A 57,134-nucleotide genomic window follows, 5' to 3' on the forward strand; every position below is an offset into this window, starting at 1 on the left:
CCCGGATCAATCCGATCCGGGGCAAAAACGCGGGCCTCATGGCTGAAAGCCGTCGGGACGCCTCAAAATAGCGGGTTGTTGCGGGTGCCCAGCTTCAACGCATCGTGAATTCTAGAGAGCTGCTCCAACGAAGTGGTGTAGGCGTCTGCAATACCGTCAAACTTGCTTGCCTCTTCGACACGATCCAGATCATGTTTGTCCAACTTCCACCGCCAGAGCGGTACTTCCTCTTCAAGTTCGAAATTGAATTCCATATCGAGCTGGTTTCGCAGCCTATTAGCTTGCCTGGTTGCCATCTTCTTGTTCTTGGAGATGGAATCCATTTCCTCCTGAAGTGCCTTTAAACTGGCATCGAGCGCCTTCCTGGTCATACCTGCCCCCATGTTCCGGAACGCTTCCGCAGCCAGAAAAGTTGCAACCCGGCGTGCCTCGCGCTTTTCGATTGCTCCTAGCCATACACGAAGCGGCGTTGATCCCAGGTAAACACGAATTTTTTTTGGAACCAGGAGTTGAAAATAGAATCCGGTTGGTCGCCTCCAGAGATACATGGCATAAGACTCGCAGTGTACGTTTTTGGGTACGCTCCGGTGTACGACACGCCTCTGAATGAGTTTTTTTCTTATGAAATCAATAGCTTAACGAAAATGGTGGGCCCGGAGGGAGCGCCCACCATCGCGTTAACGCCTTGAAATCGCTAGCAGCAGAGGTGAGAAGTGGAACACGATGTCCCACTTTCGTGTCTCTGCATCGCACGAGACAGGTGCAAGTGCAACAAGCAAGAACAGCCTGCGCACTATCATCTGGTTGTGGGCATCATCGTCTTGCTGATTGATAACCGAAATTTACGAAGGTGCTGCAGTTCGACACTGTATAGCGGGCTACAAGATTAGTATGATCGAGTGGTGTGTGGGCGATGAGAGAGCGACCACCAAACGCCTAAAGCCTTGAAATCGTTAGCTTCGGCTAGTGACATGGGACACACAATGTCTCCCTTGCATGTCTCACTTGATAATCCAGTACGGAACGTCTGCGCAAGCGTAGAATGAGCACGCCTGCACACTGCATATATAATAATGTGTCTGAAGCTAATTCCAGATCACGCTATCCACAGAGCCAGAAGACACGGCAGTGCTCAAAATCATTCGCGAACTTTAGAGACGGGCTTTCTAGCATCTTACGGACCCACACTAGCCTTCTAATATCTCCGTGAAGAATAGTTTAAGCAGGAATTCTGCTGTTCGTTTGGTCGCCTAAGCGCAAGAAAGTTTCTCACAGGGCAAATTGAATGATTGAGGCAAGTTGATGCTGGTTACATGAATAAGCAGTTTTTCTCTACTGGTTTTAATATTTGCCTACATTCAAAGCAGCCTTTGCCAATTGCAGTTCTAAAAATAAACTTTTGTCATTCGCAAACCACGCGCGGGTAGTGTCTCAGTTTGAAATCTTGCCTCATTGACAGGGTATCGAAAAACCCCAGCGCTTCCTATATGCTTAGGGGTAAGCATTAGGAGGCATAAACATGAAACCAACCGAAGTCGACTTGGCGTTTGAAATGTTTAAATCTGAAGTGTCAAAATTGGATGATGATGGTCTCCTCGACGCTTGGATTGAGTTTAAAGACAGCCAAAATCGGATACCAGACCTTGATCTTTTAAAAAGCCAATATCTAGAAGCATCTCTAATTCAGAAATTTGGGATGGTGAAGTGGCGTAATGCGGTCCAAGATCGCAGGGGTAAAAATAATGCCCACCGGACCTAAAGGCCAAAAGCGCCCAGGCGATGTAATAGGCGCCGCTATCAAAGTTGCAAAAATTGCGACCGGGGAAAAAGAAGACACTATCCTCGACGATGGAAAAGATCCAGCTGCGAAGGCGCTCGGCGCAGAGCGTTTGGCTGTCTAAAGACTTAATTTATAATTCGGAAAGCCTTCTCAAGAGAAATTACGTAGATTTATTGCTACAGGACCCCGACGGAAATACTCAATATCGAACTCACATTCCCCCTGTAACTTCAGGCTGTCCCATACTTCTTCTTTAGTATCCGATTCTGGAGCAAATATATCTCTTGGACAATCTCGCATTTTTATAAACACATAGGATCCAAAGTTACTTTGGATTACCCCCCTTCGACCCGACAAAAAAGGCAGTAACCATCTTTCTAATCGACCTAGTTTCGGTTGAAAGTCTTCCGGGGCCCGGTCGTTGATATCATCCGCATAAACAAATGCCTGTGTGAAATCATTCTTAGCAAAAGCTACCGCTGAAGCCACATATCTAGAAAAATACTCTCGATCACCGTGAACAAATGATTGCGCTAGGTATTTATTTGCTGAGATATCATCCAAATCATTGGTCTGGGAAAACTGAATGTTAGCAAGAAGCAAATTCACAGAGCGGTCAGAAGGATCACGATCAATTGCCTCACAAAGGACTCTAGTTGCCAACTCAGTTTTACCAGCGTGCAAGTAGCGTTTGGCTAACCGTTTCGCCATTCCAGATCCTCTTGGCATCTTTTGCCAAGCCCTTTGTAGCAACTCAGTTGAAGCGGCCGTATCTCCTAAAAGTTCCTTGAGCCTTGCGCTCGCATCTAAAAAATCTGGATCTGAAGGGTACATGTTAAAGGCGCGGTGTAGAGCGAGTTCCGCTCGGTCTATGGCCTCAGCAAGTTCATCCTCAGCTGTTTCGCTAGGATTACGCCTAACATTGTCGAGAGCATCAGAGACAGTGTCGACCCAAAGTCTCGCCCGGCCACCAAGAACATATGCATTATTTTGATCAGCAATTTTGTCGAGAGTGGCGCGGGATTGAGAGCGTAGAGTGTGTTTCGCAAAGTCCGACTTGCTTGTGTTAGCTTTACGCCGAAAAACCTGATGTTGAGTATGAAGCAACGAGGGATTGGTAGGGTCATGTTCGAGGGCTTCTTGTATCGTTTTTTCGGCTAACTCAATGTCGCCCTGCCTGTGGGTGTACTCAAATATTGCCCAATGCTGCTTCAAATATGTCTTAGATGGATTACGGCGTATTGCTACTTCGTATACTTCACGTGCTAAGCTTGCGTCCTCAAATGTTTCGGCTAAGTTTCTACCGCGTATTAGCTTCGACAGCGCAATGTCATCTGACCGATAGCTAGTATCGAGACCGTCTAATACGCGTAAAATCTGATCTTTCCTTGATAGATCACTCAGGCATATCTGATTGAAAACCATTTCGCTAACAACCGGGTGCCTGGATGTATATTCCCAGTCTCCCGTAGTCGCATTGCGTGTGGTGAACACGAGTTCTTGTAATGGCTCAAACAAGTCGTGCTCGAAATCCAGAAACGAAATGTCCGAGATCCTCGAAACAACACCCGCACGAACCGGAACATCAAATCGGTGTAAACTACATATATCTAGATAGAGCGTCTGCGCCTTCTCCGGAATGATTTTCTGAAACTCATCGACTACGATTTCTTCAAATGGCTTACCTCGCGTAATCTCGTGAAGAGCAACTAGCAACTGCCTATCCAAGCGCTCAACAATCATCTGGCGTTGGGCCTCTTTGGATTCACCTTCTAGTATTCCCAAGCAATTGTGTTGATTAAGTTTCAACAGTAAGTCCGAGCTCTCTCTTTCCGAAAGCTTCTTAATATCAAATATCTCAGGACCATATTTTTTTAGCCTTTGACAGTAAATTGACCACTCATTCGTACGCTCCGCCGTAATTATAACAACTGGTATTTTCTGCGACTTGGATAACGCCAATATTTCTTCTATCTTATTTGAATTTAGGCTTGCTCGATCACAAAAAATATGAATCTTTTTTCCTATTAGATTATAAATCTCGCGCAGAACATCTGGACGAATCTTTGAATCGTCGTCAAGCCAGATAACAAATTCTCCGAACGAGACTGCCAACTCCCATGCAGCGCGTTTAAGTGCTATGGTTTTACCGTACCCCGCAGCTCCAGTAATCACACATAGCTGTGTAATTGACTGAGTAGATTCACCAATATACTCAAGTATTTGGAATGAGGTTCTCCTGTGAACGTCGAAATTTCTTACAATATTCCCCCAACGCTGATCATAACCCGCGTAAAATCGACTAGCTTCAACATCATCGATCGGAATACTTGCGTGCAAATGTGTAAATTCGTTACTAAAAGCAAAAGCTGTCTCATCTGACTCTCGCTCCTGTACGCGAAAGTGTTTTCTGTAGGGAAATTCAACAGTTTCGATGTTTTGCGCAGGAACTCGCATTAAAGGTGGTAACGACCTGTCAAGCGCATCCATAAGATCTGAGAATGTACCCTTTATAGCTTCAACTCTTTTCTCAGCCCACATCTGCACTTCTTCAGGCTCGAAATCAGGCGAAACCAGATAGTACATTGGCCTGTTCTTGCTCTTAGAGTTCTCAACTAATCTCCTAATATGCAGATCATCAAGGCTGTGCCCGCAAAATATAATTGGATATTCTTTTCCTAAGCTCACAAGCCTATTATACAAATCTTGCCTGTTAGCTTCATGGTCGTTGTAAGAGTTTGGCGTCAGAACAAGGAGAGCTTCTGGATCGTGAACATACTCGATACAGCCATGGAGTTTAAGGTATTCAACCGGATGAGAGTACTTGGAAAGCATCGTCTCTATAGGTTGATCGTCTTTAATACGACTAACGATCTTTTGTAGGCTTTTAGGGTTTTGTCGATAACCATTCTCGACAAGCAAGTCATAGTTGGTGGTTGCAATCGCGCGCCATCTGAAGTCTGCCAGCTGAACATGAGATTTTGTTGGTTGGAACGGCAAAAAGTAGTCACGAAGCCATTGGTAAAATACGCTGCTACCAGCTTGAGAAAGTGCAAGTTCTGAAACCCTCATAAGATCTTTGTTCTTAAATTTTGAGTTCAGAAATCTGTCTGCAATCGCCTCCGAAAGTTTTTTCGAATTTGGCATTGACTTACCGTCGTCTGTTTTTGCACCCAGTGAAGCACCTGAACCCAAAAATAGCAGGGCTCGTTGCTCCCGCATGGCATCTACTAGACCGTTGGGAAGTGTAATAATTTTCTTAGGCAATTTCTAACTCTTAAGCTCATCGCGCGAATCCTAGAACTCTACCACTTTTTCGAGTTCAAGCCAGAAGGCAACGTTGATTTGAAATCGAATGTCCAATTGAAGGCACACTTCACAGGAGGGCTTCACCAAACGGTCATGAACCGAACCTCACCAGTCCGTTCTTGCCTCCTGTCCAATCATGAGCTCTTTTCGTCTAATTCTTTCGGTGATTGTTATCCCTAACTGCCAAGCGGTTTGTTGCTTAGAAACGTAGCTTAGAAAAATCAAAAATTTTTACGAGGGGCTATTCTATCTACCTTGTACTTTCGATTCCCCCCATAGGGGAGCATTGCATCGGACGCCCAGTCTAAGCCCAGAACTTGTATGATCCTTTTTCTCCGACAGAAGACATCACAGAAGTGACATAAGGCCAGGGACACGGGGATAAGCTCGTAAAGGTATACCTCAACGTACAGTCATTGACATCTGCACGACTGTGTACGTAAGGGTTGACTTCAGTCTACGGACATGCATTTTAACGGACATAACCCTTATGGATAGGTTTCGTTATGTCTCACACAATCCTTTACGCGCGTGTCTCCACCATCGATCAGACGCTAGACCATCAACGGATGCATGCGGAAGCAGCAGGCTTTGTCATTGATGAAGTCATTGCTGATCACGGCGTGTCAGGTGTTAGCACCAAGCTTGCGGACAGGTCAGAAGGCAAGCGCCTCTTCGACAAGCTACGTAGAGGGGACACGCTCGTCGTACGCTGGGTGGATCGGCTCGGGCGAAACTATGAAGACGTGACCGACACCATTCGCCGCTTCATGAAGGAAGGCGTAATAATCAAAACCGTCATCAACGGGATGACATTTGACGGCGCGACGACAGATCCGATGCAGCAGGCCGTCAGGGACGCGCTGATAGCGTTTATGGCTGCGACGGCTCAGGCCCAAGCAGAAGCCACGAAAGCCGCTCAGCGGGCCGGAATTGAAGCTAGAAAGGGCGACACGACACGCTATCGCGGTAAAAAACCTAGCTATGACCGAGAAAGATTCAATGCAGTCCTGGACCTGTTAGCCCAAGGCGTTGGAGCTTCGGCAATCTCAAAGGCAACGGGGTTAACCCGTCAAACTGTACTGAGGATCAAAGGGGACCAAGCTGGAGCAGAAGCCGCATTGCGAAAATGGGGAATCTAGCAATTGCAAAAGACTAGTAGGCGAAATGTAGCTTCCATCCGTATCCCGCGAGCAACCAAAGCGGCGGATAATCCGCACGAACTACAGGGTTACCATCCGGTTGCTTAGTGCTCCGCTATTGATAGTTAGCAACCCGATTAGAAACCAATAGTCATTGTTACCATTACAAATCAAATCTGAAACTTACATGGGCTTTTTAGTAGTAGTCGCCTGTACTTAACCCCTGTAGTAGACCTCAGTTAGAATTTTCGGCTAACTTATTGAATTAAGTAACTCATTTCTATCCGGACCCTATAAGGAATAATAGATAGCAATTAAGCTAGAACACCAGCTAGCTAATTAGATCTATTAATATATAATAAAATAATATACTAGTATAATAATACAGTTAGTTATATAGTTAGATACCAAGTTAGATATACGGATAGATACTCAGTTAGATATAAAGCTAGATACTCAGTTAGATATAAAGCTAGATACTCTGTTAGATAAACAAGCTAAATATATGGATCTTAGAGTCTATAGTTATAATGCTATTTGATTATACTATCCAATCAGCGGCGCTAACGTACCTTCATGTGCATTAAAAACGAGAACAAAACTACAAAACAACGCCAGGGCACAGACGAGACAAAAGCACAGTAAAAATACCGGCAGAAGCGTCCGCCTCAAGAAACCAGTGCAGGTACAGAGTATTTCTACGTTTTCTCAATACAATTAACTCACTACTAATGCACTCTACACGCAACATGAATGCTAGATGATATTGAAGATAACTTCACAATTCTTGAAAAATAGCGAGAGAAAACTCCACCCCCCCACAGTAAACGTGCTTTAGATCGGCCAGAAATGCACCTCTAGCACGCGAACGCGCTCCAAGAGCTCCTACCCTACCCAAAATTGCTCGTCGGCCTCCTGCCCCCCTCAAAATCCTTTTTTGGATTTCGGAGCGGAAAGACGATCCGGCAAGGTTTCACCTCAACGCGATCAGCACCAGCGCAGCTTGGTCCCGGTCCATCTCCGCGCCAAGCCCTCTGACACGAGAATGTCGCCAAGGGACTTGCCGTCCCGTACAAGTAACCGCAGCTTGCGTCCGTACCTGTCTTCATCACGGCCCGACCACACCTTAATCTGGAAAGCACCAGCATTGACCAGATCCAAGAGCCGTAGCGTCGCCTCCTCACCTAGCTCTCTTTCAGCCGCACAGTGGGGTCTACTGATTTCTGGTGCGTCTATCTCTGCAATTCGGATCTTGACGCTCTTATGCCAAAGCGTGTCGCCGTCGACGATGCAGTTAATCCGTATTCCCTTGCCGCACCGCTCAAAGTACACCCTTGGAGCGTCTGCACGGACCGAATGATTAGCGATGCCCACGAAGTGGTCAAACCAGATCGCAAGCATGCAGCAATATATGCAGCGCATCGCAAGCGTTGCGGTCAGTTGACTATCTCGTGGTATCCGGCGGCTGCGAGGCGTGGATGAGTTCCCGCCAAAAAACTTGCATGGACCTTCGTATCATCAACAGCGGACAATTTACTGGTAGCCACTGAGGGATTTGATACCAACCGTTCAAACTCGTTGGCAAAGGCAGCACGGTAGCTTTCGTAACTCGCAAAAGTTTCGTGGTTCAGACCGTTTTCGTGGCAATACATCGCAGCTGCTACCAGTGGGTCGTCACCTTGCCTGTAGGCCTCATACAGGGTGTTGTCATCCAAGACGTCACTATCTTCGTGCTCGAAATACGATTGGCCGCAAATGCGGTTTACCTCATCGCAGAAGATTTTGCAGAATGACTTGTATTGATCGTCAGTCACCATCCTCGTCTTTTGCTGCATATGCTTTGGTGCCAAATCGGGCTGCAGACTTTCGTAGTGAAATTCGATTTCCTTGGTTGGCGATACCGAACGGGCAAAGGCTGTATACCAAGATGGCATCTTGGAGCGCATGCCGTTCCTGTAGGCAAAGCCAATCATGGCAATCTGTTTGCCATTGTGCACTTGCCGGTATTCCTCTCGAGCCATTGCCACTGCACGGCTCGCCAAGTCGGAAGCGAGATCGTTTAGCACCGCATCGGTAACGGTGTTGGTGTCTTGTACTGAGAGGCCTTTCTTCAAGCTTTCGAGAAACACAAAGGCTCGCACTGCTTCCTCACCTGCAAGTGTTGATAAACGGAAGAAATTGAAACCGGCGATTGCTAGTAGTCCGAGAATGATGATTTCCATCACAAAGTTCCTGCCTTCCAAAACACAAATTATCTGATTTTTGGATAATCCGAATTTTGGATTACCGCACGGTTGAGGGGGCAGTCAACCGAGCATGTCGAAATCCTTGCATTCACAGAGGCATCGCGCACTAGTAGAAGCGCTAGCAACCCAGCGCAAAGCAAAGGGACTGTCGCAGGCAGCAGTAGCCAACCTGCTAAGCCGCCATCAGCCATTTATTGCGAACATTGAAAGTGGTCAGAGACGCGTAGATCTTCTGGAGTTGCTCACCATTGCGAGGATCATAGACTTAGACGTGCACGCACTCATTGAGCAGCTGCAGCAGATTCCAGATGATAACTAAGCTTTTGCATTGCTTCACTAAGCTGCTGAAGCGTGTAGCCTTCTTTGAAGTACTGCTTCTGGGTCATGCCCTCTTGCTCGTGTCCGATGACAGCCTTCACAATGGGGTCTGGGATCCCAGCTTGTAGCAGTCGGGTGTTTACGGTGTGGCGAAGGCTGTGGAACACAAGCGTTTTGCTTTTGATCCCTAGCTTGACCAAAAGCCGTTCGTTGAACCAGCGGCTTTGCTGCCGTCCCCAGCCGTTTTTTGAGCTGTACGAAAAGTCTGGGAATAAGCGCTCTACATTCCGGTCTTTCATCGACTGCACATAGTCCAGCAAACCTGCTCGTATAAGCTCTCTGTGAATAGGCACCAGTCTCCGAGACGCAGGCGCTTTGAGGTTCTTCGTTGCGCCTTCGTCGTTGATGTCAAAACACCAGATACCGTCTTGCTGCCTGATGTCGGTCAAATGCAGTTGGGCAATCTCGCCAAGGCGGGCACCTGTATAGATTCCGATTAGTGTTGCCCACTTCTGATAGCTCTTAGTTATCAGTCCGCGTTCGTTCTGTAGGACGGTTCGTAGTATGAGTTGTATCTGATCAACATTGAAGGCATCCCGCTTTGCAGATTTCAGCCGCTTACCTTCCTTGACGCTCAACCCTGCGAAATAGTTCACATCAATATGGTTGTTCTGTTTCGCCCACTGGAACAGGTCACCGTAGTTCTGCAGATATTTGTTGATCGTCGGCACTTGTATTGTCGGAACGCCTGCTAACCCGACGATTTCGTCCAAAGCTTTGCCGCGTGTCAGTGGGTTTTTGTCCCTGTTCTTGGGATAGGCCAGCAGGATGTCTTTGACCCGCTTCGCATCGGCTGCAGTCAGAGACCGTATCTGGATATCAGCACCCAGGATCTCTTCAAGCAGCTTAAAATGAGCTTCCTTTTCTATCCCTGTTCGGGCTGACCAAGCTTGACCGATTTTGCGCTCATGCGTGTATGCCTTGGAGACTTCGGCCAGTGTCATACCGGAAGGCTTCTCAGACGACTTTGCAGGCCCTCTGGAGCCATGCTCAGCCGCCTCAAGGTCGTAGACCCTAAGCGAGCCATTATACGCCAAAACAGCCTTCAGGAAGCTCTCATAGGAGGTTTTCAGCTCGCCCTCCAGCCAACGGTACTCGCGGCTACCGGGTTTGATCTGGAGGTCGTACTTCTCGATAAAACGCGCCAACAAATCGCTGTCAGACTTCACGAGGGAGAGCGGCGTATCTGTTTCTTTTGCCTGTTGCGCAACGAGCAGACTCGTCTCGTACGTCTCACGATCCAGGTCAGTCAGCGGACCTGTAGCGTTTATCTGCTCTTTAGCCTGATGGAGAAGACCCCGAAAGTGATCTGTTAATTGTGCTCGTAGCTCGTCGTAGCGCATGCTGCTATTTAGCCCATACTCGTTCAATCGTTCCCCTATCTGGCTTAGCAATCTGCTCAATCGCAACGCTTTTCGTGGTTCCCTTGTCCGAAGAGACAACTTGAGAGTGGATGGTTTTCCCAGTGGATGAAGCTGTTTGGGCAGCGGCCAACGGAAATAGAATACACCGTTTCGAGACTGAGCCAGATAGACCGGATTGAACACCGAAATGTCCCCCTAGAATGTCCCACCTAGGCAATCCGGCAACTAAGGCGTTGATTTTAAAGAAAATGGTGGGCCCGGAGGGACTCGAACCCCCAACCAATCCGTTATGAGCGGACGGCTCTAACCAATTGAGCTACAGGCCCACAGCGCCAAACAAAACGTCTGGCGCGGGTTGCTCATCGTTCCCTATACCATGGCAGACCGGCGGAGCAAGGGGTTTGCGGGCACTTGCGGAAAAAGGTCTGGGACAGGCCGCCGGTGGGGGCCTGGCCCGGATACCGGCCGGGGCAGATGGCCCGGGCCGGCGCCTTCAAGGAGCCAAGGCAGCACGCGGGAGACAGGAGATATTGGGAGGGCGGGGCAAAACGCGCCGAAATCAGGCCCGGGCTGACTGCCGCCTCAAGACAGGCCCGGCGGCGAAGCCCAAGCGCTGTCCCGGACCGTCGGCCCACGCCCTTCCCCTGCCCCAGCGCTTTGTGCGACGCTGGGGGCGTTTGAGACTCACCTTTTGCCCATCGACCTGCCGGAGCCCCCATGCGAAGCCCTCTTCTGTCCGTCACGCTCACCGTCCTGCTTGTCTTCATGACCGGCTGGCTGCTGGTGGTCGGCCGGTCCCTGCTTCTGCCCTTCGTCATAGCGCTGATCGTCTGGTACATGATCAATGCGCTCGCCCATCTCTTCCGCAAAGTGCCCATCGGGCGCTGGCACCTGCCCGGACTTCTCGCCTTCCCCCTGGCGCTCCTGTCGATCTTTGCCGCCGGCACCTTTGTGCTCGACATTGTGACGGTCAATCTCAGCCAGCTGGCCCAGGATGCCCCCACCTATCAGCGGCGCCTGGAAGAGCTGTTCAACCAGATCTCAGCCCATCTGGATCTGAATGACCCGGTTGAGCTGAAGGATCTTCTGCCGGATTCCGTGGTGCCGCGCATGGTCACCGCCGGGGCCAGTCTGGTGACAACCCTTGCGGGCTCCGCCAGTCTGGTCTTCATCTATGTGCTGTTCCTGGTGCTGGAACAATCCACCTTTGACCGGAAATTCGAACGGCTTTTTTCGTCGCCGGAACGGGCCCGGGCCGCCTTTGCCATCCGGGCGGAAATCAACCGCTCGATTATGCATTATTTTTCCATCAAAACTGCCGTCTCCGTGGCCACAGGCGCGCTCACCAGCCTGGTTCTGATCCTGATCGGCCTGCCTTACGCGGCCCTGTTCGGCTTCATCGCGTTTCTGCTGAACTACATACCGACCATCGGCTCCCTGATCGGCGTTCTTTTTCCCAGCCTGCTGGCCATCGTCTATTACGATACGCTGGGGCCGTTTTTTGCCATTGCCACCGGGCTCGGGCTGATCCAGTTTACGGTCGGCAATCTGGTGGAGCCCAAACTGATGGGCTCCAATCTGAACCTCTCCGGCCTGGTGATCATGCTGTCGCTGGCCTTCTGGGGCGCCATCTGGGGCGTGGTCGGCATGGTGCTGTGTGTGCCGCTCACGGTGATGATCGTGATTGTCTGCGCCCGGTTTGAAAGTACGCGCCCCATTGCCGTGCTCCTGTCGGAAACCGGGGATGTGGGCCTGAACGGCGCAGAGCCGCCGACTGCCCCGCGCACGTGAGGCGTGCAGGTCCGCCCGCCGCATCTGAGGCTTTCCAAGGAACCCTTTGGAGACGCTGCTGAAAATGAATGCAAGCTGAACGTGCAAGCCTTACACTCGCCGCATTGACCGACAATCTTCGCCGCCAGATCAAAGTGACTTGAAAGGACAGTTTCATGACCGGTTTCCTGAGTGCCCTGCCGGGCCCGGCCCACAAGGGTCCCCGCCGTCTGGCCCTTGCGGCCTGCCTCGGTGCGGCGCTGGTGGCGGCCGCTCCCGGCCTTGCCCTTGCAGACGCCTCCGCCCCGGTGACCGGTAGCATCACCATGGACGGCCGGGGTACGGTGTCCGTGGTGCCGGATATGGCCGTCATCACCACCAGCGTTGTTTCCAGCGCCAAAACCGCAGATGACGCGCTGTCACAAAATTCGGCAGCGCTTGCCAAGGTGATAGAAACCGTCAAGGGCCAGGGCATTGAGGCCAAGGACATTCAGACCAGCGGCTTTGGCATCTATCCCCGTTATGAGCGCCTGAAGGGGGATGAGAACCGCCAGCCGGAGATTGTCGGCTATGAGGTGCGCAACGGGGTTGAGGTCAATGTCCGGGACCTGGCCAAGCTCAGCGGCCTGCTGACCCTTGTGGTGGAAAGCGGCGCCAATGCGGTGGATGGCATCCGCTTTGAAGTCAGCGATCCGGACGACAAACTGGATGAGGCCCGCAAGGCGGCAGTGGCCGAAGCCCGCCACAAGGCGGAGGTGTTTGCGCAGGCCGCCGGGGTGGAACTCGGCGCAATCCTGTCCATTTCCGAAACCGGCACCCAGATGCCGCGCCCGATGATGATGCGCGCAGAAAGCATGATGACTGCCAAGGCGGCCGCCGTGCCGATCGAGACCGGCGAAAAAACCATTGCGGCCAATGTCACCATCCGCTGGACGCTGAAATAAGCGGCAACCGCGTCATCTTATGACATCTCAAGGGCATGGGCGCGTCTTACAGGCGCCTGTGCCACACTTGCATCGGCTTGTCCGTTTCGGCTGCCGCGCCCACATCCAACCAGGGAAACGTCACAAGAACTCCGTCCAGCTTCTCATAACCGCGCTTGCGCCAGAACGGGTCCAGCGGCCTGTAGCCTGATGGTTTCAGCGGATGGTCGTCCGGACGCAAGACGGCACAGAAGACCGCCTCCCGGTAGCCGAGCGCGCGTGCATGAGCCTCGCGCCCCTCAAAAAACCGGTGACCAATCCCCTGGCCGCGATAGGCCGGATCAAGGACCGATTCCGCCAGATAAAAGATCTGCTCGGGATCATGACCCGCCGCTTCCAGAGGCGCCCGGAAAGCCTCCAGCCCCGCGCCCAGCGGCTCTCCGGTGGCCGCCCCCACCAGACGGCCGCCGTCATAGGCGCCAACCACAACCGCGCCTTCGTTCTCGCCATAGCGCTTCAGGTAATCTTCCTCATAGGCCAGGGAGCCGTTATAAAGGTAAGGCCAGTCCCGAAACACCGAGATGCGCAATCCGGCAAGGTCCGGCAGACTTTTTTCAAATCTTCGCCTGTTAAACGTTTGATCTCAAGCGCCACAGCTAAGTCTCTCAAATGGCGAAATGATTTTCTGGAAGACCAGAAGCTCACGCAGCTATTCACATCTTGTTTGCAAAAATTGCAGTACGATTTTGCAGATTTCTCATTGAGATGAAACACTCTTTTCTGTATGGAGTGCGCTCCGGATTCAACACCGGGGACATCTGCTGGTTTGGGAGAGCGATATGGAAAGCAACGCCCTCTTCGAACTGGGGATGGACTTGGAGGCTCGTGTAGCAGAAGACGCAAACAGCGTTGCCGAGCCAAGAAGCACCACCCAGAAGGAAGAAAACGTTTCGACTGCGGCGCACGGCGTTTATGCCGACGACCGTCTGGATCACTTCATTCAGAAAGAAGGGGTCCACTGCGCTGGTGCGCATATGATTATTGACCTTTACGATGCCGAACGGCTCGACGACCTGCCCCATGTGGAACAGGCGTTGCGGACCTGCGTCGAAGAGGCAGGGGCAACCCTCTTGCACATTCACCTGCATCCGTTTGAACCGGCCGGTGTATCCGGCGTTGCGGTGCTGGCGGAAAGCCATATTTCGGTTCACACTTGGCCGGAAGCTGGCTATGCCGCCTTTGACGTCTTCATGTGCGGCGATGCCCGGCCTGAAAAATGCGTTGATGTGCTGAACAAGGCCTTCAACCCGGGCAAGACCGCCGTTTCGGAACTGTTGCGCGGGCGCGAAGTCGCCAACCAGCTGTCCAAGCCCCACAGCATGGAAGCGGCGGAATGAGCGACGGCCTCGTCTTCAATGAAACCCTCTATCCGGGGGTCCAGGTCAGCTACAGCTGCGACGAGATCCTGTATCAGCAAAAGACGGAGCATCAGGATCTGGTGCTCTTTTCCAATCCGGTCTTTGGCCGGATCCTAATGCTGGACGGGGTCACCCAGGTCACCACGGCAGACGAATTCATCTATCACGAGATGATGTCCCACGTGCCGATCATCGCCCATGGGGCGGCCCGGCAGGTGCTTATCGTGGGCGGCGGCGATTGCGGTCTGGCCGAGGAAGTGCTGAAACACGGCACGGTCGACAAACTGGTTCAGGTGGAAATCGACGCCTCCGTGGTCGATTTTTCCAAGGAGCATTTCAGCGCCTTCAATAAGGGTGTTCTGGACGATCCCCGCTTTGAGCTGGTCATCGCGGATGGCATGGCCTTTGCCGCCGAAACGGACCGCCGCTTCGATGTGGTGATCGTGGACAGCACCGACCCGCACGGGCCGGGTGCCGTGCTCTTTTCCGAAGAGTTCTACCGCAATGTCCACCGAATGCTGACGCCCGGCGGGGTGCTGGTCACCCAAAATGGCGTGCCGTTCCTTCAGCGGGACGAGCTGGTCACCAGCCTTGCGCGTTTCTCGCGCATTTTCCAGGATGGGGCCGCCTATATCGCGGCGATCCCGACCTATTTCGGCGGCCACATGACCCTTGGCTGGGCCAGCGACAATGCAGACTTGCGCACACAGGCGGTCTCCGTTCTGGAAGAGCGGTTCAAGGCGGCCGGGTTCGAGACGCGCTATTATACGCCCGAGGTGCATGCGGCGGCCTTCGCCCTGCCGAAATTCATTCTGGATGCGGTGGAAGAAGGCCGGGCCAAGGCCTGACCGATCCTGTCCGGAGCTGCGCGGACCCAAAACCTGCCGCCGCTCCGGACGGACACGTCTCAGACGACGACGCCTGAGACAGAAACCGACACGGATGTTTCCACTGTCAGGCTTGTCACGGTGACAGTGGACAGGCCTGGAACCGCCCCGGAACCGGCCGCATCCGGCAGCGCATAGCGGCCTGCGCCGAGGAATTGCTGCAGATCATCCGCATCCAGCAGGCTGAACCCTTCCGCAAGATCCTCAAAAAGCGCGGCGAAAGCCTCCTGAACGTCCTCGTCCTCCTTGTCGGCCAGCGTTTCCAGGGTTCCAGCCAGAAGTTCGATTTCTTCAAAAATCTGCATCAGCCTGTCATGCTCTTCGCGCATGCCCTCAATGCGGCCCTGCCGGTAGGCACTGTCCGACTGGTGCTGAGCCGCCGCATAGGCATAGACGGCGTCTTTGAAATAGGCGGCATCCTTTTCCGCCGGGAGCCCAGCCAGGAGACTGTCTTCAAACGGCCCCAGCCCACCAGCCATTGCCACAGTCTGGTCCTGACCTGGCAGCTGCGCCGTTTGCCCCAAGGGATTGAACAGAACCGCCGCAGGTCCTTCAACAGACCGGGCCAGATCCTCAGGAGGGACCTCTTCAGGCCCGAGTTTCCGGTCGATCGCCAGACTGGTGGCATCGGCGGCCACATCCACGGCGCCGTTCGGCAGGTCCGGACCGATCTTTTCCGCCGCCTTGCGCAGCTCAACGGCCGCCATGCGGAAGTCCTTGGCGATCTGCTGCAATTCGCGCAGCATGCGCTTGGCCTTTTCCGGGGTCGCGAATTTCAGCTCTTCCTTCATACGCGCAATTGTCTGCGCCATCCGGTCGATCCTGAGTTCCCGCTCCGCATCCGCGTTGTCTTTCACGGCCCGCGTCAGCGTGCTGTTCAGGTCGACCGCGTCCTGGAAGTCTTTCAAGATGTCCTCGCCCTCGGAAGACGCTTCATCCGTCTCTCCCGAGGTTGTGTCAACAAGCGCCGCTCCAAGATCTTTCAGCTTTTCCGCAGATGTCTGGCGGGCAGCATCCTCACGGCTTCTTTGCCCGGTGCTTGACTGCTGAAGCGGCACCTTGCCCTTCATCTTCAGCTCAAACTGCTGTTGGCTGGACTGCTGGATGATCGAAAAAAGGGTCATGGTGCGCGGCAAGCCTTTTCAAACCTGTCCTAAAGTCTGAGTGGAGTGCCGTAAAGAAAGGCTTAAATTCCCGCAGAAGTTGAAGGCACGAACAGAACCGCCCAGCCCCTTGAACCCAGGCGTTCAGTCCCGCGCCTCCAGCCAGATGCGGGCGGCCTCCAGATCCTTTGACAGATAGCCCTCTGCCAGTTTCTGGCCGACCACCGCGCCGAACTTGTAGCCATGGCCGGAACAGGCGGAGACAATCGACAGCCTGTCCTGGGTCACCGCAAAGAAATGATCATCGGCAGTGAAGGTATAGGCGCAGGTGACCACGTCCTTGACCTCATAGTCTTCGATGCGGTCAAAGGGCGGCGCGAAATGGTTGCGCAAGGCTTCGCCTTCTCCGGGCTTGGGGGTCCTGTCCTCGCCGGGCCCGGCTTTATACTTGTGAATGCCAGCGCCGAATTTGAGGCCTGTTCCGGCCACCGGGGGCAGAACATAGCCGTCAATCCGCCCGCCAGGGTCCAGAATAACCGGCGCGGTTTCCCAGGCCTTGCGCAGATCTTCGGGCGGCGCCAGATAGACCACTGCCGTGCGGTATGTGGTCAGGCTGCGTTCAAGACCGGGAAAGAGCCCCAGTGTCCAGGCGCCGGAGGTGACAAACACATGATCACCGGTGATCTGGCTGCCCCCTTCCAGCGTCACCGTTCCGGCGGCCCCGTCCACCGCGCTCACACGGGTGTTTTCGCGCACATCCGCGCCGTTCAAGCGCAGCCAGTTCTTAAGGTCTTCTGCAATCTTCTGGCACAGCAGCGCACCCCCTTCCGCGCTTTGAAGGCCGAAACGGATGGTCTTGGGGTCCACAAAAGGATAGCGCCGGGCCACCTCTTCCGGGCTCAGATCCTCAAACGGATACACCCCTTCCAGAAGCCCGGCCCGGTAGCTGTCCCCCCCATCGCCCTCAAGCTGGGACATCACCAGATAGCCGGTGTCCACCAGATGTTTGCGCCCCAGATCTGCCCACATCTCGTCCCAGGCCTGATACGCGGCCCCGATCCGGCGCTGATAACCGCCCTTGCCGCCATAGGCCCGTCGGATGATCCGGTGCTGGTCGCCGGAGGCGGAGAGCGGATTGGGGATCGGCCCCTGTTCCAGAAGCGTCACCGGAACGCCCCGTTTGGTCAGCGCCCAGGCGGTGGACAGGCCGGAAATCCCGGCCCCGACAATCACAATCGACATATTGAACATCCGTTTGAAAACAATCCGCAGAACAGACAGGCTACGCCTGTCCGCCGCTCGCGCAAGACATGTTTGCTCCCCGGCCTGACATGCCGGATATGCGTCCCGGTATGCCGCTCCAAGGCAAGCATTTGCCCAAAACTCTGGATAGGGTCCCGTCCGCCTGAGACGGGAAAATGGGACAGGACATGCTGGAAGACCAAACACCGAGCCCGGACATTCTGGCCCACAAGCGGCTCTCCGACTATCCGGACTGGGGCTATCTGCTGCGGGAAATCTATGAGGCGTACCGGTTTTTATCTTCCGGCGGCAGCGACAAGATCCGTGCCCACCAGCGCGCCGTGCGTGAGGCGATCAGCCGCGTCGGCAAATCGAAAGCCGAAATCCGCTTTGATGCCCCGGCCCAAAAACCCGTCACCGCCCATTTGAAACGGGCGCTGGATGAGGGGCGCCAGGAGCGCACGGCGCCGCTGATCCGGGCGATTGAAAGCATCCAGGACCAGTTGATCTGGCAATATGGCTATGAGAAAGTTCCGCGCGGCCTCGACCGCACCTATGCCTATGCGGAGATCTGCGGGCCGAACGGGCCGGTCCTGACCACGGAAGTCATTTTGGGCCTCGTCCTGTTTGCCCCCGGCTGCACCTATCCGGCCCACGCCCATAGCGGTATTTCGGAAAGCTACCTGTGCCTCTCCGGCGCCGTTTCGGAAAACCACCAGGGCGTCTACGCCCCTGGCTCGATGATCTTCAACCCGCCGGAACACACCCACCGCATCACGGTGTCGAAAAGCGAACCGGCCCTCCTCGCCTATGCCTGGATCGGCCCCCAGGAGAAACTGGCCAACCAGAAAATGGTCTTCAGCCGCAGGCGGAGATGAGGGCTGGTGTCGTGGTTCCAGCAAGCGCTCTAAAAATGGAGGGAGAACGGGTCCAGGATCTCCGCTCCGCTGCGTCCGGGACGACAGGATAGCCAAAGCGCCTTCATTTGTGAGGGCTACAGGCTCTTCGCTGCGCTAAGGCCGGGACAGCAAGCTGGCCCCCTCAAAAGCCAGCCGTCCCCTTGCCACCCAGACCTGCCGGAGGCGTGCCCAAGGCGTCTCCCGAGGCGTCTGCGAGGTGTCTCCGGCGCCGTCACGCGGCTGCGGCGCTGCCCGGGATCAGGGTGCTGAAAATATCCAGATCGGCTGGCAGAAGGGTCCCGTCCAGAGACACCCAGGCCGGCTCGCCGAGGAGCTTGGTGTCCGTGACCCCCAATGCCGGAAAGGTGAGCCCCATGGAATGGGCCGTGGCGACGCGGCGGCCCGGCTTTGGGTTCAGCCCGCAGCAGATGTCCCGGGTGCCCAGTTTCAAATGGTGGGCAATGTCCCATTCCAGCACCACGCCGTCGTGGCGGGTGACCACCCAGCAATGGCCGTCTTCGCAGGTGCCGTTCTTTTCGTCCGGGAAGAAATAACCATAGACATAGCCCGCCTGAAACCCGGCAGCCCGCAGGGAGGCGATCAGATAGGTGTTGATGTCCACGCAGGAACCTTCCGTAGCGCCGCAGGCCAGATAGGGAATTTCCTCGCAGCCATCATTGAAGCGCACCTTCGGATGGGCGTAGTGGAATTTTTCCGCAGCCGCATTCACCAGCGCCTGAATAGCGCCATGGCCATCCCCTGCGGCCTCCGCAATGGAGATTGCATCCGCCACCAGATCCCGCGCGGCCCGCGTATAGCGGTTGAGGCGCGGGGTGAACAGGGTGTCCGGATACCCGGAGCCGCCGTCCTGGAACAGATAGGTGACCGTGACCGGCTGGCCCGGCTCCGGCGTGATCAGTGCCGCCATCTGGCCGGTGGCGGTCTCGCCGCTCAATTCCATCCCTCCGCCGGACACCTTGAAGGAGACCGGCGTTTGATGCGGGGTCGGGATGCCGGCCGGGACCAGCAACTGGCGCGCCCCGCCATCATGAGGGGCAATGGTTACGGAAACAAACGTCTGCATTGTTGCTCTCTCAGATCACAAGCTGGAAAATCAGGCCGGACAGCACCGCACCGGCAAAGCCAAGGCCCAGATACGTGGCAAACACTTTCGGCTTGACCAGCGACCAGACCGCCGCCATCGCCGGGATGGAGCTGACCGCACCGGCAATCATGAAGGCCATGGCCGCCCCCGCGCTCATGCCCTGGTCCATCAGGCCGGACAGGAGCGGCGGGGCCACATAGCTGTTGAGGTAAGCGGGCATGCCGACAAGGGCCGAGATCACGATGGCGCCAATGCCGTCCCCGCCCACGGCCCCGGCAATGAGGCTGGCCGGAACATAGGTGACGAGCGCAGCCTCCAGCACATAGGCAAGGGCGAGCCATTTCACCAGAAAGAACGCATTGGATTTCAGCTCGCCAAAAAACGAGGCAGTGCGATCCGTCTCCCTCCAGAAGGCCCAGACGGGACGGCCGGTTTTGGGCGAGGCGCCGCAGCCGCAGCCGCTGGCGACAGAGCCCGGCCGGACCGGATTGGCAAAGGCGCCAGACCGGGTCAGAAGGGAGACCAGAAAGCCGCCAAACAGACCAAGCGCCACGGCAAACACCGCCTTGCCGATGGCAAAGGGCCAGCCAAGAGCGCCTGCGGTAATCAGCAGGGTGGGCGGATCAATCAGCGGCGAGGACAGCCAGAAGGCCATGATGGCCGACAAGGGCGCTCCCACGGCCAGCAGACCGGCAATGAAGGGAATGACCTCGCAGGAACAGAAAGGAGCAAGCCCGCCAAAGAGGGCCGCCAGCAGGATGGCCTGGGTCTCGCGTCCTTCAAACGCCCGGCCGACGGAGGCTTCGGCGCCAGCCGCCTTCAGCCAGGCAATCAGAACCACCGCAAAGGCGATATAGGGCAGCGTGCCGAAAAACGCTGTGACCGCGAATGTCACAAAGGGCACGAATTGCATCCGGTCGAGCACCAGCACCAGCGCCGGGCCGCCCACAACAAGGGTCCAGGTCGACAGGAGCCAGTCCTTTGCGGGCAGCCGCTGCCACCAGTTTTTGGGCGCGTCCGCGCCCGGGCAACAGGTGGTTTTCGGGTCGCAGCAGCTCGCGCCGCTACCATCCGCCTCAAGCTCGATCCGCTCAGCAGTCTCTGACATATGCCTTCCATCCTTCTTGGGCCTGGTGTCAGCGGGTTTCGTCCGCGCAGCACTCTTTCAAGATATAACCGGCAAGGTTCTGGAGATGGTCGAAGGCCGCCCGGCTTACCACCGACCGGCCATCCTTTTCCTGCACCACAAGGCCCGCCGAGGCGAGAAACCTGAGATGATGCGCCAAGGTGGACGCTGCCATGCCGGTGCGGGCCTGAATATCGCCCACCGTCAATCCGCCCTGCCCCGCCTTGACCAGCGTCAGCACCACCTGAAGACGCGCTTCAGACCCCAGGGCCGCAAACCCTTGCGCCGCTTCTTCCAGATCCATTCCTGCCCCTCACTATATAACTATATTTCTAGTTATATAGTTTTTTAAAGTCCTGTCAACGGGCGCGCAGGCAAACCGGCCCGCAGCCTGCAAGATGCGACGCCAGATCAGAGCAGAGCAAAGCAGGCTGCGCAGATGACCGGCAGCCAGAAAGGTCAAGGAAAGGTCAGGGAGGACCGGACCGGGTCAGCCCGCAGCCGGGACAGGTTCCCCGGCCCCTTTGACCTGATCGATCCAGGTCTGAAGATTGTAATAGGTGGTGATGCGGGCGATCTTGCCGTCCCGGATCTCAAAGAAGGACCCTGCGGGCAGATCGTAGGTTTGCCCCTGGGCCTCCGGCAGGCCTTCATCGGTGTCGATATAGGTGCCGTGGACGACAAACTCGGCCGCCGCCCGGGTGCCGTCGCGATTGACGAACAGAACAATGTCCGACAGCCGCTCCTTGTAACAGCGGCTCATATGCACATTGAAAGACCAGAACTTGTCCTTCCCGATCCGGCGTTCACCCTGATTGACATCATGAACCAGGTCTTCCGCGACGAGGCTTTCCATCTTTTTGGTATCGCCCGCATTAAAAGCAGCGAAATAAGTATCAATGAGAAAGCGCGATTGCTTGTTGGGCATGGGATCTCACAAAGGCAGGAGGGCAATCGGGCCGAGTGTGCCTCCGGGCCCGCTGCAGCGCAAGAGGAAAGCGGCAACGCTGGTTTACAAATCCTTCCTGGAATTTATCCAAACGGACATCTGCCCATCCCGGCCCGTCCGAAGCTGACAGTTACTAAATTACAACAATATGTTACTTAAAAAGCACACTCTCGGAAGGTCATAAAATTGTAACTTGAACGCAGCTCCGCTTTCGGCGTATGACATCGCCACCGATCAGAAGATCTGGCGCAGACGTCTTTGGAAAGGCTATTTCCTGCCGCCCGCGTGATCCGGCCCTGCCGTCTTCACGTCCGGATGCTGCTCAGATGGGTTGGTGACCTCACATGTAGCTCAGCAGGTAGAGCATCGGGATTGTTGCCCGAAGGTCACAGGTTCAAGTCCTGTCATGTGTACTTGGTTAGCTCATGTGGTTATACCAATCACACTTGATAGAGACCTATCTGATGGCTTTTTCCAATTTGCAGGCAAGGCGCGGTGTGTAGGACGGCCTGGTTGGCCGTTCAAGCAGCGCAACGCTGTCCGGCAGGTTGGAAAAAGCCACCGGAGGCCGGTTTGGGAGCCCCTTCGGACTTTGTTGCAGATCTTGCCCGATACCGGTATCGCGCTGCGATCTGCGCCTCGCCGAAAGACCTCCAAAACCGGTCAGATGGGTCTCTGTCATGTGTGGTTGGTATAAAGCGCTGGACTGGTAATCCGGAGGCGGCGGGTTCGATCCCCGCCACAAAGGTCAACGCTTTGCGTTCGGGTTCGACTCCCGATCCGCTCCTCGCGGGGCGGCAGCTTTAAGCTGTTTTACAACATGGGATCTGAAGGGAGCTTGCGGAGGCAGGCGGACGTGCGCCTGCGGGTGCCCGCACCGGTCTGCCAGAGCCAGGTCTTCCGTCCGGTGTCCGCCCAAGTCCGCGCCGTGGACCGGCCGCAACCACCTGTTTTCGAATGGGCGCGCCCTACCGGTCCACCGCAAGGCCCTCTGGCCGGTCCCCCGCCGCAAGCCCTCGTGCTCGCTTCAGGTCTCCCGCTTTTTGGCAGGACACCCCTGCCCAACCGTTTTCATCCCGGCACGCCGATCCCGGCGCTCCGGACATCGTCAACCTCAAACCATCCGAAACCCGAGAAAGGACAGCCACGTGCCTTAGAGCCATGGAAGGAGTAATGAAATGATGACTTTTCTCGACAAGATCCGCGGGCGGACCCGCGTATTGATTTCCGAAAACGAACGGGCGCTGCACCTTGTAAAAGGCGAGCTCCAGGGCATTCTGGGGCCTGGCGAGCACATTCTGGCCAAGGGAGACGGCACGCTTGTGGTCGACCGGCACCCGCTAACGCAGCCCGAGTTCAAGTCCGGATATGAGAAAGCGCTTTTCGACAAACTCCCGGATGTGGCCAAAAAGCACCTGACCGTTATCCGGACGGGCCCCGGCGAAGTCGCCATCATCCAGCGGGACGGCCGCCTGCACACAGTCCTTGGGCCTGATACCCGGCTGGTTCTGTGGACCGATGCCGGACCATGGACCCATGAGCTGGTCGACACGGAGGCGGAACCGCAGCTGCCACCGCAGCTGATGCGTCGGCTGGGCGAGGCCAAGCTCGGACAGCACTACGTGGTTGTTCCGGTTTCTGAAGGTAACGTTGCGCTGCTCTTTCTTGACGGCGTGCTGGTCCGGACCCTTGCGCCCGGCGTGCACGGGTTCTGGAAGGTCGGCCGGACGGTGACCCAGCGGCTCATCAACATGATGCGCCAGAACCTGGACGTCACCGGTCAGGAAGTCCTGACCCTCGACCGGGTCACGATCCGGATCAACCTGTCTGCGGATTACCGCGTGGTGGACCCGGTGAAGGCGGCAACCGAGATGAAGGACTTCACCGTCACGCTGCACCGGGCCTTGCAGATGGTGTTCCGCAAACAGCTGGGCGCCATGAAGCTGGATCAGATCCTGGAACGCAAGGGAGAGGTCAACGCGGATGCGACCGCTCGGATCAAGGCTGATATGGCCGAGATCGGGGTGGAGATCTCCGACATCGTCCTCAAGGATGTGATCCTTCCGGGCGACATGCGCGAGATCCTGAACATGGTGGTGACGGCTGAAAAGGAAGCCGAAGCTAACGTGATCCGGCGCCGCGAAGAAACCAACGCGACCCGTTCGCTGCTGAACACTGCCAAGGTGATGGCCGAAAACCCGGTCATGCTGCGGCTCAAGGAACTGGAAGCGCTGGAAGCCATTGCCGGAAAGGTGGACCGCCTGACGGTCCACAACGGCACCGGCGGCCTGATGAACGACCTCGTCAAGCTGCGGGACGAACCGGCAGCTTGAGGGCAAAACGGCGCGGAGCACTCTGCGCCGTTTTTTGCCGTTTGGGGGCCATTTTCCCGGCCCCTCGCCCCTTCCGGACTGCCCCCAAGAGCCGCCTAAAATGAAACAGCGCCGGGCAAGGCGCGACACCCAATTTAAAAAAGTGATCAAGAACAATGACTGACGATAAAAAAATCTCAAAACAAATGTCTTTCTGGCTGCGCCACAAGCCGGAGGATGCCGGGCTTGACCTGAGCCGTGCCGGCTGGGCCGATGTGGCCGCTCTGCTGGAAGCGCTCAACAAAAAGGGCCTTGCCTGTGACAGGGCCAGGCTGACCGCCCTCGTTCAGACCAACGACAAGAAACGGTATGAATTTTCCGGAGACGGGCACCAGATCCGGGCGAGACAGGGTCATTCCGTCTCTGTCGATCTGGGCCTTGCCCCGGTCCTCCCCCCGGACCGTCTTTTCCACGGTACCGCTGAGCGGTTCTTGCCTGCGATCCTTAAGGATGGGCTCAAGCCGATGAAACGGCATCATGTGCACCTGTCCGGCGACACAGACACCGCCCTGAGCGTTGGCAGGCGCCATGGAAAGCCGGTGATCCTGACGGTTCAGGCCGGTGACATGACCGCAAACGGGCATGTGTTCTACCGGACAGACAACGGTGTCTGGCTTGCCGCCACCGTTCCACCCGGTTTTCTCGCCCTGACATCAGACCCTCGTTGATCTGGCGCCAGATCAACGGAACCGGAGACCGGTCCAGCACCTGGGATGGTTAAAGAGTCTAACGCGTGCAAACGCTGTCAAGCGGCCTTGTCTCTTGCGTTGACATCTCTGAGGTCAGGCCGCGAAAGACACATCCAATCAAAAGCCATTTGCTCCAAATCCAGAACGCGAAGTGCGCTGAGGCCGCTTCAACAGGCCCCTTTTGTCTCGCCCCGCAATAAAATAATATTTTGCTTTCCATATTTGGATGCCTAATTTAGAAAGTAATATCTTTTCATATTGAGGTTCCCATGTCTGTCTTTTCGCCTGCGCGGCGGCCCGCCACCGGCAGCTCTCTCACCACATCCCTGTTCACGCCGGGCCGGATCGCCAGCACGCTGGCGCTCATTCTGGGTGTCGGCTCCCATGCCTTGAACGGTTTTGTGACAACAGCAGTTCTGCCGGACATCCTGCGCGACCTTGGCGGTCAGGACCGGGCTTTCTGGGTCTTCAGTTCCTTTGAAATCATGGCCCTTCTGGCGGGATGCCTGACAGGGGCGGCCAAGATCCGGCACGGGGCACGGCTGCCCTTTCTCGCCGCCACCTGCCTTCTGGCGGCCGGATCAGTCCTGGCCGGTCTCAGCCCGTCTTTGGAATGCCTGATCGCCGGGCGGGCGCTGCAGGGCTTTGGGGAAGGCATGATTGTCGCGCTGTGCTATTCCCTGATCCCGGACCTGTTTCCCGCAGCGGCCGCCCCGCGTGTCTTCGCGCTGCTGGCCGGGGTCTGGGCGCTCGCCGCCGGAATTGGCCCGGTCTCGGCCGGAATGCTCACCGAGGCCTGGTCCTGGCGGGCAGCTTTTCTTGTCAACATACCCCTGACCGTGGTTCTGTTCCTCTTGATGAATTCGGCCCTGCCGGAAACAGCGCCCGCACTGGGCCGTGCCGCTCACGGAACATCTGTCCGGTCAGGCCCCCGGCTGCCGCTGCGCCTTGCACTTTTGACCCTCACCGTTCTTCTGCTGACCCTGATCGGAAACATCCATGAGCCGCTGCCACTTGCCGCAACCACCCTCACCGGTCTGGCAACCGCCGCACTTCTGCTGAAACTCGACCGGGGCAGCCGCCCGCGCCTCTTCCCGAAGGATGCATTCAGACCCCGGACCCTGATTGGGCTGGGCACCTGGATCGCGTTCCTGATGTCCGCAACCGTGGCCGTGCGCGCCCTCTTCATGACCACATTTGGGCAAGTCTTCTGGGGGCTTGGCGTCACCCAGGCCAGATATGTCGCCGCAAGCCTGGCATTTGCCTGGTCCTTTTTCGCCTGGATCTCGTCCCGTGCGCCGTCCCGGGCCCGGGAACTCACCTATCTCGTCACCGGTCCCGTGCTCGTGAGCGCCGGGATGGTGCTGACTGCCGCAGCTCTTGTGGTGGCCTCCTTGCCACTGTTTGTGCTGGCTGCGCTGGTGGCCGGAGCCGGTCACGGCCTGTACAACCAGATCCTGCTGCGCAGCCTGATGTATTCTGCGCAAAACACGGAACGGGATCTGGTCTCCAGCATCCTCCCGGCCCTGTCTTCTGCCGGAATTGCGATCGGCGGCGGTTTTGCCGGTCTCATTGCCGTCTTAAGCGGGCTCGTGCCTCCGGAAACCGGCACACTGGTGACCCATGAGGCCATCGCCCGGTCCGGCCCCGTCGTCTTTCTCATCCCGGCAGCCCTGTCTCTCCTGCCCGCCGGGGCCATGCTGGTGCTGCGGCACCGGCTCAGACAAGAAGAGCGGGCAACAGCGCAAAGTGTGACGTAGCGGCATTGACGGGTGCGCGGTCTGCGCCGACACTGGGGCACGTTCAATGCAAAGGATTGCCTGACACATGGGATTTCCAGCCGCGCGCGTGACCGATATGACCGCCTGTCCGATGATGACCCCCGCCGTCGTGCCCGTGCCCCATGTGGGCGGTCCGATCATCCCGCCCTGCTGCCCCAGGGTTCTCACCGGCAAGATGCCCCAGGCCCGGGTCGGGGATATTTCTGTCTGTGCGGCGGGCGGCCCTGCCACCATCATCACCGGGGCCTGGAATGTTCTCGTCGGGGGCTCGCCGGCGGCGCGGATCACGGACAAGACCAACCATGGCGGCATGATTGCGACCGGCTTCGTCACCGTGCTGATCGGCACGTCTGCGGGAAGCGGTGGCGGCAGCCCGGCCGCCGGTGTGACAACGGGGCTGGGCGCCGATGTGGATGATCTGGTTGCCCTCTCCCCCAGTTTGAGCGCCAAGGTGGACGGCCTTTTGCAGGATGGCTGGACAATCGAAGGGCGCGATGGCGGCGGCTCGGCCACCAACCGCGCTGAAAAGACGATGTATATCGACACAAGCGAAGGACGGTCGGCGGAAGACCAGGTCAGGAGCCTGTCCCACGAGGCCGGGCATGCGGCCTTTGACACCGGACCAGCTGTGCCCCCGGACGGCCTGACCCGCGAGGAATATATCGAAGCCAACACAAATCAGCGGGTGCGCGGGGAAGGGGAAGCAACGCTTTCCAACATCGAGGCGCGCAACGAAATCGCCGCCAATGGCGGGCCGGATATCGGGATCTCCGGCAATTCGGACAATCACGCCGATTATCAAAGATCCTATGAAGACTATCAAAGGACCGGGGACCGGGAAGCCGCCAGAGAGGAAATCGGCGGCACCTTTCTGGACGGCGAGACAACCAGTACAACCAATGAATCTTACAGGGATTTCTACGAAAGGCAGTACGGTGCGCATTATGACCGGGCGCAGAACTAGCGCTTTTTTCAAAACGCTCACCCTTTCGTTCCTCCTGCCGATCTGCGGAGCAGCCATGGCCACGACAAAATTTCAGGATCTGCGCAAGACAGTCGAAGCAATTGCACTGGAAAAGACACTCGACCCGGACCGCCTCGGGGTGCTGCTAACCGGCGAGTTCCAGCCGACCCGCAAGATGACGGCCTATCACCAGACCTATGAAGGCAAAATGGCGCCCGGCTCGCTCTTCACCGGCTGCGAGTTGCGCTATCCGAAATCCCCCAAGGCCAAGAGCGCCGTACTTGTCTGCCAGCTGTCCCCGCAGGTCCAGGTGCACCAGAGCGAGGTGGAGGCTGCCTATAGAGGCCATGTGGATTTCACCCCCTCGCCCGCCAGCGGGCTTGCGGGCGATCCTGCCTACCTGTCCGTGTCGGACGACACGACAAAAATCAGCTTCGGCTTTCCCGGCAACACGGAGCGGGCCTCCGTGGTTGTTGTCGATATGAAGATCCAGTGAGCCAGTTCAGAGCGTACCGCGTTCATGCGGATTGAAGTCATTTAGTCTTTTTGCATGAGAAGCTATGATTTCAGTCCGCCAACGGCAAAGCCACACCCAATTCAACGCGGATTGTTTTAAAATCCCGTCAGCCCACGGCTGAGCCATTGTGACTTCGGAATTTCATTGCCGATCCGGAAACCAAATTTTTCCACCCTTGTTACGCCGCTGTCGGTTTCACAGCGGAACGACACGTCAAACCAGCGCCCGAGGCTGCGGAACGCCGCCCGGCGGGGCTCCAGAACAGTGCCACCGCGCGGCCGGAAGCTGGGCAAAAGCTCTGGCGGCACCGCGCTGGCCGCGCTCAACTGGGCGCGCAACTCCGTCATGCATAACAGATTGAGCCGCTGGCCCTCTGGCATGCCGCGCATGGCGGTGCGGGCGCGCTGGTCCCCGAGAATGTCACTGGAATAAAGCTGGCGCGCAGCGATCAGATTGCCACCGCCGCCACCGCCCGACGGGGCCTCCCGGCGCTGACCGCCGCCGCCCTGCCTTTGGCCCTGTCGGCCCGTCTGGCGACGGGAGGGCGCTGGCGGTTTCAAGGCGGGCACCGCCGCCGTCACAATGGGGCCGACGGTTCCATAATCCTCCGGCGCGATCTCGTCTGCCTCGCCGACATTCACCTCAGCCCCGGTCCCCGCGTCCCCGGTTTCCTGCGGCTTCACTTCCGGAACGGGCAACTGTGTGCTCGCGGTCCCGCTTTGCGGCCCGGCCAGCGGGTCCACCTCCTCTGCCAGATCCGTCTCCGCCTGGTCTTGCGACTGAACCTCGTCCTGCACGTCTTCGCTTGTTTCTGGCGGGGGCTGAGCCGCAAGATCCTCCGGCGCGGCGTCTTCCGTGCCCTGATCCGTCTCCCCGTCAGCGGCCCCAGCAGCGCCAGACTGCTCCCCGGCATCCGCCTGGCTCTCCTGTGCAGGCTCCTGTGTGGTGTTTTCCGTCACCACCCCGGGCGCCTCGGCCTCCGGCCCCTCGCCCGGCGGCACATCGGCAGGCGCACTTTGATCCTGGCTGGTGGTTTCAGCATCCGGGGCCGTGTCCTGCGGTTCGGCCAGCGGTGCGTCGGAAGGCTGGGCCGGAGCACTGTCCTCTTCGGCAAATTCCTGCACCGGCTGCATCACGGAGGCTGCCGGCCCGGCGTCAGCGGTCTCTGCCGGCGCGGGCGCAGGTTCTTCTTCAGGGGCCGGTTCGGGCTCTGGCTCTTGCGGTTTTTCTTCTGCCTGCTCCTGGAGTTGCTGCCGGGTCTGCTCCGGCGGCACTTGCTGCTCCTGCTCCTGCGCTTGATCCTGTGGCTGGTCCTGCTCCGGGGGCTGGTCCTGCGCAGGTGGCTCTTCGGCGGCTGGCGTTTCCTGCTGCGGTTCGGGCGGTGTTGTCTCTTCCGGCAGCTGCAGTTCGGGCACCGGGACAATCTGAACGTCAATCGGCGTCTGGCCCGGCTGGGTTTCGTAGCCGGAGATCTTGCCCAGCAGCACCAGCGCCACCAGACCATGCAGCAAAATGGCAGCCAGCAGACCCCAGACAAAGTCCAGCCGGTCAGTCGTTCCCGGATCCGGCACCGGCCGGTTCACATCTGCGGTTATCGTCAAAAGACGCCTCGAACAGAGACTGTCAAAAAGGGCATATCTTCCAGAGCACTTCCAGCCAGAACAGACAACGGTTTCACATCCGAAAGTGCGCAAAACCACTCAGAGCGAGCCGTTCTGCCGGGCCATAGCCTGCTGACCGGGTCTGACGCCCGTCCCCAGGGACGCCTGTTTCAAGCACCCACTTGGAGCGATTCTGGGGCAACTGCCAAGGGGGGGGCCCTGATCCCCCGAAAATCGGGACCAAAGGAAAAGTGCAGGAAGAGAGACCCGTCTTCAGGGAAGCACAGGCCCTGACAGTCCGGCTGACAACCTCCGGACGCGGGACCGGAAGGCGGAAACGTCCACCGCCTTCCCTTAAAAACAGCCTGATAGCGTGCCGTGTTCTACCGGGAAACCGGTTTGTCATTCGCGGTGAACTCTCTGAGTTCAGATAGCGAAAGACAAATCCGGTGACACGCGATGGGCGTTAGCTGTCGAGGAACGAGCGCAGCTTGCGGGACCGGCTCGGATGCTTCAGCTTGCGCAGCGCCTTGGCTTCGATCTGGCGGATACGTTCCCGGGTGACCGAGAACTGCTGCCCGACTTCTTCCAGCGTGTGATCAGTGTTCATGCCGATGCCGAAGCGCATGCGCAAAACGCGTTCTTCGCGCGGCGTCAAGGACGCCAGAACGCGGGTTGTGGTTTCGCGCAGGTTCGACTGGATGGCCGCGTCGATGGGCAGAACCGCATTCTTGTCCTCGATGAAGTCGCCCAGATGCGAATCTTCCTCATCGCCAATCGGCGTTTCGAGGGAAATCGGCTCCTTGGCAATCTTCAGAACCTTGCGGACCTTTTCCAGCGGCATCTGAAGCTTTTCAGCCAGCTCTTCCGGGGTCGGCTCGCGGCCGATTTCATGCAGCATCTGGCGCGAGGTCCGCACAATCTTGTTGATCGTCTCGATCATATGGACCGGAATCCGGATGGTGCGGGCCTGATCGGCAATCGAACGTGTAATGGCCTGCCGGATCCACCAGGTCGCATAGGTGGAGAACTTGTAGCCGCGCCTGTATTCGAATTTGTCCACCGCCTTCATCAAGCCGATATTGCCTTCCTGGATCAAATCGAGGAATTGCAGGCCGCGGTTGGTATATTTCTTCGCAATGGAAATCACGAGACGCAGGTTGGCCTCGACCATTTCCTTCTTGGCGATGCGTGCTTCGCGCTCGCCCTTTTGCACCATGGCCACGATGCGGCGGAATTCGGTGATTTCAAGGCCCGTTTCGGTGGCGAGCGTCTGGATTTCCTGACGCAGTTCGCGAACGGTTTCCTTTTCCTTGGCAATGAAGTTTTTCCAGCCACGGGTGGACAGGTTTGCCACCTTGCGCAGCCAGTTCGGGTCCAGCTCGGCCCCCTGATACTGTTTCAGGAAGTCGGTCCGGTCGACATTGTAGCTGTCGGCCAGACGCAGGAGGCGGCCCTCATAGCCCATCAGCCGCTTGTTGATGTCGTATAGCTGGGCAACGAGAGCATCAATACGGTTCTGGTTGAGCGAAAGGCTTTTCACATCAACAATGATGTCTTCCTTCAGCTTCTTGTAGCGGCGCTCCTGGCTCGGCGACAGGGTCTTGTTGGCCAGCTTGTTTTCAACCAGCTGATCCTGCAGACGGCGCAGCTTCTTGTAATTGTCGGCGATGTTGTCGAACGTTTCCAGAACGCCCGGCTTCAGCTCGGCTTCCATGGCGGACAGAGAGACATTGGCCTCGAACTCGTCGTCGTCCTCTTCGCTCTCGCCTTCCCCGCCTTCGGCTTCCGTGTCTTCGGAGGCACCGCTCTCGGCCGCCTTTTCCCCGGACTGCTCGCCCGGCGCCACATCGTCGTTGGCCACGGCAGGCCCCGCCTTGGCGTCCGGACCGGCGTAAGTGGCTTCCAGATCGATAATATCGCGCAGAAGCACCTGGGCTTCGTTCAGTTCGTCACGCCAGATGATGATAGCCTGGAATGTTAGCGGGCTTTCACACAGCCCCGCGATCATGGCTTCCCGACCCGCCTCGATACGCTTGGCAATTGCGATCTCGCCTTCGCGTGACAGAAGCTCGACCGAGCCCATTTCGCGCAAATACATGCGCACGGGGTCATCGGTCCGGTCGGCCGGTTCCTTTGCCGTGGTGGTCTTGGCTACGGCGGTGGTATTCGCTGCGACCAGCTCACCCCCGTCCACTTCCTCCGGTCCCTCTTCCGCCTCTTCGGAATCGATCACATTGATGCCCATGTCCGACAGCATGGACATGGTGTCTTCAATCTTCTCCGAAGAAACCTGCTCTGACGGCAGAACCTCGTTCAATTCATCATAAGTGACATAGCCGCGTTTTTTGGCGGCCTTTATCATCTTCTTGACGGCTGCATCCGAGAGGTCGAGCAGCGGGCCGTCCGGGCCGTCCGCACCTGATTCCTGCGTCTCGTCTGCTTGTGTCGCTTTCGCTACCATATCGTGCTCCAGTTCGTGGCCCAAAAGGCCACGCACGCCCCATTACCGGCTTAAAATCAGCTCAACTCCAGCGCGCCAGCATCTGTTGCGGCCGCGTCCGGAAGAATCAGTTTGAATAGATTTGTAAGCCGTGTCCCTTAAGTCCCAATTAACCGTGTCCGCATCACCATTGACAAAATTCTGAATCAATGACGCTCACAGCCTTCTTTTTCAGAGCTTCCAGACCGGGAAGCGCCGAGCGGTATTCAACGGGTTTGCAGCGTTGTTCAGACTATCTGCCGCCAGCTGGCTTTGAGCTGCGGCGCTTTGAGGGCTGCAAAACTTCTATTTAGCTCGGTGAGCGTGATTCGCAAGCCTGATTCGTCATTGGTCAATCAGAAAATGCACTTTTTCTCGGCTCACACACATGTTGCAGAGCCTTCCACTGCAAACGAAGCCTGTCCGGCGGGATCCCGTCTGGCAAGCCAGGCCCTACTGGGCCGCGGCCATCGGCGGGGCGGATCTGATTTTCTTTGCCCGTTCAGCAAGATCCGCTTCGTCGCGGGCGCACTCCTCCCGACGGCGGCTCAAATCCTGGGTGAGCGCCTGAATGCGCGACCAGGACTGCTCGTCCAGTTGCTCGTCCGCCTCGGCCAGTTCCCCCGACAATTCCTCTTCCAGCGCATTGAGCTCCAGAAGATCAAGGAAATGAACGAAAGCGGCTTCGACAAAATCCTCAGGCGGGTTGGATTTCAGAAGCGGGAAACGGTGGTTCAAGGCAAAGAACTCTGCCTGGCGTTGCTCCTGCAGGCCGATCGTCTCCAGCATCATCTCTTCCATAATGACGCGCAGCGGCTCCTCAAAACCCGAAATGAGCTCGGCCACAGGCGCGTCTTCCAGATCGTCGACAATGCGGCATAAAATGTCCCGCACCTGCCGGTGCAGTTCGTTGGTGAAAGGCAGGCGCGAAAAGCGCTCGAAATTCTTGTCGAGCAAATGTGGAAAGCGCAGGCCAAGGCCCAGAACCAGCCGCTCCGTTCCAAAGTCATTGCTGGCGGCCACCCGCTCCCGCCCCTCTTTCAGGGAGGGGGAGGTTTCCGCGCCCTTGCCCCCCTTGCCCCCTTTCCGGCTCTGGCGGGCCTGTTCGAAAAACAGGTTCGACAGCTTGAATTTCAGATCCAGCTGATAGCGACGACGCACCCGCTCATCGCGGATGGTCGCGATTAGATCATCGAAACGCTTTTCCAAGGCGGCCTTGCGCTCCGGCGTGTCCAGCCGCGACACGGATATCTCACGCTCCCAGACCGCATCAAACAGCGCCTGCGCCTTGGCAACTTCCTCCTGAAAGCCGGTCAGCCCCCGCTGCTTGATCAGATCATCCGGGTCCATGCCGTCCGGCAGAAAACAGAACTGGAACGAATACCCGCTCTTGAGCACGGGAAAAATCCGGTCAATCGCCCGGTGGGCAGCCGAGACCCCAGCCGCATCACCGTCAAAGCAAATCACCGGTTCAGGCGCAAATTTCCACAGGCGCACCACCTGGTCTTCAGTGAAGGCCGTGCCCAGGGAGGCCACCACATGGCGGATGCCTGCCTGCCACAGCGCTATGGCATCCATATAGCCTTCCACCACGACCGCCTCCCCGGCCTTGAAGGCTGGTTCGCGCGCCCGGTGGGCGTTGAACAGCATCACCCCTTTGTGAAAAAGCGGCGTTTCGGGGGAGTTCAGATATTTCGGCTGACCGTCGGGCAAAAGCGTACGCCCGCCAAAGGCCACCACCCGGCCACGCTCGTCATGGATGGGGATCATCAAGCGCCCCCGGAACCGGTCATAGGCCGGGCGCCCGTCCTCCGGCTTGATGGTCAGCCCGGCTTCCACCATGGCCGCTTCCGGCACGTCCCGCGCAGCAAGATAGGACTTCAGCGCATCCCGGCTGTCCGGCGCAAAGCCAAAGCGGAATTCCGACAGGATTTCCGGGGTCAGCCCCCTTTTTTGAACATAGGAGCGGGCTCCGGCCCCACGGCCACCGGCAAATTCGGCCTGGAAGAACTGGGCGGCCATTTCACAAATATCGGCCAGCCCGGCCCGTTTTTTCTCTCGCCGGGCGGCTTGGGGATCTGGCGCCGGCAGCGCAACGCCTGCCTGTTCGGCAAGCCGTTCAACGGATTCAGGAAAGCTCAGGCCTTCCGTCTCGCAAAGAAACGTGAAGTGGTCGCCGGAGGCCCCGCAGCCAAAACATTTGTAGCGGTTGCGCCGGTCATCGACATGGAAACTCGGGCTCTTCTCCTGATGGAACGGGCAGCAAGCCCAATAATCCCCTTTGCCCGGCTGGGTCTTGCGGCGGTCCCAGGTCACCCGGCGCGCGACAATATCCGACAGGGTCAGCCGGGCGCGGATTTCATCAAGGAGACGCGGTTCAAAACGCATGTTCGGATCGGTTTGCCAGGTTCATTGGGTTGAGCAGGCTCAAAGAAACATAGCCGACCGGCGGTGCCGCTTACCGCCGCCGGGGGTCTCCCAAAATAAACAGTCTTCCCCGCCCACGCCAGAGGGATGGGCCCTTAGGTGTCCCATTTTGGATGACCTGTTGATAGAGAGCCTTCCCACCCATTGGTGAAAAGGCATGTTTGGCGAAAAGGCTTGGGCCCCTGCCAAGCTCCGCCAGATGTTCCAGGGAGCGGCCGGCGTCAGTCCGTGCCGGCTTCATCCCCCCCGGGTTTGGCCTGGCTGCCATTTCCGTTGGCCCGGAGCATGTCCTTGACGAAACAGGACGCCTGCACAAAATCCATCTTACCCGGATAGCGTGCCTTCAGCTCGCTCATGCAGCGCCCGATGTCACGCAGGCCATGGGCATCAATGTCCTTGAGCGTGCTCTCACACAGATCCCGGATCTCGTCATCGCTCAGCTGAACAGGCAGGAATTCCCGCAGGATTTCCTGTTCCTGCCGCTCCTGTTCGGCCAGGTCCAGCTGACCTCCGGTCTCGAATTCCTCCGCAGAGCTTTCCCGCTGGCGGACCATCTTTTGCAGGATCTCGACAATTTCCGCCTCACCGACCCCGTCCCTGCCATTCTCACGGGCAGCCGCTTCCCGGTCTTTGACGGCTGTCTGGATCAGCCGCAAGGTTGCGCACCTGCGCTTGTCGTCTCCAGCCTGCGCTTCTTTCAGCGCAGCATTGATTTTGTCGCGCAATTCATCGCGCATGGTTCACCCTACCCCTGCCGCACTGAGGCCGCGAGTGCACGGGCACTCTTTTCAAGCGGTCAGTCAAGCCTTTGAATTTTAATGATCTTTTTTCAACGGATCAATATTGACGATCCAAGCCGCTTCCCATAGAGTCCCGCGCTTAATGCAGGCGGCCAGATGCAGACTTTTCGGCCTGCCCCAGACGCCTTTCCTGCAGCGCATGATGTCACCAACAGACTCTGGATACAAGACATGACGACTGCAGACGCATGGTCTGAGACCCCGGCGACCGCCCTGCTTTTGCTTTCCGACGGGAGCATCATCAAGGGCCAGGGCCTTGGCGCCACCGGCCAAGCCGTTGGTGAGATTTGCTTTAACACTGCCATGACCGGCTATCAGGAGATCCTGACAGACCCGTCCTATTCCGGCCAGATCATCACCTTCACCTTTCCCCATATCGGCAATGTCGGCACCAATGACGAGGACATTGAAACCGTCAACATGGCGGCTGACAGCGGCATCCGGGGCGTTGTGCTTGCGGCCGGTATCACCGATCCGGCCAATTACCGGGCGGCGCGACATCTGGACACCTGGCTCAAGAGCCGGAACCTGATCGGCATTTGCGGCGTGGACACACGGGCCCTCACCGCCCTCATCCGCGAGAAAGGGGTCCCCAACGGGGTGATCGCCCATGCACCGGACGGAAGATTTGATGTGGACGCGCTGACGGCAACGGCCGCCGACTGGCCAGGGCTGGTGGGCATGGATCTGGCCAAGGACGCTTCCACCACCCAGTCCCATTCCTGGTCCCAGACCACCTGGGCCTGGGACAAAGGCTTCGGAGAAGCAAAAGGCGGCCAATTCAAGGTGGTTGCCATCGACTTTGGCATCAAGCGCAACATTCTGCGCCTTCTTGCCGATGCCAGCTGTGACGTGACCGTTCTTCCGGCAACCGCCACTGCCGAAGACGTTCTGGCCCACACCCCGGACGGGGTGTTCCTGTCAAACGGTCCCGGCGATCCGGCAGCGACCGGCACCTACTCCGTCAGCATGATCAAACAGGTGATCGATGCGGGCGTTCCGACATTCGGGATCTGCCTCGGCCACCAGATGCTGGCGCTGGCGCTGGGCGGGGAAACGATGAAAATGCATCAGGGGCACCACGGCGCCAATCACCCCGTGTTCGATCACACCACAGGCAAGGTGGAGATCACCTCGATGAACCATGGCTTCGCCGTGGATGCCAAGAGCCTGCCGGATAATGTCGAGCAGACCCATGTCTCCCTCTTCGACGGCTCGAATTGCGGTCTGGCAATGAAAGACAAGCCGGTCTTTTCTGTGCAGTACCACCCGGAAGCCTCCCCCGGCCCCCGGGACAGCCACTACCTTTTCCAGCGCTTCACCGACCTGATGCAATCGGCAAAATCAGCCTGACAAAACGGGCCGGGAGCAACGCGTCTTTGGAAGGCCAATTCAGCAGACGCGGGCACCGGTTCGTATCCGCCTTTGCAACTGTCTGCAGGGTGAAAGCAATTGCGCAGCTTTGCCTTCAATGCTCCCGCCAAAGCGCATGACGCGGCCGGTCATGTGGTACTGAAAACGGTCAGTGCCGCCGTGTCTTTGAAGAGAGCCGCATTCATCTGACGTCAAACCAGTTTGCCTTTTGCATTGACAAATCTGGTTTCAGGACGCGCAAGGCAAATCAGATTGAACGCGATTTGCTCTATGGCGAGGGAACGTGTTGTTTTTCTGAAGCATGCGCTAAAAGAGTGGATGAAGATGATCATAAACCCGATCAAGTCATTCCCAAACAAATTCAGAAAACCGACGCAACTCTTCTGAAACACAAAGATATCTTCCAGTGCAAGACGCTGAACTGAATCCTGATCCACGTTCATTTGATGGATCAACCACTCAACGCCGCGACAAACACTCCTGCAAAACCGGGCAAAATTAAGCAGCAGCGCGATACGAACGCAGGCTCAGGCAAGATCTCTCCCGGTTCAGAAAGGCCTCCAAACCGGTCAGGTGGGTCCATCAGGTGAGAGTGGCAGAATAGAAAAAGGCACCGCAGCCCGCACCACCTCGGCGCAAACAAAAGACAAATCAGCCTGAAAGGAAAGAATATCTCAGCCCGCAAGGGTGAAAGCTTGCGAGGCTATCCCAAAGAGGCTCCCCCGCCCGTCACGAAGCCTGGAGAGGCGTCAGCAACCTGCAAAGGGAAAGCGCGAACATAGGTTCGCACAACCTGATTTAGACGTTAAAAGGCCTATAAAGCATTCGGCCCCGGCTCCCCTTAGGGACCGGGACGGAATGAAATTCGGAACCTGACCTAAGCAATCAGCTCGTCAAAAGCCATCAGAATCTGCTCGACTTCTGCAACCTGCTCGTCGAGCATCTGCTTCTGTTCGATCAAGATCTCTTGCTGTGCTTTGCAGATTTCCTGAAGTTCCTTGAACTGGTCCTGCTTGTTGGTCTTTCCTTCGACCAACTTGATCACCCGACGGATTTCCGCAAGTGTCAAACCGATCTTCTTCGCCTGAAGAATGACCTGCATCCGCGACACGTCACGCGTTCCATAGAACCGGCGCGCCCCTTTGCGGACAGGGTTCAAAAGACCCTTTTCCTCATAGAAACGCAGCGTACGCAACGTAACATTAAACCGCTCTGACATCTCAGAGATCGCAAGAACGCGGTCTTCAAGCGTCAAGTCCAGTCCCACACCAGCAATGTCTGGGATTGCGACCATATTGGTTGCAGCATTGTTCATAGTTTATAGCCCGATCTTTTTCTTTTGATCCGAGTTCTGCTGTCTCCTCCAAAGCTCCTGATCAACCGGTCCCACTTCCGGTTTTTCAGGTCCCACTAGCCCTGCAAAAAACAGCGTCTCAGCATTTGCTATCGCACATGACGAAAAGCCCCAATCAACATACTGGGACGTAGCATTCAGACCAATACACCCGTTTGATAGATAAAATCTAGGAAAAAATGAGATTTATTGACCATTTTTCGCAAAAATTTCAGAAGAACGAAAATTAAAATTATTCCAATAGAAACAAGAGCAGACAACCGCCCAAATTTAATTGATCACAAGGATGTCGAAAGGGTATAAATATTAATTATCGATAACGCCACATCAATAAACCGCGCTTTCATTCTAGGGAAGTCAAAACTTCAGAACCCTACGGTACGCCGCTAAGCCGAAACGCAAAAAAAACAAATAAAACAGAATATTGTCAAAATTAACCTTTCGCGAAAGTTTCTTTCGCCGCCAACTCATTCCCCCCCAACGAAAACATGAAGTATAAGTCATGTTTCACAACTTATGGACGTTACATTTAATAAATACTCTTTTTTAGATATGCACCCATCAGATGCTTCAGTTTTAGAATCATTCCACATTTTACCTCTAGGGGACTTTTGTCACCCCAACACATGCCTTCAAAACACGCCTGACATAGCCTGAGAGCTCGAACTTAAAACATAAGACTAGGTTCTTCTTTTGCTAGGGAACGCCTCAATTCATGCCATCAAAAAACTTTTTCCGGCAACTTGAAGGCAGATCCCCGCCTTAAAAAGAGCACATTGTGCACTTCCCGATTGACAAAGCCTGATCCAGGTTATTTGTGTCAATCAAATCAGCGCCAGAGACAAATCTGCGCGTGTGACATGAAGAGACTGTGGACTATTGTGAAAATGCCCGATTCAAAACCAAAAACCTCTGTGCCTGGAATGACACCTCAACAATTCCGCACCTGGCGCCGGACTCTCGGGCTCAAACAAAAAGATGCAGCTGACCGGCTGGGCCTGAAAAAGCGTATGATCCAATATTATGAAAAAGGCAATCGGGACGGCCGCCCGGTGGAGATCCCCAAATCCATCCGCCTGGCTTGTTACGCCCTGTCCAAAGGCATCGGCGACTTTGACGGTCAAGCGACAACGCCCCTGGTTCTCGAGCCGGTCGAAGCCGACTGACTCCGGACCATTTCCCCGGCATACGAAAAACATGCCGTTATCGGTCCGCCGGGGTTTCCTAGTGCAGCGCTTTTGCCTATAAGACGCGCTCAGCCAACATAGTCATTCACCACTTGATCGTGTCAGACCGAATATGCCCGAGTGCTTATCCGGACTGGCCGCAGCGAGCTGCGAGCCGAGATGCCAAAACGCACAGATATCTCTTCCATCCTGATCATTGGCGCGGGCCCGATTGTCATCGGCCAGGCCTGTGAATTCGACTACTCAGGAACCCAGGCCTGCAAGGCCCTGCGCGAAGAGGGCTACCGCATCATTCTGGTCAACTCCAACCCGGCCACGATCATGACCGACCCGGATCTGGCCGATGCCACTTATATCGAGCCGATCACCCCGGATCTTGTGGCCCGGATCATCGAAAAAGAGCGGCCTGACGCCCTGCTGCCCACCATGGGCGGGCAAACCGCCCTGAACTGCGCCCTGGACCTGGAGCAGATGGGCGTTCTGGAAAAATACGGCGTGGAAATGATCGGTGCCCGCGGCGACGTCATCGAAAAGGCGGAAGACCGGGAAAAATTCCGGGCCGCCATGGACAAGATCGGTCTGGAGAACCCGCGTGCGGCCATCGCTTCCTCCCCGGCCATCCGCGATGACAATGGCAAGATCACCGGATATGACCGCAATGCGGGCTATCTGGAAGCCATGCGCGCCCTTGACGAGATCGGCCTGCCAGCCATCATCCGTCCCGCCTTCACGCTTGGCGGCACGGGCGGCGGCGTTGCCTATAACCGGGAAGAATTCGAGACCATCGCGCGCTCCGGCATCGACGCCTCGCCGGTCGGCCAGGTTTTGATCGATGAAAGCCTGCTAGGCTGGAAAGAATATGAAATGGAAGTGGTCCGCGACAAGGCGGACAACTGCATCATCATCTGCTCCATCGAGAACGTGGACCCGATGGGGGTTCACACCGGCGATTCGATCACGGTTGCCCCGGCGCTGACCCTGACCGACAAGGAATACCAAATCATGCGGGACGCCTCGATTGCGGTCCTGCGGGAAATCGGCGTGGAGACAGGCGGTTCCAACGTTCAATTTGCAGTCGATCCCGACACTGGCCGCCTTGTGGTCATTGAAATGAATCCGCGTGTCTCCCGGTCTTCAGCCCTGGCCTCCAAGGCCACCGGCTTCCCGATCGCCAAGATCGCCGCCAAGCTGGCGGTTGGCTACACGCTGGACGAACTGGAAAACGACATTACCGGCGGCGCGACCCCGGCCTCCTTTGAGCCGACCATCGACTATGTCGTGACCAAGATCCCGCGCTTTGCCTTTGAAAAATTCCCCGGCTCCGAAGCCACCCTGACCACGGCCATGAAGTCGGTCGGTGAGGTCATGGCCATCGGCCGGACCTTCAATGAAAGCCTGCAAAAGGCCCTGCGCGGCCTGGAAACCGGCCTCAACGGCCTGGACGAGACCGACATTCCGGGCCTTGATCAGGGCGACGACCGGAACGCCTTGCGCGCAGCCGTCTCCACACCGACACCGACACGCCTTTTGAACGTGGCCCAGGCCATGCGCCTTGGCATGAGCGTTGAGGAGATCAATCAGGCCAGTGGCATCAATCCCTGGTTCCTGGAGCAGATTGCGGACATCCTGGCCATGGAAGCCAAGGTGCGGACCGTTGGCCTGCCCCGGGATGCGGCCAATATGCGCAAGCTCAAGTCCATGGGCTTTTCCGACGCCCGCCTGGCCAGCCTGGCCGGAACCGATGCCGAGGAGGTGGTGGCCCTTAGAACGGCGCTGGATGTTCATCCAGTCTATAAGCGCATTGACACCTGCGCGGCGGAATTCGCCTCCCCTACCGCCTATATGTACTCCACCTATGAAGCCCCCTTCATGGGCAGCCCCGCCTGCGAGGCCGCACCATCCGACAAGAAGAAGGTGGTCATTCTGGGCGGTGGCCCGAACCGGATCGGCCAGGGTATCGAATTTGACTATTGCTGCTGCCATGCGGCCTTCGCCCTGAACGATGCCGGTTATGAAACCATCATGGTGAACTGCAATCCGGAAACCGTGTCCACGGACTACGATACCTCCGACCGGCTCTATTTCGAACCGCTGACCCCGGAAGACGTTTTGGAAATCATCCGAACCGAGCAGAAGAACGGCACGCTGCACGGGGTGATCGTCCAGTTCGGCGGCCAGACCCCGCTCAAGCTGGCACAATCTCTTGTGAAAGCGGATGTGCCGATCCTGGGCACCGCGCCGGACATGATCGACCTGGCGGAAGACCGGGACCGGTTCCAGAAGCTCCTGGTCAAGCTGGACCTGAAGCAGCCGGAAAACGGCATCGCCTATTCAGTGGAACAGGGACGGTTGATTGCCGGCCAGCTTGGCCTTCCTTTGGTCGTGCGCCCGTCTTATGTGCTCGGCGGCCGGGCCATGCAGATCATCCGCGACGACGAGGCCCTCAATTCCTACCTGCTCGGCACCCTGCCCGAGCTGGTGCCGGCGGAAGTGCGCGCCAAATACCCCAATGACAAGACCGGCCAGATCAACACGGTTCTGGGCACCAATCCGCTGCTGTTCGACCGCTATCTGGAAGGCGCTATCGAGGTGGATGTGGACGCCCTGTGCGACGGCAAGGACGTTTTTGTCTGCGGCATCATGGAGCATATCGAGGAGGCTGGCATCCATTCCGGCGACAGCGCCTGCTCCCTGCCGCCCTTCTCCCTGTCGCAGGATCTGATTGCGGAGCTAATGCGGCAGACAAAGGCCATGGCCCTTGCCCTTGAGGTCGGCGGCCTGATGAATGTGCAATATGCCATCAAGGACGGCGAGATCTACGTTCTGGAAGTCAACCCGCGCGCGTCCCGGACCGTGCCCTTTGTCGCCAAGACCATCGGCGAGCCCGTTGCCAAGATCGCCAGCCGGGTGATGGCGGGCGAGAGCCTGGCCTCGTTCGGCCTCAGCGAGAAAACCCTCGACCATATCGCGGTCAAGGAAGCCGTCTTCCCGTTTGCCCGGTTCCCCGGTGTCGACACGATCCTCGGCCCGGAGATGCGCTCCACAGGGGAGGTCATGGGTCTCGATACGGCCTTCGGCACCGCATTTGCCAAGTCCCAGATCGGCTGCGGCACCGGGGTTCCCGAACAGGGCACCGTGTTCGTGTCCATACGGGATGCGGATAAGGAAGGCGTTGTAGAGGCGGTCCGCCGCCTTGAAACTGCCGGCTTTACAATCATTGCGACCGGCGGCACCCAGAAATATCTGGAGCAGCGGGGTATTGCGGTGAAGAAAATCAACAAGGTGCTTGAAGGCCGACCCCATATCGTTGATGCTGTGAAGAACGGGGAGGTTCAGCTCGTCTTCAATACGACAGAGGGCGCGCAAGCCATCGCCGACAGCCGGTCGATGCGCCGGGCGGCGCTCTTGAACAAGGTTCCGTATTACACGACCCTCGCAGGATCTGTCGCAGCAGCCAAAGGCATTGCCGCCCACAAGGCGGGGCGCCTTGAAGTAAGACCTTTACAATCCTACTTCGGCTAAGGCTATTATACTCGTTGACCGGCCGGGAAAGCGCGCCTTTCCCGGCTTGGTTTGTTTTTGTAAATGCGCGGTCCCTGCAACAGGCCGAACAGGCTGACAAGGGACCCAATAAGCTGAAGGTCTGAGACCCATGGAAAAAGTTCCGATGACCTCTGCCGGGTACAAAATGCTTCAGGATGAACTGAAGGAACGTACTGCGGTCGAGCGTCCGCGCATCGTGGAGGCCATTGCTGAAGCCCGTGCCCACGGCGATCTGTCGGAAAATGCCGAATACCATGCGGCTAAAGAAGCCCAGAGCCTGAATGAAGGCCGTATTTCGGAACTGGAGGACAAGCTGTCGCGCGCCGAAGTCATCGACGTTACCAAGCTGACCGGCGATGTTGTCAAATTCGGCGCGACCGTCTCCCTCATCGATGAGGATACGGAAGAGGAAAAACACTACATGATCGTCGGCGACGTGGAGTCCGACGTGAAGCAAAACAAAGTGTCGATTTCCTCTCCGATTGCCCGCGCTCTGATCGGCAAGTCCGTCGGCGACAGCGTCGAAGTGGCCGCCCCCGGCGGGGCCCGGTCCTACGAGATTGTCGAAGTCAAATTCGCCTGATTTCACTGACCTTTGCTGCCCTTTCGACGGATCAGAGCCGGACGAAAAACAACCCTGGGTAAGCTTTTCCTTTGACCGCCACCGGTCAGCCGCTAAACTGGTGGCTCAACGTGTCGGAGGGCAAGCAATGGTCTTTCATGTAATTGGCATGTGGCTGCTGGCGGCAGCCGTTCCGCTCTGGATCTACCGCTGGATTGTTTTTGCCCGGCTGGACCCGCGCGAGCGTCAGATCTTCCGGCGTCTTGTGCGGCAGCGGCACGAAAGCGCTCTGGCCTTTGTTGTGAAAATGTTCGGCTTTTTGGTGGTTCTGGCCGCGTCCGTGTTTGCGCTGATTTACGGCCTCAGCTACGTCAAACGCGGCAGCCTGGACATAGGTGCCTATAGCGATACGGTGCGCAGCCGCCTCTATTCAGGGCTGGAGCCTTTGGATCAGGCCCTGGATGCCTATCACTACGACCAGCTGCTGCCCGTGGCCATTATGACCACATGCGCCCTGTTGAGCGTCGCGTTCACACTGGCCGCCACCGCCCTCAGGGACATCACCCTAGCCACCCGGCTGCACCGCAAGGTCACAGGCCTGCGCCACCGGCAGGCCCTTGCCAGCTGACGCAAATTGCCCGTTGCGTTCAAATCGCGCAAACTGGTTTGTCTTTTGCGTTGGCATCTGTGACTTCAGGCAGCAGACAACCGGCCTTAACAAACCCGGCTGGCGTCAGCCTTCAATCGGGACGACCGGCTCATCCTTGGTGCGCCGGATTGTCAGTGCCGTGCGCACACTGTCCACATTGGGCGCGGCGGTCAGATCGCGGATGACAAAGTTCTGGAAGGTCTGCAGATCGGGTGAGACACATTTCAGCAGAAAATCCACCTCTCCTGACAGCATGTAGCTTTCACGCACCAGCGGCCAGTTCGTAACCACCTCTTCAAAGGCGATCAGATCCGCTTCCGTCTGGCTGTGCAGCCCCACCATGGCAAAGGCGGTCACATCATAGCCCAGCTGCTTTTCGTCCAGCAGCGTCCTGTACCCCTGGATAAGGCCTGCCTCTTCCAGCGCCCGCACCCGGCGCAGACAGGGCGGCGCGGAAATGCCGACCCGGCGGGCCAGTTCCACATTGGTCATGCGTCCGTCGCCTTGCAATTCTTTCAGGATTTGCCAATCGATGGCATCGAGCCGCGCTTTCAATCCTGTCTCCTTCGGACTGTTTCCAAGGGGGCTGCCTGTGGGCAGAGCCGGATCAAGGGGAACTTCCCCTTGCCGCCGGTCAAGGCGCCACGATAACCTGTCTGTGCGTGCCGGATTATGATTTTTTGCGCGATTGTGCAAGACTATAACAAAATCGCGCACGATTCAGAAAGTTCACGACAGGGAAACTTCTCCATAAATGCAAGCTGAGCCGGAGACCTTCCCCGCCTCCATCTGGGTCCTGACCGATGGCAAGGCCGGCGATCTCGCGCAATGTGCCGGTGTGGCCGAGGCCCTTGGAGCCCCTTACGAGACACGTACGGTTGCTCCACGCCCGCCCTTTTCCTGGTGGCTGCCTTTCGGACCAACCGACCCGCGCGAGTGGGAAGGCCGGACAAGCAGCCCGATTGCCCCCCCCTATCCGGACATTGTCATCGCATCGGGACGGCGGGCCGCTGGCTATTTGAGACGGATCAAGCGGCGGTCCGGTGGACGCACCTTCACGGTTTTCCTCAAGGACCCCAGAACCGGTCCGAAGGCCGCCGACCTCATCTGGGTTCCCGAACATGACGGCCTGCGCGGCCGCAATGTGCTGGTGACCCCGACCTCGCCTCACCGGTTTTCCGCAGAGCGTCTGGCGGATCTTCGCGCAGCCCCGGCCGTGGAGATCGACACACTGAAGTCACCGCGGGTTGCGGTCCTGATTGGCGGCGACAGCCACCACCACACCTTTCTGGAGGCTGATCAGCAACGCCTGTTGACCGGCCTGCGGCAGGTGGCCGCTCAGGAGAACGCCCGCTTCATGATCACGGCCTCACGCCGCACGCCCGCCCCGCTGGCCTATGGTTTGTCCAGCCTCGCCAAGTCGGGCGGCCATCTATACTGGACGGGACAAACGCCCAATCCGCTCGGCGCTTACCTCGCCAAGGCAGATGCCATCGTCGTGACCGCCGATTCGACCAATATGATCAGCGAAGCCACCGCAACCGGCAAACCCGTCCACGTGTTCCATCCCAGTGGCGGTCACAGGAAAATCACCCGTTTTTTGTCGGCTTTGGACCGGTTGGGCGTGACACACCCCTTCCCAGGACCGCTAAAAACAACTACCTACGAGCCGATAGACGCAACGCCGATCATTGCCGGGCGCATCCTTGAGGAGTTCTCGGCCTTCCGGCAACACCAGACGACCACGTGACCCTTCCCGGACCGAAGGGGCAGGCTGACACAAGAAGACGAGGAAAAAGGTGGCCTCATGAGCACGGAACACAGCAAGCTTTTGATCATCGGCTCCGGCCCGGCCGGTTATACCGCCGCCATCTATGCCGCCCGCGCCATGATCCAGCCGACACTTGTTGCTGGCATCCAGCCCGGTGGCCAGCTGACCATCACCACAGATGTGGAAAATTATCCGGGCTTTGCCGATCCGGTCATGGGCCCATGGCTGATGGAACAAATGCAGAAGCAGGCAGAAAATGTCGGCACGAATCTGGTCTATGACACCATCGTGAAAGCAGACCTCTCCCAACGCCCGTTCCGCCTGGAAGCCGACAGCGGCACCACCTACACCGCCGATACGCTGGTCATTGCCACAGGGGCCCAGGCCCGCTGGCTCGGCCTGCCGTCCGAACAGGATTATATGGGGGCCGGCGTGTCGGCCTGCGCCACCTGCGACGGCTTTTTCTACCGCAACAAGGATGTCGTTGTCGTCGGAGGTGGCAACACGGCGGTCGAAGAAGCGCTCTATCTCGCCAATCTGGCTTCAAAAGTTACCCTTGTGCACCGGCGCGACAGCCTGCGTGCGGAAAAGATCCTGCAGGACCGGCTGTTCCAGAACCCGAAAATCGAGGTGGTCTGGGACCATCAGATTGATGAGATCCTGGGCGGCGGCACACCCAAGGCCGTCACCGGCGTGCGGTTGAAACACACCAGCAGCGGCGAGACCCGGGAGCTGGCGACGGACGGTGTTTTCATCGCCATCGGCCATGCCCCTTCTGTTGAGCTGTTCAAGGATCAGCTGACTTTGAAACCCAATGGCTATCTGGAAACGGCCCCGGATTCGACCAAAACCTCCATTCCGGGCGTGTTTGCCGCCGGGGACGTGACCGACGATATTTACCGCCAGGCGGTAACCGCCGCCGGCATGGGCTGCATGGCCGCACTTGAAGCGGAAAAGTTTCTGGCCGAACATGAAGCGGCATCCACACAACAGGCGGCCGAATAAGGCCGTCTGAGGTTGAACGGAGGGGCTCGCATGGACTGGGACAAACTACGCATCTTTCATGCGGCGGCGCAGGCCGGCAGTTTCACTCATGCGGGCGATACCCTGCATATGAGCCAGTCAGCCGTCAGCAGGCAGGTCAGCGCCCTGGAACAGGACCTGGGCGTAGCCCTGTTCCATCGCCATGCCAGGGGGCTTTTGCTGACCGAACAGGGCGAACTGCTCTACCGGACCGCAAGCGATGTGCTGATGAAGCTGGAATCCGTCCAGTCCAGCCTGACGGACAGCAAGGAAAAGCCATCCGGTGTCCTCAGGGTGACCACAACTGTTGGCCTTGGCTCCACCTGGCTCACCTCACGCATCAAAAATTTTATCGACCTTTATCCGGAGGTTGACCTGCGCCTCCTGTTTGACGATGACGAGCTGGATCTGGGCATGCGCCAGGCAGATGTGGCCATCCGCCTGCGCCAGCCGACCCAGCCGGACCTGATACAACGTAAACTCTTTACCGTGCATTTCCACGTCTTCGCCGCGCCGGAATATGTGCAGCGCTTCGGGGCGCCAACATCGATTGAAGACCTGGATGATCACCGCATCATCACCTTCGGGGAGCAGGCCCCTGCCTATCTGCGCTCCATGAACTGGCTGGAATCTGCCGGAAAACCCACCGGCGAGACCCGGCGCTCCGTGTTGAAGGTCAACAATATCGTTGCGATCCGCAGGGCTGTTCAATCCGGTGTCGGCATCGCCATGCTGCCGGATTACATTATTGACCACACTACGAACGCGGTGCCCGTCCTGACCGAGCAGGAGGATAAGGTGCCTTCGTTCGACACCTATTTTGTCTATCCGTCCGAACTCAAAAACACCGCCCGCGTGACGGCCTTCCGTGAATTTCTGCTGTCCAGCGCGGAAAAGTGGACCTATTGAGGTTGCCGCAGCGTCAGACCGTCAAACAGCCCAATTTCTAAGCAACGTGAAATCAGACGCTTTGTTAAGCAAACCCGCCTTCGAAGGCGGTATCCAAAATTTTTTTAGCCTGCTTATCTATTGAGCTCAGGTGAAAATGTCGAAATCAAACTCCCTAATAGACTGTTTTTAAAGGATTTTAGACATTTCGCGCAGAACTAGCAGAGAGCTCTGCGTAAAACGCATATCAGAATTGCGCGCCTGCCACTTGTTTATGCAGCTTGTGCACCGCATATAAGCATCACTGTTGGTCACACGGACATCACGTCCTCCTCCCAGTGATGTTCTGACCAGCTGTTCCCCTCTGGAAGGTGATTCCACTGTTTTCAGTGAATCAAATCAAACTGCCGGGTCCTTGGACCCGGCATTTTTTTTGCCTGAAAAGCAGATGCCGCGCAAAAAGCGCCTGTCCTAACAGGCGCTGAAACGCCTTTGCCCACCCCCCCTGCACTCAAGAGCAAAACGTTATTACGACGGTCACTTTTGCCTCCACTCACCCAGCACACCCTGGTCCTGATGCGGCAGCAGCCCTTGCGTCCAGCCGGTCCCAGCGTACCGCCCCGATACATACTAAAAAACCAGACAGCCAAGCAGGCTTGGAACGGAGAAAAACAAAAGGTCAAAACTCAAAACGAAGTCTCTTTTATCACTTAAAATATAAACGACAAAACACATGATAAAAAACGCACAAATCAAATGAAAACAAAGGATTCTTATGGATAAAACCTCAGAAATCACAACGAATAAGATGAAGGGGACAATTGTAAAAATTACAATCCAGAGACAGAAAACAAAAACCATAAAAGAAACTAAAAATATTATATCTAATACTTCATGCTGATGAGTCGATTTAGATAAAAAAATCCAGGGAATCAAAAGGGAAAAGGCAGCAACAACGCAAGCCAAAAGATAACCTTTGAATATTCTCAACGTTGCCAAATAAGCCCCCTTAACTGAAACCGGCTGTTCGTTTTGCCGGATCGATACGCCTTCAAAGTATTGGCAACAAATGAAACAAACCTTTGCAGAACGGGCTTGAGGCAAGTCACGTTTCAGCGGATTTGACTTGCGCAGGCTGAAATCAGGGAGTGCAACGCAAAAGAGGGACCCAAAGAGCCCCTCTTTGCGTCACCGTCCAGGACAAACCACCTCAGGCGGCCTGTTTGCCGGAGCGCTGCAGCGCCAGTTCCGCCGCCTTTCCGGACAGCTCTGCCATATGATCAAACTCGGACGTATAGCTGGCAACCCCGGCGGTCGCTGATCTCAGCTCCACAATCAGGTCTCCGATTTCCGCTTCTGGCATCAGCGCCTGCACCTCGTCCCAGCCGGGCCAACCGGGCCTGGCATCAAAGCCCAGAAGCTGGCCCCGGCGGGCGGAGACAATGGCATTGACCCGCGCCGTGGTCTCGCTCGGGCAGACCACGGCCACCTTGTGGATCGGCTCCAGCAGGACCGGTTTGCAGTCGGGCAGGCCCTCGCGGATTGCCAGAATACCAGCCATCTTGAAAGCCTGATCGGAACTGTCCACCGAATGATAGGACCCATCCGTCAGGCAGACAGCCACATCCACGACCGGAAAGCCCAGCGCCCCCCGCTGGAGCGCTTCCAGTACCCCGTCCCGGACGGAGGGAATATATTGTTTGGGCACCACCCCACCGGTGATCGTGTCGGTAAACTGGACGCCTTCGCCCCTGGGCAAGGGCGTAATCTCAAGAACCGCATCCCCGAACTGGCCATGGCCGCCCGACTGTTTCTTATGGCGTCCCCGCACCTTGGTTTTCCCGCGTATTGTCTCCGCATAGGGCACATGCGGCGTGCTTGCAGAAACCGTGAGGCCGTATTTTCCCGCAAGCCGCTCCTGGGCAACCCGCAAATGCATTTCCCCCTGCCCCTGGAGCAGGGTTTCAGCCGTGGTCTGGTTCTGGCTGACCGACAAGGACGGATCCTCTTCCTCCAGCTTGGCCAGGGCGGCCGACAGGCGCACCTCATCCTTGCGCTGGGCTGCCGCAACAGCGGCGGCCAGCACCGGCGGGCGGGGCACCAGCGGCTGGCTTGAGCGTATCGGCCCCTCTTCATGGCTCAAGACATCTCCGGTCATGACATCCTCCAGCCGCCCGAGGGCCACCAGATCCCCCTTCCGGGCGGCTGGGATCTTGCTGGCATGCTGCCCAAAAATAGAAAAGAGCCCGGACACCTTCACCTCTTGCCGCCCGTTGCGGAACAGACTGTCCCCATCCGACACCTCTCCTTCCAGAATGCGGGCAATGGAGAGTTTGCCGCCATGCTGGGTGTGCAGGGTCTTGACCACATAAAGCAGCGCACGCTGTCCGGCTTCTGCAAGACGGTGTTTGAGCACATCCACACCAGGCGCCTCATGGCGCAGCGCCTTCAGAAGACGGCCCACCCCGTTGCCATGCTCGGCAGAGCCGAAAAAGACCGGACAGATCAATCCGTCGCGCATGTCCCTGACCAGATCGGCAAACACCAGATCCCGGTCGGGGGCGATATCCTCCAGCAGCGCCTCCATCAGATCATCATCGTGATCGGCCAGGTGCTCAAGCATGGTGAACCGCGCCTCGTGTTCGCGGGTCCGGTCTTCGCTGGACATGTCGATCCGCGTGCTCGGCTCCTTTTCGTGATAGACATGAGCCCGTTCCAGCGCCAGATCGATGAAGCCGGTCGCCTGCCCGTTCTCCCAGATCGGGATCTGCCGCAAGACCAGCGGCACAGCGGAAGCAGGCTGCAGCAAGCTCAAGACATCGCGCACCCGGCGGTTGCTCTTGTCGATCTTGTTCAAAAACAAAACCCGCGGAATGGCGCGGGCTTCAAGGGCTTTCAGGATCAGCTGCAAGGCTGGCACCTTGCGCTCATCATCCTCCGCCACCACGACGGCAAGATCAGCGCCGCCAAGCACACCGTCCATTTCGCTCAAAAATTCCACCGAACCGGGGCAATCGGCAAAAACAAACCGGTCTCCCAAATACTCCGCCCCGGCGATATTGACCTCAACACTCATGCCATGGGCCCGCGCCTCCGGCGAAGCGTCTCCAACCGTATTGCCATCTCCAACCGTCCCCTGCCGGGCCAGATTATCCGTTCGGGCCAGCAAGGCCTCCAGCAAGCTGGTTTTGCCGCTGCCAAAGGGTCCGACAAGGGCAATGCAGCGCGGCGTTGCGCCGGCAGCAGATCCCTTTTCTTTTATAGTGTGTGCCATAATGAGCCTCCCGTTGTGAACGAGGAATCCCTCGGTACAACGCGGCAAGGCCGTTGGACGCGGGCTGCCGCGTCTCGCCCCGATTTCTTGCAGGCCCTGTACAGGCCAGACGCGCCAAGCCTGAAACGGGCCGGACGGCCGGGGGCGCCCAGGTATCGTCGCGCCGTTTCAGGGGCAAAAGCAAGGGAATCTTACGCCGCAGTGCAGCAATACCGGACTCCTTGCGCCTGCCCCATTTCCCGGGCAAGCTGGCCAAGCTATCCGTAACGGCAGATCTGTCATCACAAAGGACCTGAGACATGGCCAAGCTGCGTCGAAGAAAATTCCCTCAGAGCAGGAAGCTGTCGACCGTCAGTCAATCTGAAGCCGCCAGATGCATGGCCCTGCCGGCCATGCTTGTCTCCGCTGCCCTTGGCGCCCTGCCCGCACAGGCACAAAGCACCCAACTGCGCGGTTTGCCGGAGAGCGGCTCCTCCCTGCTGCCTTCGGCCCAGCAGCAGCTCAACCAGAATTTGACCCGCCAGAAAACCGACTTCACCATTCAGAGGCGGATCGACCAGATCAACCGGCTCAACCGGACCGAAAACCTCAACCGGCAGAGTGTGGAGCGGGCCAGACAAGCCACACAGGACGCGGCCTGCGGAACTCCTCCCTGCAACATGAACCGGTGACAAGTCCTGCCGCCCACTGGGCACAGCCCAGCGGGCAGACGGTCCTCCCGGATCACGATGATCAGACCGTTATTTGGCGGCTTCCAGCGTCAGCTTACTGACACCAAGGGTCAGATTGGTACCCGTCTGGCTTTCAAGACTGAACGGGTTGAGGGCAATCGACCGGTTCAGACCACCCAAAAGAGCATTGGCCTTGAGGCCCGCCCCGAGGCTTACCCCCGCCGTCACACCGCCATAGGTTCCCGTCAAGAGGCCTGGTTTGTGGTTAGTCGAGGGAGCCAGCACACCCCAAACGAGCGTCGCATTGCTGGTCTTGCCCATATCAAGACCATAGTCGCGGATCTTGCCGTGATACGGCTCGGCCACCCCGCCATCGGCCGGGGCAAAGCTGCAGCTGAGCTCCGCGGAAGACCCGACCAGGAAGCTGTGCTCTCCTTCCACCTGGCAGCTGAGTTTGCCGATTTCAATCTTTGGATTGACCGCGGCCGCCTGGGACGGGACTGCCAGAAGACACAGGGACACCGCAAGCACCAGACATTTCAAACGCATTGACTTCACTCCATTCTGCTGGGGCTCCTCAAACCTTGGCGTACTGGAGAGACGCCCTGGTGCAATGGATCAACCGGGACCGGAGCGTATGTGAAGGGTCAGGCGTTTCAAGGCCGGAGCAAACAGCATTTGGGAAGCCATCACGTCAAAATCTGGGCGGACCTGAATTCGCCCCTCCGGCGCGGGCCTGCCCTGTGTCAGCCAACAAAAAAGGCGGCCGAAAGCCGCCCTTTTCCAGCTCAGCTGTCAACGCAGCTTATTTCAGATTGCCACAGAACCGCTGAATGCGGGTGCAGGCTTCTTCCAGCGCTTCCGTCGAGGTTGCATAGGAGATCCGGAAATTCGGGCCCAGCCCAAAGGCGGAGCCGTGGACAACAGCAACACCTTCGGTCTCCAGAAGCTCGGTGACAAAATCCTCGTCGCTTTCGATCACCTTGCCGGACGGCGCGGTCTTGCCGATGGTGCCAGCGCAGGACGGGAACACATAAAACGCCCCTTCCGGCACTGGGCAGCTGAGGCCTGTGGCCTGGTTCAGCATGGACACCACAAGATCCCGGCGCCCCTTGAAGATCTCGTTGTTTGCAGGGATGAAGTCCTGCGGACCGGACAGGGCTTCCAGCGCCGCCCACTGGGCAATCGAACACGGGTTGGAGGTCGACTGGGACTGTACCTTTGCCATGGCCTTGATCAGATCGGCCGGTCCACCGGCATAGCCGATCCGCCAGCCGGTCATGGCATAGGCCTTGGACACACCATTCACCGTCAGGGTGCGCTCATACAAGGACGGCTCGATCTGGGCCGGCGTCGTGAATTTGAAATCGTCATAGACGAGATGCTCATACATATCATCCGTCATGACCCACACATGCGGATGCTTCACGAGCACCTCGGTCAAGCCCTTCAGTTCCGCTTCCGTATAAGCGGCTCCGGACGGGTTGGACGGGGAGTTGAAGATCAGCCATTTGGTGCGCGGCGTGATTGCCGCCTCCAGCGCCTCCGGCGTTATTTTAAATGTGGACTTGTCCGCTTCCACGATCACCGGCTCGCCACCTGCCAGCAGCACCATGTCCGGATAGCTCACCCAGTAAGGTGTCGGCACGATCACCTCGTCGCCCGGATTCAAGGTGGCGATCAGAGCATTGTAAAGCACCTGCTTGCCACCCGTCCCGACGGTGATCTGGCTGGTGGTGTAGGTGAGGCCATTTTCCCGCTTGAATTTCTCGACAATTGCCGCTTTCAGCTCCGGAATACCATCGACGGCAGTGTATTTGGTCTTGCCGCCATTAATGGCGGCAATGGCAGCGGCCTTGATGTTTTCCGGGGTGTCGAAATCCGGCTCGCCAGCGCCGAGGCCGATCACGTCGCGGCCTGCGGCTTTCAGCTCGCGCGCCTTGTTGGTGACGGCGATGGTCGCAGAAGGTTGAACACGCGCCAATGCGTCAGCAAGAAAGCCCATAAGATCCTCCAGAGGGAAACGGAATTAACAGCGCGCGGACCGTAGAACCGCGGACGCAAGAAGACAAGGGCCAATCCCGCCAGAATCAAGCCGACAAAGCCGTTTAGGGGAGCGCCGCCAGCGCCTGTCAGCTGCGCGTTTCCAGGATCAGCTTGGGTTCCGCCTTGTCCTCGTCGATCAGGCTGCACTTGAACCGCTTTTTCTTGGTCTGGCCATTGAGGATATTGACCGGAACCGACAGGGGCACATCCGAGGCCTGTTTGGCCGCGCCCAGAAGCGACTGAAAGCTGTCCGCATGCAGCAGCACCTCCGTCACAGGCTGGACGTCCAGGCTTTCCGGGGTCAGGTGATAGGTCTTCATAGCCGCCTTGTTGGCTGCGATGATCATGCGCGACTGGACATTGATGACCAGAATGGGCGCACTGCAGATTTCAAACACCTTGGCGAAATCAACATCACCGCCCACATGACCTGCGGAAAACAAGACCCCGCCGACAGATCCGCCGACGCGGAAATACATGGCGTCGTAGTTAAGTTCGAGACTGTCACTGGTGGCCAGAAGAAACTTGCCCCGCCCAGTCGCGCTGGCCTGGCGGGTCAGAGCGGCCAGAGCCAGGGAGACGATGGTCCGGCCTACCCGGTTCTGGATATGGGCAATGTTCCGCCCCAGGATCAGCCGGGCATCCTCGATCTGGAAACTCTTCAAAAAGCCGTCGCTGGCAAAGCGCACATAGCCGAAATTGTCGATCAGAAGCACAACCCGGGTGGAGGAGGCGACGAAGTGTTGCAGGATCGGCGCCAGCCCGAGCACAACCTTGCCCGGATTGTCATCACTCTCGCCAATGGAGGGAAAGCAGATGGCCAGAATGCGCCCGTCCGGCAGCTCATAGCGGTAGGCCACAATCGGAATGCCGGGGATACGGTGATCCGGCCCGCCGCCCACGTCGAACGGCCCCGACTGGCCGTCCCGTATGGCCCCTTGCACAAGCCGCAGAATGGTCTTCCGGTCTTCCGGCGACAAATGCCGGAGGGCTTCATTGGAAGGGGCTTCCTGAAGGTCTTTGACTTCGCTGCTGAAGCTCTGGCTGCCGACCTCATGCCACAAGATGGTCTTGCGGCTGATATCAGCGATAAAAAACTGCAGCCCGGCCAGAGAGAGGGCCGGACCTTCCTTGTCCCCCTTATAGGGTTCCAGAACCTTTTGTGCTGGCTCCGGAGCGTCACCGGTGTCTGCTGGCTTTTGGGCTAAGGCGCGCTGCGCCGTGTTGACTGTCATTCCCTGCCCGACCTGTATGAAACGTGATCTCCCGGAGATAAATCATGCCGCGAAAAAGCAAATAAAGATTAAAACCTGAGGCGAAAATCAGCACGACCGGTAGCCTGTCACCGCCCAGAAACGCTGATGTCTTGAGTATTCCAGCACTGTCCGGCCTGGCGAAAATGCCTCAAAATTGTCACGAAATTTCGCAGCTATGCCCGAATGCAGTCGGCCTGGAGGCTCAATTTTCCATCAGTCTGGATTTTGGAAAGACGATGGAGGTCCCCATGCGCCATTGGACATCGACGGCCAATCATGTTGGCGAAACTCAGCCAGGCTTCGGCCCGGCGCTGCTGTTCCTGGCGGCAGCGGCTCTTTTGACCCTGATGTCTTTGGCCGAAGCGCCGGCCGCCGCCCTTCCCCTTGTCGCCTTTCTGGCCATGGCCGGAGCGACCCGTAGTTTGGGCCTGCGTCTTTGTAACGACCTGGTCCACGCCGGCAGCACCGGCGCATCAAGACCTCAAGACGGTCGCGCAACTTCAGCCAACCGGTCCACGGTCTGGCCTGCGGGAGTGCCTGGAACAAAGAACTAAGAGCCCTTCCTGGGCGCTGCACCCCAGGAACCGGCTCCAGATCCCAGAGAGAGAGAGAGACGGCTGACGAATGACAATGGCAGACCTGAAATCCACGCCCCACCGCAAGGACAACGACCGCAGCACCATAATGCGGGACGCCAAACCCCTCTTGCAGGCCATCTTCCTGGGCATTGTATTGGCCAGCGGGCTCGTCGCCGCCGCCGCGCTCGCCAATTCCGACACAGGCAAGGAAATCAGCCGGCACAACCCGTTCCAGAACCGTCTGACCTATGACACCGGGCATTCGGCCACGCCAAATGGCGTCTTTTGAAGCACACACATCCGCAGGACTGCAGCGCACTCCAAGACACAAAACCCCGGCAGAGAGACACCGGGGTTTTGTTTTTTATTGTTGTTCCAGACCGCTGGGGCCAGACGTGCGGTTTCCCTTCAGGCGGCCAGGTGGACCGAGGTCCTGAAAAGGGCGCTGTTGGCAGCGACAATGGCAACGGCATTCATGCGGTTTTTCGCGCCGAGACGTGTAATCGCATTGCGGATATGAACCTTTACGGTGGCCGTTGAGACACCAAGGTCATAGGCAATCTGCTTGTTCACCTTGCCCTCACACAAAAGCAGCAGGATTTCCAGCTGCCGCTGAGTGAGACGGTCACAGACACTTAGCGGCCGCTGACCGCTGGTGGCAGAAGCGGCATGCGCAAGGGAACCAGCCTTGGTGTCGAGGGCAACATGAACAGTCATCTCGGGGTCCAACTTGTAGCGTTTCCAATTTTTATGGACCGACTTTCCCTCAATCGCATCATGTTGTAAAATGTTAAAAAGCGTACTGAATATTGCTAAATTTTAGCAATTGACCAATGGACCGCCATGAACAGGAAGCTCTATTCCGGCCACACCTTGCGCCAGATCCGAACCGATCTCGGCCTGTCCCAGACCGACTTCGCCAAGAAAATCGGCCTGTCCACCGCCTATGTGAACCAGATCGAAAACAACAACCGTCCTGTCACCGCCTCGGTGCTGATCACGCTCAACCGGACCTTCGGCATTGATCTGGCCGCCTTTGAGAAGAACGATCTCGACCGGCTGGTGCAGGATCTGGAAGAGGTGTTCGCCGACACGCAGTTTCACAATGCAGATGTCAGCCGGCAGGAAATCCAGGAGCTGGTCACCCGCGCCCCTTCCGTCACGCGGGCGATCATGGATCTTTATGGCGCCTTACGCGGCTATCACGACCGGGACGTGCTGGAAGATGACCTGGTTCAGATGAGTGGCGCCGAGGACCAGGGCACAGGCGTCCAGAAGTCCGCCTATGACGAGGTCCGTGACTATTTCCACTATACGGACAACTATATCGACAGCCTTGACCGGGCCGCCGAGAAGCTCTCCTATGAGATCAGCCTGCACACTTGCCAGAGCAAGTTTGACCGGCTGACCGCCTGGCTGCGCAAACGGTTTGACATCACCGTAGACCAGACCCTCGACGATCCGGACACCTTGATCCGGCACCAGGATTATACGCGGACCATCTCGATCTTCCGGGCCATTCCTCAATCCACCAAGAACTTCCTGCTCGGCTCCGTCATCGCCGAATTGTGCGTGAGGGACCTGATCGGCGAAGAAGTCAAACGCGCCAATTTCCGGAGCGGGTCCGCGCGCAGCATCGCCACACTCGCCTTGCGCAACTATTTTTCCGGCGCCCTGCTGCTGC

49 protein-coding genes, 2 tRNA genes and 1 pseudogene (1 of these 52 running past the window's edge) are annotated in these 57,134 nt (G+C 57.5%); 26 read left to right on the forward strand and 26 right to left on the reverse strand.

The window, feature by feature from the left end; genetic code table 11:
- Positions 1-62: 62 nt before the first annotated feature.
- The gene (locus ACXAIC_RS05805) at positions 63-548 is read right to left on the reverse strand and encodes a hypothetical protein (protein WP_475174620.1); all 486 of its coding nucleotides are present in this window, start codon (positions 546-548) and stop codon (positions 63-65) included.
- Between the two features lie 971 nt (positions 549-1,519).
- Here ACXAIC_RS05805 and ACXAIC_RS05810 point away from each other — a divergent pair.
- Entirely contained in the window at positions 1,520-1,759 is a 240-nt protein-coding gene (locus ACXAIC_RS05810; RefSeq protein WP_475174623.1) for a hypothetical protein, read from the forward strand.
- 171 nt (positions 1,760-1,930) lie between these two features.
- On the opposite strand, the gene ACXAIC_RS05815 is transcribed toward ACXAIC_RS05810, so the two are convergent.
- The gene (locus ACXAIC_RS05815) at positions 1,931-5,047 is read right to left on the reverse strand and encodes a P-loop NTPase (protein WP_475174625.1); all 3,117 of its coding nucleotides are present in this window, start codon (positions 5,045-5,047) and stop codon (positions 1,931-1,933) included.
- 548 nt (positions 5,048-5,595) lie between these two features.
- On the opposite strand from ACXAIC_RS05815, the gene ACXAIC_RS05820 reads away from it, so the two are divergent.
- On the forward strand, positions 5,596-6,231 hold the full coding sequence (locus tag ACXAIC_RS05820) for a recombinase family protein (RefSeq protein ID WP_475174627.1): 636 nt from the start codon (positions 5,596-5,598) through the stop codon (positions 6,229-6,231).
- A gap of 987 nt (positions 6,232-7,218) precedes the next feature.
- Here the strand turns inward: ACXAIC_RS05820 and ACXAIC_RS05825 are convergent.
- A complete protein-coding gene (locus ACXAIC_RS05825) occupies positions 7,219-7,653 on the reverse strand; it encodes a thermonuclease family protein (RefSeq protein ID WP_475174629.1) in 435 nt (144 codons plus the stop codon).
- A 14-nt stretch (positions 7,654-7,667) separates the two neighbouring features.
- Positions 7,668-8,453, reverse strand: a complete 786-nt coding sequence (locus ACXAIC_RS05830) for a hypothetical protein (protein ID WP_475174631.1) — start codon at positions 8,451-8,453, stop codon at positions 7,668-7,670.
- Between the two features lie 94 nt (positions 8,454-8,547).
- Between ACXAIC_RS05830 and ACXAIC_RS05835 the strand changes: the two genes are divergently transcribed.
- Positions 8,548-8,796, forward strand: a complete 249-nt coding sequence (locus tag ACXAIC_RS05835; RefSeq protein ID WP_475174634.1) for a helix-turn-helix domain-containing protein — start codon at positions 8,548-8,550, stop codon at positions 8,794-8,796.
- On the opposite strand, the gene ACXAIC_RS05840 is transcribed toward ACXAIC_RS05835, so the two are convergent.
- The 3 genes and pseudogenes from ACXAIC_RS05840 to ACXAIC_RS05850 form a co-directional block, all read right to left on the reverse strand.
- Complete coding sequence (locus ACXAIC_RS05840; RefSeq protein WP_475174985.1) at positions 8,759-10,225, reverse strand: site-specific integrase; 1,467 nt, start codon at positions 10,223-10,225, stop codon at positions 8,759-8,761. The two genes, ACXAIC_RS05835 and ACXAIC_RS05840, sit on opposite strands and share 38 nt — an antisense overlap.
- A gap of 24 nt (positions 10,226-10,249) precedes the next feature.
- Positions 10,250-10,402, reverse strand: a pseudogene (locus tag ACXAIC_RS05845) (DUF6538 domain-containing protein); the annotation flags it as partial.
- A 66-nt stretch (positions 10,403-10,468) separates the two neighbouring features.
- A tRNA-Ile gene (locus ACXAIC_RS05850) sits at positions 10,469-10,545 on the reverse strand.
- A gap of 391 nt (positions 10,546-10,936) precedes the next feature.
- Here ACXAIC_RS05850 and ACXAIC_RS05855 point away from each other — a divergent pair.
- Positions 10,937-12,010 carry an AI-2E family transporter gene (locus ACXAIC_RS05855; RefSeq protein WP_475174637.1) on the forward strand — a complete coding sequence of 358 codons (1,074 nt, stop codon included), beginning with the start codon at positions 10,937-10,939 and terminating at the stop codon, positions 12,008-12,010.
- Positions 12,011-12,165: 155 nt separating this feature from the next.
- Positions 12,166-12,933 (forward strand): SIMPL domain-containing protein, encoded by a 768-nt coding sequence (locus tag ACXAIC_RS05860; RefSeq protein ID WP_475174639.1) that lies wholly within the window; start codon positions 12,166-12,168, stop codon positions 12,931-12,933.
- Between the two features lie 46 nt (positions 12,934-12,979).
- Here the strand turns inward: ACXAIC_RS05860 and ACXAIC_RS05865 are convergent, their stop codons facing one another.
- A complete protein-coding gene (locus ACXAIC_RS05865) occupies positions 12,980-13,501 on the reverse strand; it encodes a GNAT family N-acetyltransferase (protein WP_475174641.1) in 522 nt (173 codons plus the stop codon).
- A 250-nt stretch (positions 13,502-13,751) separates the two neighbouring features.
- On the opposite strand from ACXAIC_RS05865, the gene speD reads away from it, so the two are divergent.
- Together speD and speE are read left to right on the forward strand one after the other, a co-directional pair.
- Positions 13,752-14,309 (forward strand): adenosylmethionine decarboxylase, encoded by a 558-nt coding sequence (speD, locus tag ACXAIC_RS05870; protein ID WP_475174642.1) that lies wholly within the window; start codon positions 13,752-13,754, stop codon positions 14,307-14,309.
- Positions 14,306-15,178 carry a polyamine aminopropyltransferase gene (speE, locus tag ACXAIC_RS05875; RefSeq protein ID WP_475174645.1) on the forward strand — a complete coding sequence of 291 codons (873 nt, stop codon included), beginning with the start codon at positions 14,306-14,308 and terminating at the stop codon, positions 15,176-15,178. Before speD ends, speE begins: the two co-directional genes overlap by 4 nt.
- A 59-nt stretch (positions 15,179-15,237) precedes the next feature.
- Here the strand turns inward: speE and ACXAIC_RS05880 are convergent, their stop codons facing one another.
- Both ACXAIC_RS05880 and ACXAIC_RS05885 read right to left on the reverse strand, forming a co-directional pair.
- Positions 15,238-16,341 (reverse strand): hypothetical protein, encoded by a 1,104-nt coding sequence (locus tag ACXAIC_RS05880; protein ID WP_475174646.1) that lies wholly within the window; start codon positions 16,339-16,341, stop codon positions 15,238-15,240.
- A 123-nt stretch (positions 16,342-16,464) separates the two neighbouring features.
- Positions 16,465-17,562 (reverse strand): NAD(P)/FAD-dependent oxidoreductase, encoded by a 1,098-nt coding sequence (locus tag ACXAIC_RS05885; protein WP_475174648.1) that lies wholly within the window; start codon positions 17,560-17,562, stop codon positions 16,465-16,467.
- Between the two features lie 188 nt (positions 17,563-17,750).
- Here ACXAIC_RS05885 and ACXAIC_RS05890 point away from each other — a divergent pair, with 188 nt between their 5' ends.
- Positions 17,751-18,440, forward strand: a complete 690-nt coding sequence (locus tag ACXAIC_RS05890) for a dimethylsulfonioproprionate lyase family protein (RefSeq protein ID WP_475174649.1) — start codon at positions 17,751-17,753, stop codon at positions 18,438-18,440.
- Between the two features lie 253 nt (positions 18,441-18,693).
- Here the strand turns inward: ACXAIC_RS05890 and ACXAIC_RS05895 are convergent, their stop codons facing one another.
- The 4 genes from ACXAIC_RS05895 to ACXAIC_RS05910 form a co-directional block, all read right to left on the reverse strand.
- The gene (locus ACXAIC_RS05895; protein WP_475174650.1) at positions 18,694-19,545 is read right to left on the reverse strand and encodes a transglutaminase domain-containing protein; all 852 of its coding nucleotides are present in this window, start codon (positions 19,543-19,545) and stop codon (positions 18,694-18,696) included.
- A 10-nt stretch (positions 19,546-19,555) separates the two neighbouring features.
- The gene (locus ACXAIC_RS05900; RefSeq protein ID WP_475174653.1) at positions 19,556-20,674 is read right to left on the reverse strand and encodes a permease; all 1,119 of its coding nucleotides are present in this window, start codon (positions 20,672-20,674) and stop codon (positions 19,556-19,558) included.
- A gap of 28 nt (positions 20,675-20,702) precedes the next feature.
- Positions 20,703-20,996: an ArsR/SmtB family transcription factor gene (locus tag ACXAIC_RS05905; protein ID WP_475174655.1), complete on the reverse strand. Its 294-nt coding sequence runs from the start codon at positions 20,994-20,996 to the stop codon at positions 20,703-20,705.
- A 186-nt stretch (positions 20,997-21,182) separates the two neighbouring features.
- Positions 21,183-21,620: a ketosteroid isomerase-related protein gene (locus ACXAIC_RS05910; RefSeq protein ID WP_475174658.1), complete on the reverse strand. Its 438-nt coding sequence runs from the start codon at positions 21,618-21,620 to the stop codon at positions 21,183-21,185.
- A gap of 362 nt (positions 21,621-21,982) precedes the next feature.
- On the opposite strand from ACXAIC_RS05910, the gene ACXAIC_RS05915 reads away from it, so the two are divergent.
- The 6 genes from ACXAIC_RS05915 to ACXAIC_RS05940 all read left to right on the forward strand — a co-directional run bounded on the left by ACXAIC_RS05915 (position 21,983) and on the right by ACXAIC_RS05940 (position 27,943).
- A tRNA-Thr gene (locus tag ACXAIC_RS05915) sits at positions 21,983-22,054 on the forward strand.
- Positions 22,055-22,822: 768 nt separating this feature from the next.
- Positions 22,823-23,974 carry a slipin family protein gene (locus ACXAIC_RS05920; RefSeq protein WP_475174987.1) on the forward strand — a complete coding sequence of 384 codons (1,152 nt, stop codon included), beginning with the start codon at positions 22,823-22,825 and terminating at the stop codon, positions 23,972-23,974.
- 155 nt (positions 23,975-24,129) lie between these two features.
- Entirely contained in the window at positions 24,130-24,681 is a 552-nt protein-coding gene (locus ACXAIC_RS05925) for an RNA 2'-phosphotransferase (protein WP_475174661.1), read from the forward strand.
- 290 nt (positions 24,682-24,971) lie between these two features.
- Positions 24,972-26,462, forward strand: coding sequence for an MFS transporter (locus tag ACXAIC_RS05930; protein ID WP_475174662.1), 1,491 nt, complete (start codon positions 24,972-24,974; stop codon positions 26,460-26,462).
- Positions 26,463-26,529: 67 nt separating this feature from the next.
- Positions 26,530-27,447, forward strand: coding sequence for a PAAR domain-containing protein (locus tag ACXAIC_RS05935; RefSeq protein ID WP_475174664.1), 918 nt, complete (start codon positions 26,530-26,532; stop codon positions 27,445-27,447).
- Between the two features lie 55 nt (positions 27,448-27,502).
- A complete protein-coding gene (locus tag ACXAIC_RS05940) occupies positions 27,503-27,943 on the forward strand; it encodes a hypothetical protein (protein ID WP_475174667.1) in 441 nt (146 codons plus the stop codon).
- Positions 27,944-28,059: 116 nt separating this feature from the next.
- On the opposite strand, the gene ACXAIC_RS05945 is transcribed toward ACXAIC_RS05940, so the two are convergent.
- The 4 genes from ACXAIC_RS05945 to ACXAIC_RS05960 form a co-directional block, all read right to left on the reverse strand.
- Positions 28,060-29,565, reverse strand: a complete 1,506-nt coding sequence (locus ACXAIC_RS05945; RefSeq protein ID WP_475174670.1) for a DUF930 domain-containing protein — start codon at positions 29,563-29,565, stop codon at positions 28,060-28,062.
- Positions 29,566-30,031: 466 nt separating this feature from the next.
- A complete protein-coding gene (gene rpoD / locus ACXAIC_RS05950) occupies positions 30,032-32,029 on the reverse strand; it encodes an RNA polymerase sigma factor RpoD (RefSeq protein WP_475174672.1) in 1,998 nt (665 codons plus the stop codon).
- A 471-nt stretch (positions 32,030-32,500) separates the two neighbouring features.
- On the reverse strand, positions 32,501-34,435 hold the full coding sequence (gene dnaG, locus ACXAIC_RS05955) for a DNA primase (protein WP_475174674.1): 1,935 nt from the start codon (positions 34,433-34,435) through the stop codon (positions 32,501-32,503).
- 260 nt (positions 34,436-34,695) lie between these two features.
- Positions 34,696-35,199 (reverse strand): GatB/YqeY domain-containing protein, encoded by a 504-nt coding sequence (locus ACXAIC_RS05960; protein WP_475174989.1) that lies wholly within the window; start codon positions 35,197-35,199, stop codon positions 34,696-34,698.
- Between the two features lie 246 nt (positions 35,200-35,445).
- Between ACXAIC_RS05960 and carA the strand changes: the two genes are divergently transcribed.
- Positions 35,446-36,627, forward strand: a complete 1,182-nt coding sequence (gene carA / locus ACXAIC_RS05965) for a glutamine-hydrolyzing carbamoyl-phosphate synthase small subunit (RefSeq protein ID WP_475174677.1) — start codon at positions 35,446-35,448, stop codon at positions 36,625-36,627.
- A gap of 898 nt (positions 36,628-37,525) precedes the next feature.
- Here carA and ACXAIC_RS05970 read toward each other — a convergent pair.
- On the reverse strand, positions 37,526-37,963 hold the full coding sequence (locus ACXAIC_RS05970; protein ID WP_475174679.1) for a MerR family transcriptional regulator: 438 nt from the start codon (positions 37,961-37,963) through the stop codon (positions 37,526-37,528).
- 962 nt (positions 37,964-38,925) lie between these two features.
- Between ACXAIC_RS05970 and ACXAIC_RS05975 the strand changes: the two genes are divergently transcribed.
- The 4 genes from ACXAIC_RS05975 to ACXAIC_RS05990 all read left to right on the forward strand — a co-directional run bounded on the left by ACXAIC_RS05975 (position 38,926) and on the right by ACXAIC_RS05990 (position 43,922).
- Entirely contained in the window at positions 38,926-39,168 is a 243-nt protein-coding gene (locus ACXAIC_RS05975; protein WP_475174681.1) for a helix-turn-helix domain-containing protein, read from the forward strand.
- Between the two features lie 180 nt (positions 39,169-39,348).
- The gene (carB, locus tag ACXAIC_RS05980; RefSeq protein ID WP_475174684.1) at positions 39,349-42,711 is read left to right on the forward strand and encodes a carbamoyl-phosphate synthase large subunit; all 3,363 of its coding nucleotides are present in this window, start codon (positions 39,349-39,351) and stop codon (positions 42,709-42,711) included.
- Positions 42,712-42,841: 130 nt separating this feature from the next.
- Positions 42,842-43,315, forward strand: a complete 474-nt coding sequence (greA, locus tag ACXAIC_RS05985) for a transcription elongation factor GreA (protein ID WP_475174686.1) — start codon at positions 42,842-42,844, stop codon at positions 43,313-43,315.
- A gap of 127 nt (positions 43,316-43,442) precedes the next feature.
- Complete coding sequence (locus tag ACXAIC_RS05990) at positions 43,443-43,922, forward strand: hypothetical protein (RefSeq protein WP_475174689.1); 480 nt, start codon at positions 43,443-43,445, stop codon at positions 43,920-43,922.
- A gap of 105 nt (positions 43,923-44,027) precedes the next feature.
- Here ACXAIC_RS05990 and ACXAIC_RS05995 read toward each other — a convergent pair whose 3' ends face one another.
- Positions 44,028-44,498 (reverse strand): Lrp/AsnC family transcriptional regulator, encoded by a 471-nt coding sequence (locus ACXAIC_RS05995; RefSeq protein WP_475174691.1) that lies wholly within the window; start codon positions 44,496-44,498, stop codon positions 44,028-44,030.
- Between the two features lie 199 nt (positions 44,499-44,697).
- Here ACXAIC_RS05995 and ACXAIC_RS06000 point away from each other — a divergent pair, with 199 nt between their 5' ends.
- Genes ACXAIC_RS06000 through ACXAIC_RS06010 form a run of 3 tightly spaced genes read left to right on the forward strand, consistent with a single transcriptional unit; the run spans position 44,698 to position 47,646 of the window.
- Positions 44,698-45,693 carry a mitochondrial fission ELM1 family protein gene (locus ACXAIC_RS06000; protein ID WP_475174692.1) on the forward strand — a complete coding sequence of 332 codons (996 nt, stop codon included), beginning with the start codon at positions 44,698-44,700 and terminating at the stop codon, positions 45,691-45,693.
- A gap of 57 nt (positions 45,694-45,750) precedes the next feature.
- Positions 45,751-46,719, forward strand: a complete 969-nt coding sequence (gene trxB, locus ACXAIC_RS06005) for a thioredoxin-disulfide reductase (protein ID WP_475174695.1) — start codon at positions 45,751-45,753, stop codon at positions 46,717-46,719.
- Positions 46,720-46,749: 30 nt separating this feature from the next.
- Complete coding sequence (locus ACXAIC_RS06010) at positions 46,750-47,646, forward strand: LysR family transcriptional regulator (RefSeq protein ID WP_475174697.1); 897 nt, start codon at positions 46,750-46,752, stop codon at positions 47,644-47,646.
- Between the two features lie 609 nt (positions 47,647-48,255).
- Here the strand turns inward: ACXAIC_RS06010 and ACXAIC_RS06015 are convergent.
- Both ACXAIC_RS06015 and ACXAIC_RS06020 read right to left on the reverse strand, forming a co-directional pair.
- Positions 48,256-48,729, reverse strand: a complete 474-nt coding sequence (locus ACXAIC_RS06015) for a hypothetical protein (RefSeq protein WP_475174700.1) — start codon at positions 48,727-48,729, stop codon at positions 48,256-48,258.
- A 106-nt stretch (positions 48,730-48,835) separates the two neighbouring features.
- Positions 48,836-50,899, reverse strand: coding sequence for an elongation factor G (locus ACXAIC_RS06020; protein WP_475174701.1), 2,064 nt, complete (start codon positions 50,897-50,899; stop codon positions 48,836-48,838).
- 299 nt (positions 50,900-51,198) lie between these two features.
- On the opposite strand from ACXAIC_RS06020, the gene ACXAIC_RS06025 reads away from it, so the two are divergent.
- Entirely contained in the window at positions 51,199-51,570 is a 372-nt protein-coding gene (locus tag ACXAIC_RS06025) for a hypothetical protein (protein ID WP_475174704.1), read from the forward strand.
- Between the two features lie 69 nt (positions 51,571-51,639).
- Here ACXAIC_RS06025 and ACXAIC_RS06030 read toward each other — a convergent pair whose 3' ends face one another.
- From ACXAIC_RS06030 to ACXAIC_RS06040, 3 genes are all read right to left on the reverse strand, one after another.
- Positions 51,640-52,119, reverse strand: coding sequence for a DUF992 domain-containing protein (locus ACXAIC_RS06030; protein ID WP_475174705.1), 480 nt, complete (start codon positions 52,117-52,119; stop codon positions 51,640-51,642).
- Between the two features lie 256 nt (positions 52,120-52,375).
- On the reverse strand, positions 52,376-53,575 hold the full coding sequence (locus ACXAIC_RS06035; RefSeq protein ID WP_475174708.1) for a pyridoxal phosphate-dependent aminotransferase: 1,200 nt from the start codon (positions 53,573-53,575) through the stop codon (positions 52,376-52,378).
- 127 nt (positions 53,576-53,702) lie between these two features.
- Positions 53,703-54,851, reverse strand: coding sequence for a hypothetical protein (locus ACXAIC_RS06040; RefSeq protein WP_475174710.1), 1,149 nt, complete (start codon positions 54,849-54,851; stop codon positions 53,703-53,705).
- A 269-nt stretch (positions 54,852-55,120) separates the two neighbouring features.
- On the opposite strand from ACXAIC_RS06040, the gene ACXAIC_RS06045 reads away from it, so the two are divergent.
- Complete coding sequence (locus tag ACXAIC_RS06045; protein ID WP_475174713.1) at positions 55,121-55,426, forward strand: hypothetical protein; 306 nt, start codon at positions 55,121-55,123, stop codon at positions 55,424-55,426.
- 70 nt (positions 55,427-55,496) lie between these two features.
- Positions 55,497-55,739, forward strand: coding sequence for a hypothetical protein (locus ACXAIC_RS06050; protein ID WP_475174715.1), 243 nt, complete (start codon positions 55,497-55,499; stop codon positions 55,737-55,739).
- A gap of 119 nt (positions 55,740-55,858) precedes the next feature.
- Here the strand turns inward: ACXAIC_RS06050 and ACXAIC_RS06055 are convergent, their stop codons facing one another.
- Positions 55,859-56,167, reverse strand: coding sequence for a helix-turn-helix domain-containing protein (locus ACXAIC_RS06055; RefSeq protein WP_475174718.1), 309 nt, complete (start codon positions 56,165-56,167; stop codon positions 55,859-55,861).
- Positions 56,168-56,293: 126 nt separating this feature from the next.
- Between ACXAIC_RS06055 and ACXAIC_RS06060 the strand changes: the two genes are divergently transcribed.
- Positions 56,294-57,134, forward strand: the 5' portion of a protein-coding gene (locus tag ACXAIC_RS06060; protein WP_475174720.1) for a helix-turn-helix domain-containing protein. 626 nt of this gene lie beyond the right edge of the window; the window shows 841 of its 1,467 coding nt (coding positions 1-841); its start codon is at positions 56,294-56,296; the stop codon falls past the right edge of the window.

This window comes from Roseibium sp. AWQ4_254 (genome assembly GCF_056161025.1).

Excerpts from the sequence above, each read along its gene's own strand:
- ACXAIC_RS05805 (WP_475174620.1), bottom strand. The coding sequence starts at position 548 with ATGTATCTCTGGAGGCGACCAACCGGATTCTATTTTCAACTCCTGGTT.
- ACXAIC_RS05810 (WP_475174623.1), top strand. The coding sequence starts at position 1,520 with ATGAAACCAACCGAAGTCGACTTGGCGTTTGAAATGTTTAAATCTGAA.
- ACXAIC_RS05820 (WP_475174627.1), top strand. The coding sequence starts at position 5,596 with ATGTCTCACACAATCCTTTACGCGCGTGTCTCCACCATCGATCAGACG.
- ACXAIC_RS05825 (WP_475174629.1), bottom strand. The coding sequence starts at position 7,653 with ATGCGCTGCATATATTGCTGCATGCTTGCGATCTGGTTTGACCACTTC.
- ACXAIC_RS05830 (WP_475174631.1), bottom strand. The coding sequence starts at position 8,453 with ATGGAAATCATCATTCTCGGACTACTAGCAATCGCCGGTTTCAATTTC.
- ACXAIC_RS05835 (WP_475174634.1), top strand. The coding sequence starts at position 8,548 with ATGTCGAAATCCTTGCATTCACAGAGGCATCGCGCACTAGTAGAAGCG.
- ACXAIC_RS05855 (WP_475174637.1), top strand. The coding sequence starts at position 10,937 with ATGCGAAGCCCTCTTCTGTCCGTCACGCTCACCGTCCTGCTTGTCTTC.
- ACXAIC_RS05860 (WP_475174639.1), top strand. The coding sequence starts at position 12,166 with ATGACCGGTTTCCTGAGTGCCCTGCCGGGCCCGGCCCACAAGGGTCCC.
- speD (WP_475174642.1), top strand. The coding sequence starts at position 13,752 with ATGGAAAGCAACGCCCTCTTCGAACTGGGGATGGACTTGGAGGCTCGT.
- speE (WP_475174645.1), top strand. The coding sequence starts at position 14,306 with ATGAGCGACGGCCTCGTCTTCAATGAAACCCTCTATCCGGGGGTCCAG.
- ACXAIC_RS05880 (WP_475174646.1), bottom strand. The coding sequence starts at position 16,341 with ATGACCCTTTTTTCGATCATCCAGCAGTCCAGCCAACAGCAGTTTGAG.
- ACXAIC_RS05885 (WP_475174648.1), bottom strand. The coding sequence starts at position 17,562 with ATGTCGATTGTGATTGTCGGGGCCGGGATTTCCGGCCTGTCCACCGCC.
- ACXAIC_RS05890 (WP_475174649.1), top strand. The coding sequence starts at position 17,751 with ATGCTGGAAGACCAAACACCGAGCCCGGACATTCTGGCCCACAAGCGG.
- ACXAIC_RS05895 (WP_475174650.1), bottom strand. The coding sequence starts at position 19,545 with ATGCAGACGTTTGTTTCCGTAACCATTGCCCCTCATGATGGCGGGGCG.
- ACXAIC_RS05900 (WP_475174653.1), bottom strand. The coding sequence starts at position 20,674 with ATGTCAGAGACTGCTGAGCGGATCGAGCTTGAGGCGGATGGTAGCGGC.
- ACXAIC_RS05905 (WP_475174655.1), bottom strand. The coding sequence starts at position 20,996 with ATGGATCTGGAAGAAGCGGCGCAAGGGTTTGCGGCCCTGGGGTCTGAA.
- ACXAIC_RS05910 (WP_475174658.1), bottom strand. The coding sequence starts at position 21,620 with ATGCCCAACAAGCAATCGCGCTTTCTCATTGATACTTATTTCGCTGCT.
- ACXAIC_RS05920 (WP_475174987.1), top strand. The coding sequence starts at position 22,823 with ATGACTTTTCTCGACAAGATCCGCGGGCGGACCCGCGTATTGATTTCC.
- ACXAIC_RS05925 (WP_475174661.1), top strand. The coding sequence starts at position 24,130 with ATGACTGACGATAAAAAAATCTCAAAACAAATGTCTTTCTGGCTGCGC.
- ACXAIC_RS05930 (WP_475174662.1), top strand. The coding sequence starts at position 24,972 with ATGTCTGTCTTTTCGCCTGCGCGGCGGCCCGCCACCGGCAGCTCTCTC.
- ACXAIC_RS05935 (WP_475174664.1), top strand. The coding sequence starts at position 26,530 with ATGGGATTTCCAGCCGCGCGCGTGACCGATATGACCGCCTGTCCGATG.
- ACXAIC_RS05940 (WP_475174667.1), top strand. The coding sequence starts at position 27,503 with ATGGCCACGACAAAATTTCAGGATCTGCGCAAGACAGTCGAAGCAATT.
- rpoD (WP_475174672.1), bottom strand. The coding sequence starts at position 32,029 with ATGGTAGCGAAAGCGACACAAGCAGACGAGACGCAGGAATCAGGTGCG.
- dnaG (WP_475174674.1), bottom strand. The coding sequence starts at position 34,435 with ATGCGTTTTGAACCGCGTCTCCTTGATGAAATCCGCGCCCGGCTGACC.
- carA (WP_475174677.1), top strand. The coding sequence starts at position 35,446 with ATGACGACTGCAGACGCATGGTCTGAGACCCCGGCGACCGCCCTGCTT.
- ACXAIC_RS05970 (WP_475174679.1), bottom strand. The coding sequence starts at position 37,963 with ATGAACAATGCTGCAACCAATATGGTCGCAATCCCAGACATTGCTGGT.
- ACXAIC_RS05975 (WP_475174681.1), top strand. The coding sequence starts at position 38,926 with ATGACACCTCAACAATTCCGCACCTGGCGCCGGACTCTCGGGCTCAAA.
- carB (WP_475174684.1), top strand. The coding sequence starts at position 39,349 with ATGCCAAAACGCACAGATATCTCTTCCATCCTGATCATTGGCGCGGGC.
- greA (WP_475174686.1), top strand. The coding sequence starts at position 42,842 with ATGGAAAAAGTTCCGATGACCTCTGCCGGGTACAAAATGCTTCAGGAT.
- ACXAIC_RS05990 (WP_475174689.1), top strand. The coding sequence starts at position 43,443 with ATGGTCTTTCATGTAATTGGCATGTGGCTGCTGGCGGCAGCCGTTCCG.
- ACXAIC_RS06000 (WP_475174692.1), top strand. The coding sequence starts at position 44,698 with ATGCAAGCTGAGCCGGAGACCTTCCCCGCCTCCATCTGGGTCCTGACC.
- trxB (WP_475174695.1), top strand. The coding sequence starts at position 45,751 with ATGAGCACGGAACACAGCAAGCTTTTGATCATCGGCTCCGGCCCGGCC.
- ACXAIC_RS06010 (WP_475174697.1), top strand. The coding sequence starts at position 46,750 with ATGGACTGGGACAAACTACGCATCTTTCATGCGGCGGCGCAGGCCGGC.
- ACXAIC_RS06020 (WP_475174701.1), bottom strand. The coding sequence starts at position 50,899 with ATGGCACACACTATAAAAGAAAAGGGATCTGCTGCCGGCGCAACGCCG.
- ACXAIC_RS06025 (WP_475174704.1), top strand. The coding sequence starts at position 51,199 with ATGGCCAAGCTGCGTCGAAGAAAATTCCCTCAGAGCAGGAAGCTGTCG.
- ACXAIC_RS06030 (WP_475174705.1), bottom strand. The coding sequence starts at position 52,119 with ATGCGTTTGAAATGTCTGGTGCTTGCGGTGTCCCTGTGTCTTCTGGCA.
- ACXAIC_RS06035 (WP_475174708.1), bottom strand. The coding sequence starts at position 53,575 with ATGGGCTTTCTTGCTGACGCATTGGCGCGTGTTCAACCTTCTGCGACC.
- ACXAIC_RS06040 (WP_475174710.1), bottom strand. The coding sequence starts at position 54,851 with ATGACAGTCAACACGGCGCAGCGCGCCTTAGCCCAAAAGCCAGCAGAC.
- ACXAIC_RS06045 (WP_475174713.1), top strand. The coding sequence starts at position 55,121 with ATGCGCCATTGGACATCGACGGCCAATCATGTTGGCGAAACTCAGCCA.
- ACXAIC_RS06050 (WP_475174715.1), top strand. The coding sequence starts at position 55,497 with ATGACAATGGCAGACCTGAAATCCACGCCCCACCGCAAGGACAACGAC.
- ACXAIC_RS06055 (WP_475174718.1), bottom strand. The coding sequence starts at position 56,167 with ATGACTGTTCATGTTGCCCTCGACACCAAGGCTGGTTCCCTTGCGCAT.